Origin of the sequence: Microcoleus sp. N9_A2 (genome assembly GCF_036701775.1) — a bacterium.
GTDB lineage: Bacteria > Cyanobacteriota > Cyanobacteriia > Cyanobacteriales > Microcoleaceae > Microcoleus.
This window is the reverse complement of sequence record NZ_JAUBRH010000043.1, coordinates 1-57,671: the sequence shown is the minus strand read 5'-3', so window position 1 is coordinate 57,671 and position 57,671 is coordinate 1. Positions and strand designations below refer to the sequence as shown.

Below are 57,671 nucleotides of genomic sequence, written 5' to 3'. Positions count from 1 at the left end.
ATTAATGGGGAACAAATTTCTTTGCAGCAGTTGACAAAGATGTTTGTAGATTTGTACAAGGATTATGCTAGTTCTGGGCGTAAAACTTTGAACGATGACAAACCGAATCAACCTAAGCCTCCCAATCAAATTAATATTGAGTAAATTGGGCATGGGGCATAGGGCATTGGGTATGGGTTATTTTTTTTACTCCAACTGGGATATTGCACCATTCTCAAGAAGCCTTTTATGAACAGGCAAGATGCCTGTTCCACAAAGATATTGATTTTCTTGTGGAACAGGCATCTTGCCTGTTGCTGAAAATGGTGCAATATCTCAGTTCCAATCAACTCATTCCCAATTCCCAATTCCCAATTCCCCATTACCCATTACCAATTGATTGCTACAATATGAGTGAATTCTGCAAAAAGGAGTAAATAACTATGGTAATGGTAGCCGTTTTATCAGACAATGTTTCTCTAGAAGACTTTATAGCCAGTCCCACCGACGATATGGAATGGGTGGACGGGCAAATCGCGGAGAAAAATGGCATGACAGTAAAACACAGTCGCATCCAATCTAGACTAGATTTTTCTTGGAGAAGTTACAAGATATCTAGCGGACAAGGTGGCGAAGTTTATACGGAAGTTCCTTGTCGTACTGACAGGCGAGTGCGTCGCCCTGATGTTGCTTATTTGACTGCTGAACTTGTTGCTGAATATGGCGATGTTGCTACTTTTCCTCAAAGTCCGCTGTTAATTGCTGAAATTGTTTCTCCTACTGATATTGCGGAAGATGTTTTTTTGAAGGCACAAGAGTATTTAGATTCTGGTTGTTTGGAAGTTTGGATTGTTTTTCCCGAGAGTCGCTGGATTATGATTATGACTCAAACTCAAAAGTTGACTTTTAATTTGGGGTCTACAATCAGCACTCAGTTGGTGCTGGCGGGTTTTAGTGTTGCTGTTGATGAGTTGTTGGGTTGAAAGGGAAAATTAGTTATTAAAAGATTCTAATATTTGGTAGCAAGATGCTTGACAAGATGGCGAGTTTTTGCAGGATAAAGTTAATAAATCAGTTCACGATCGCACTTCGACCAAAGAAACCGGGTTTTTACCGAATTTAAGGGCTGCAATCAAGAATTTTCGTAAAAAACCCGGTTTCTGAACCCCATGTGTCCAGGAGTATAAATTTTGTGAATTTGCACAAAATCACCGACAGCGGTAAGATATCTATTGCTTTGTTTGCAAATTTACCGTAAATTCCCATTGGGAATTCAAACCAGTAATCGAAATATGTCTAAAACTTACACAGTTGAATTACTTCACCAAGGCAGCACCTATACCGTAGAAGTGCCGGAAGATCAACCAATTTTGCAAACTGCGCTCGCCGCTGGGATTGATTTGCCGAACTCTTGCAATTCGGGGGTTTGTACTACTTGCGCTGCTAAAGTTATTGAGGGTAAACTTAAGCAAGTTGATTGCATGGGCGTTAGTCCCGAACTTCAGGCCGAAGGTTATGTGTTACTGTGCGTTTCTTTTCCCCGATCGAACTTGAAGATAGAAACAGAAAAAGAAGATATTGTTTACGCTCGGCAGTTCGGTAAATCCTAGGACTAAGCTAAAATTTACTTAAGTACCGAAGTATCGATCGCGGTAACACCACTATGGATCACAAGATGACCACCCATTTCATTTCCGCAGAAGTTGACCTCCGCGACACCGCCGAAGAATTGCACTCAGCCATTGAAATTGAACTGCAAAAGCACGGCGAACCTCTGCGCTGGGCTGTCACAGATGTGGATGTCGATCGGCAAAAGGCTGTGGTAGAAGGCTACGTGCTCGTGGAAGCATCCCCCGCAACATCGTGAACCCCCGCCCTTTGACAGTGGTTTTGATAGTCCCCACAGGCGTTGGAGCATCGATTGGTGGGTTCGCAGGAGATGCGCTGCCCGTTGCTAGGGCGATCGCCCAAATTTCCGATACGCTGATTACTCACCCCAACGTCCTCAACGGTGCTCAACTTTATTGGCCAATACCTAACGCTCTCTACGTGGAAGGTTACGCCCTTGATAAATTTGCCGCAGGATGCTGGGGTTTGCAACCAGTACATCAAAATCGCATCGGCTTAATCATGGATTGTGCGATCGAACCGGAGTTGCAGTTGCGCCACTTGCAAGCCGTTGACGCTGCTAGGGCCACATTAGGTTTGAACATCACTGATTGTATTTTGACCGATCGCCCGCTGGAAGTAGAATTGCGTATTTCAGAATCTGGGGCATCCTGGGGGACGATCGGCAATCCCGACAGTTTACTACGCGCCGCCGAAAAATTGATCAAACAAGCAAAAGTCGAGGCGATCGCCGTTGTGGCGAGATTTCCCGACGATGAAGGTAGCATCGCCCTCGAAAACTACCGCCGCGGCAAAGGAGTTGACCCCCTCGCCGGCGCGGAAGCTGTGATTAGCCACCTGATCGTCAGAACTTTTAAAATTCCCTGCGCCCACGCCCCGGCGCTGTCTGCGCTTCCCCTCGATCCGCACCTGTCCCCGCGATCGGCTGCTGAAGAAATCGGGTATACTTTTTTACCTTGCGTGCTTGCCGGCCTCAGCAAAGCTCCCCAATTTGTCACTCCTACTGTGGGACAGGCATCTTGCCTGTCGCAGGTATTGGGCGGGCAAGATGCCCGCACGCAGGTATTGGGCGGGCAAGATGCCCACCCCACAAGAGAGAAATTCTATGCAAACAGGCGAGATTTCGAGTCCCAGGATTTGTGGGCAGATCAAGTCGATGCGGTGGTGATACCCGCCACAGCCTGCGGCGGCAGTGCTATTCTGAGTTTGAGTGGGCGATCGTCCGTACAAATCATCGCTGTGGGCGACAACAAAACCCAGATGCAGGCGACTCCAGAAAAGCTCGGAATCAAAGCTTTGCAGGTAAACTCATATTTAGAGGCGATCGGAGTTTTGGTCGCTTTGCGGGCCGGCATCACTCCAACTTCCTTGGGTGCAGACATCTCCTCCCTGCGTTGTTTGTCTAACTAAACTAAACAAATCTAAAATCTCAAACCTCAAATCTAAAAGTGATTAAGTGGCAGAAAAAATTCCCGAAAACCCTGAAATTGAACCCTTGACGCGCACCCAAGTTTTAGTAGCAATGGGCGTGACAGCAATTATGTTGCTGGCGGTAGCTAAATTGTGGTTGCTATTTGGATCTGTATCGCTTTTGCCAGTCAAATTGATAGGAATCGACTTACTCAAAGGATGTGCGATCGGACTGGCAATTACAGGCGGAAGTGCGATCGTTTATCGCCTTTGGCCCGGTTATCGCCGGAGTGCTGACGTTTACTTAGAAGTAGTGCTCAAACCCCTATTTTGGCCGGATTTAATTTGGCTGGGACTGCTACCGGGACTGAGCGAAGAATTGTTATTTCGAGGCGTGATGCTGTCTGCTTTGGGATTGAATGTTACCGGTTTAGTTTTATCGAGTTTTTGTTTCGGCATTCTGCACTTGGGAGCCATGGATCAGTGGCCTTATGCTGTTTGGGCAACGGCTGTCGGATTGCTGTTGGGTTACAGCGTTTTAGCTACTGGGAATTTGTTAGTGCCAATTACGGCTCATATCTGCACGAATTTGATTTCGAGCTGTGTTTGGAAGTGGGAACACAATCTGGTGAAGCGTTAGCTCGATCGCAATTCCAAAGCGATTGAAATCGCTAGCAACGCGATCGCACAGTCCAAGTCCGATCGTTTTTTCGCTTGGCTACAACAGAATGGTGACGTATTTGCCTGACATATAGCAAGTTCGATGCTCTGTTTGGACTTAAAATTTGTTCAAGTCCCGATAATAGCAATTATGAAAAATATTCCTACATTCATGAGGTTGGGTTGCATTTCGTTCCACCCAACCTACTTTTGTTATTGTTGCAGAACTTTTCAGAATTGCTATAAGAGAATGGAGATTAATTGGGCAATAGGAATCCTACTCCCGAATAATTCTGGTGTTTTTAGACCTGGTAATGTCAAGCAGGTTTCGCCTCGATCGCACTTACTGGCCCTTTTGTTTCTATCATATTAGTCACTTTAAATCCTGCGGAGGAAAGTAAATTATAAAATTCATCCTTTGTTCGCATGAAAGTACCCCCCAGAATGAACAAAGTTAGGCTACCCATGCCAATAAATGGCGACATTTTGCCTTCAGGCAACATAAAATCAACAATTATCAGCCGATCTTTAGCTGTCATAGCTTGATAGCAATTTTTAAGAATTTTAATAGCATGACCATCGTCCCAATTGAGGAGAACGCGAGATAGTAAGTAAAGATTGCCACTAGGGGGAACTGCATCAAAAAAGCTACCTCCAACTATTTGACACCTATCTGCAACTCCAGCCACTTTCAAAACCTGATTCGCATCAACAACAACATCTTCGCGATCGAACAAAATAGCTTGCATCTTGGGATTGGCATTCAGAATAACAGCCGTTAGGGTTCCAATACCCCCTCCAACATCCACAAGAGTCTTAACTTCTGAAAAATCATAAGCTTCAAGCACCGGAAGCAGCCACTCCCTTGTTGTCTCCTTCATCCACTCATTGAAATTTACTGCCGCATCAGAATTCTGCTTCAAATAGCTATAAAAATTAGTCTTAAAAGTATGTTCAAAAGCAGTTTCTCCCGTCTTGACACCGTATAGTAAATTACCCCATCCCTGATAGAGTTCATCACCCATTGCCAGCACCGTACCTCGTAAAGAATCAGAAGTACCAGTCAGGAGATGTTTTCCCATAGAATTCAAGCAAAACTTGTCATTATCTTCCAGAGAAAACACGCCAACACTTACTAGCATACGCATCAGGTGATAAATACCCTGAGAATTTACACCAGCAGCTTTCGCAAGTTCATCAGCCGTCTTGGAACCGTCACTCAAAATATCTGCAATTTCTAGTTTAGCTGCTACAAAAAGAGCCTGAGATATTTGAAAGCCATACATCATTTCTAGTAGCAACGACGATGTGTTTTCGCCTTCAGCTTGGGCAGTTTCTGAATATAAAGCCATGAGTTCTCCTTTGACTAAAAGTTTCTAATTTCTAGGTATTTAGTTGCGCTTGTGCGCTCTTTAAGAGGGCTAAAGCCCAACAACGTACCTAATCAAGATATATTCTAAGTTGTTCAGCCATAACTTGAACATGAGGAGGGTAATTCATAGTAATATGATTTCCCGGTACTTCTCGAACCTCTACCCCGACCGTAGCAACCTCAATCCAAGGCAATTCAGGATTTTTAGGATTAACTTCATTTTGTTCGTTAGCACGAAAAAAGATAATTCGACCCGGATAAGTTTGTGGTATATAATTCTTCATCGCCTGAGCATGAGCTTTAAATAGATCAAGAAACTGGCGAATCTGAGGCAATCCAAAATCTGGAGGAACCACTCTATTAGCAATCTTTACCTGCTCCAAAAAATAGACAAGTTGCTCATCGCGATCGAGTTTTTGAAGGACATCAAAAGAAAGAGAAAGATTGAAACCAACACCCAGCAAATAAACCAGAATTGCCGTATCATCTTCTGTCGCCAAAATAGGCATTTGACCAGGACCAGGAGTATCTATTAAAGTTAGCAATGCTATCTCTTCCCCTAGCGCCTTGAGTTGCTGCGCCATCTCAAAGGCAACAGTGCCTCCAAAGGAAGAACCACCCAAAAAATAGGGGCCTTTAGGTTGTTGAACGCGCACTGCTTCGATATAGCGGGCAGCCATTTCCTCAACTTTAGTAAAAGACTCTGTTTCTACATCCGAGACGTGCGCCTGTATTCCGAAAACAGGCTGATCTGAACCTAGATAACGTGCTAAATCCCGATAAATGTAAACGTGACCGCCTACCGGATGAACTAAGAACAAAGGTTGTTTAAAAGTACCGCGCTGAATCTCCACTAACAAGGACTCAGAAGCTTGCTGGGTTTGCTGGTTATCACTCTCAGATAAGCCGGAATTGTCTTTAATTAATTCAGCCAAAGCTGCAATAGTAGATGATTGCAATAGGCTATGAGGAGATAATGATTTTTGCAATGTTTCGTTCAATTTGGTTATTAGTTGAACTGCTAATAATGAGTCTCCGCCTAAATCAAAAAAATCATCATGAATTCCTACTTGCTCGAGACCGAGAAATTCTTGCCAGATACTAGCAATAGTTTGCTCAATCTCATCTCTAGGAGCAATATAGGTATTGTGTAAATTTGGTCGAGAATGGAGAGGTGTTGAATCTACTTGTTGATTTTCATCTGGTAAAGATGCAATTTTAATCGGTTGCTCGATTCCTGGTGCTTCAATCCAGTAACGTTGGCGCTCAAATGAATAGCTGGGCAATGGGATACGATAACGCTGCTCATCAGCATAAAATTTAGACCAATCTATTTGTACTCCTCCTAACCAGAGTTGACCCAATGTAGTAAGCAAGAAAGCTACATCTGAATTTTGGTCTTGTGGATGGCGTAATGAAGAAAGCACAATCTGTCCAGAGGCTTTATTTGGATGCTGTTTTGCTAGCGTGTTCAAAGTCCGTCCAGCCCCCACTTCTAGTAATATTTGATTGGGGTCTTTTAATAACTGTTGTAAGCCATCTGCAAACCTTACTGTTTGCCGCAGATGTTGAGCATAATAACTCGGACTTGTCGCCTCCGTCGCTGTAATCCAATTACCAGTAACGTTCGACAAATATGGAATTTTAGGCGATTTCAGATTAATTTTTTTCACCTGTTCAGTGAAGGGTTCTAAAATTGGCTCCATCATCTGTGAATGAAAGGCATGAGAAGTATGCAATCGGCGACACTCTACACCTTTTTCAACTAGCTTTTGTTGCAATTCATCTATGGCATCAGTAGCACCTGAAACCACGCTCATAGATGCTCCGTTAATCACAGCTAAATCGATTTTATTGCCCAAAAATGCTTGCACTTGCTGTTCTGGAAGTGGTACTGCCAGCATCGAACCAGTGGGCAGTTGTTGCATCAATTTACCTCGTGCAGCTACCAAGGATAAGGCATCTTCCAAGGAGAAAACACCAGCCAAACAAGCTGCTACATATTCACCAATGCTATGACCAATCATCGCTTTGGGCTGCACTCCCCAAGACATCCACAATTTAGCTAAAGCATATTCGATCGCAAACAGTGTTGGCTGTGTAATCGCAGTCTGCTTTAATTGGTTTGTCGCCGCTTCTGATTCGCTGGGATAAAGTACGTGGCGCAGGTCAATTCCCAAGTGAGGTTTAAGAATCTCTGAACAGATATCGATCTGCTCGCGAAATGTTGGTTCAACTTGGTAGAGTTCCAAGCTCATATTGATGTACTGCGAACCCTGTCCTGAAAATATAAATACGACAGGTCGATTTTTGGACTCTTGTAAGTTGGTAAAAACTCGTTTGGGATCGAGAGTATCAAGGGCAGTAATACCCTCTTCAATGTCATTACAAACTACTATGCGTCTATGGCTAAAAGCTCTTCTACCAACTTGAAGCGTATAAGCAACATCAGCAAGATTTTCATCTGGATGCTGCTTTAAATGGTTGCTCAAATTTGCAGTTGCACTATCAAGTGCAGAGCTAGTTTTCGCAGATAAAACCAACAGTTGTGATGGTCGGGATTCTCCAGATTCTTCTACACTAGGTGCTTCTTCTAGCACCACATGAGCATTAGTTCCACCAATGCCAAAGGAACTGACTCCAGCACGACGGGGTGTTTTACCTGCTTTCCATTCGGAAAGTTGTGTGTTAACATAAAAGGGACTATTGGCAAAATCAATCTTGGGATTAGCTTGTTCAAAATGCAGGCTAGGTGGTATTAATTGGTGTTTAAGAGCCTGGACAGTTTTGATTAAGCCAGTGACACCAGCAGCAGTATCTAAATGTCCGATATTGGTTTTGGCTGAACCGATCGCACAAAAGCCTTTTTTCTGAGTTTCAAGTGAGAAAGCTTGCGTCAGCGCGGCGATTTCAATCGGATCGCCGAGGGGTGTTCCGGTTCCGTGAGCTTCTATATAGGTGACAGTTTCAGGGGGAATTTCTGCGATCGCCAGAGCATCTGCGATCGCCTGCGCCTGACCATCTATACTGGGAGCTGTGTAGCCAATTTTGAAAGCACCATCATTATTAATAGCACAACCTTTGATTACCGCATGAATATAGTCTCCGTCTGCGATCGCCTCCTCTAATCTTTTCAAAACCACTATTCCCACACCGCTACCGCTAACAGTTCCCTGTGCCTTAGCATCAAAAGCTCTACAGTGTCCGTCTGGAGAAAGAATCATTCCCTCTTTATAAAAATATCCTGTCTTTTGATTAACGCCTATAGAAACGCCACCAGCTAAAGCCATATCGCATTGGTAATTTAGCAAGTTTTGGCAAGCCATACAGATAGAAACCAAGGAAGTAGAACAGGCTGTTTGGACAGTAACACTCGGCCCCTTCAAGTTTAATTTATAAGAAACGCGAGTTGACAGGAAATCTTTCTCATTGGCGATCGCAAGTTGGAAATCTCCAACTGATTCTCTAAGCTGATGATTAGGATAAAGGTTATTCAAAAAATAAGTATTGAAACTCCCTGCACCTGCGTAAACTCCAATCGAACCTTCGTAAGTTTCAGAATTGTAGCCAGCATTTTCTAGAGCCTCCCAAGCCGACTCCAAGAAAAAGCGGTGTTGTGGATCTGTGATTTCAGCTTCTCTAGGATTAAACCCAAAGAATGAAGCATCAAACAACTCAATATCTTCTAGTACGGCTCTTGCTTTTACATAGCGTGGGTCACGCACCACTGACTCATCAATGCCTGAAGATTTTAGTTCTTCTTCAGTAAAGAAAGAAATAGATTCCACACCATCGCGGAGGTTTTGCCAAAAATCATCAACATTTTTTGCGCCGGGAAAGCGACCTGCCATGCCGATGATAGCAATACCTTCTATAGAGTCGGGGGTTTCAGAGTTATCCATTTTTATTCTTTCCTTGCAAGCGCTGTTTTTGCTTTTGGCGAGTGATTGCGTCTTTTTGTTTTTTGATGCGATCTCGACTTTGCCCAAAAGAGGATTTTTCCTCTGGCGACTCACTTAAATATTTTGCCAAAGAGCTGATGGTTGGATATTTAAACATTTCAAGCATTGAAACTTCTCTATCCACCGCTTCGCGCAGTTGACTATGAGCCTGAGCCATCAGTAATGAATGACCGCCTAAGTCGAAGAAATTATCATCTACACCTACTTTTTCTAAGTGTAATACCTGTTGCCAAACTGTAGCGATAGCTTGTTCGATATCAGTTTGAGGGGCAACATAATTTGTTTCCAACTGTGGGTTAATAACATCGGGAGCTGGCAGCGCCTTACGGTCTATTTTACCATTGGGTGTGAGCGGCAAATGATTCAAAAATACAAAGCTGGAAGGTACCATATAGTCGGGTAACTTTTGCTTCAGAAAGTTGCGTAGACTGCCGACTGCTGTGCGTTGCAAAACTTTCAAGAAACCCTGAGCTTCGAGTAGGTAATCTATACTTTTTTGAACTAGAGCTTGCTCACTCCGAGTGAGAGCAAACTGAATCCCAGATTGTTGCCCTTGTCGCCAAACGATCCGACCCTCTAACCATTGATCCTCACTGCAACCAGGTAGACGCAGGTACAGACGGACAGGTTTACCGGGCTGATAATTATCTGCTACGCCTACTATGCAGACACCACCGATGGAAATGTCTTCTGTGCGAAGTTTCAACGCAGAAGTTCCATTAAATTCTGCCAGACACTCGCTTTGATAAGGAACCCGTTCTGGTCTGAGGTTGGAAAGAATATAAGCTACTAAGCGCTGGTTGCCGGAGACATCCTCGCGGTTGAGCACTAGGGACTCCTGCACATCTGGGTGTTGGCTTAATACCGCCTCAATTTCTCCTAATTCGATGCGGAAGCCGCGAATTTTCACTTGGTGATCGATGCGGCCTAGAAATTCGATATTGCCGTCGGGTAGGTAACGAGCTAAGTCGCCAGTTTTGTAGAGGCGAGAACCCAGTTTGTTGCTAAAGGGGTTGGGGATAAAGCGATCGCTAGTTAGTTCTGGCCGGTTGAGATAGCCCCGCGCTAAACCAGCACCGCCAATGTAAAGTTCTCCCGGAACACCGATCGGAACAGGTTGCAGTTGAGTATTCAGAAGATAGACCTGTGAGTTAGCAATGGGCCGACCGATGGACGGTGACTCGCTAACTCCTTTTTTCACTAAAGCATAGGTGGAATAGGTGGTGTCTTCAGATGGGCCATAGAGGTTGAAGACCTGTTGGATTGTATTGCACTGATAAAGTTGCTGTACAAGTTTATTCTGAAGGGGTTCACCAGCCAGGTTAATGGTGCGTACAGAAGAAGGTATGCCGTCCATTCTCAGTAACTCTACGATCGCAGAAGGAACCGTATTGATCAGGGTGACATCAAGGGCGGCGGGTAATGTGGGTAAATGCAATGCGTTCTCTGCCAGAATGACTTTGCCACCCCAGCTAAGGGTAACAAACAACTCGAAGACTGACAGATCGAAGCAAATGGAGGTTGAGGCCAAAACTCCAGCGAGATCCTCTCGAGTAAAGACTTCTCTTGCCCAATCCAACAAAGCAACTGCATTGCGATGCTCGATCGCTACTCCCTTGGGTCTGCCTGTAGACCCCGAAGTGTAAATCACATAGGCCAGGTTCTCAGGCGTTAAGCTATATCCAGGGTTTTCCTCACTCTGTCGCTCAATAATTTCCCACTCTGTGTCTAGGCAAACAATACGCCCTTGATATTTGGGAAGAGATTCAACTAACCGCGCCTGAGTCAGCAGCACTGGTACTTGGGCATCTTCTAACATGAAGGTCAAACGCTCAGGGGGATATGCTGGATCTAGTGGCACATAAGCCCCGCCAGCTTTGAGAATGCCCAACAGTCCCACTACCATTTCTAGCGATCGCTCTACACAAATCCCCACCATTACTTCAGCGGTGACACCCAAATTGCGGAGATGATGCGCTAGCTTATTAGCTCGTTGGTTCAGTTCTTTATAAGTAAGTTGCTCATCTTCAAAGACTAATGCGATCACATCGGGCGATCGCTCTACCTGCTCTTCAAACAACTGGTGTATGCAAGCATCTTTAGGGTAATCGGTTGCGGTATCATTCCACGCCACTAACTGCTGCCGTTCAAACTCAGTTAAAATAGGCAGCTCTGCAATTTTCTGCTCTGGGTTAGCGACGATCGCTTCTAGTAAAGTCTGAAAATGCCCAACCATCCGATCGATCGTGTCAGCATTAAATAAATCTGTGCTGTACTCAAAACGACCGACTATGCCCTCTGATGTCTCCTGTAATTCCAGGGTTAAATCAAACTTTGCCGTTTCGGTATCAATATCTAACTGACTCCAATTCAGCATTGAATCAACGCCTGACATGGGGGGTTGCAGAACGAAAGCAACCTGAAACAGCGGGTTTTGACCCAAATTCCGCTCCGGTTGCAGTGCTTCTACCAATTTCTCAAAAGGCAAATCTTGGTAAGCAAATGCTCCCAAGGTAACTTCCCGCACTCTGTCAATCAACTGCCGGAAAGTAGGGTTGTCCTTGAGATCGGTACGCAGCACCACAGTGTTGACAAAGCAAGCGATTAGTTGCTGAATCCCTGGCTGGTTGCGTCCTGCGGTGACAGTGCCTACAACAATGTCGGTCTGCCCGGTGTAGCGATAGAGTAAGGTTTTGAAGGCTGCCAGCAGTGTCATGTAGAGGGTAACGCCTTCGTGATGGCTCAATTTCGCGATCGCCACACTCAGAGTTTGAGGTAGCGCTAAACATTGCCTTGCACCCCGAAAGGTTTGCATTGGCGATCGCATGCGATCAGTTGGCAGTTGCAGCGTTGGCAAATCCGCTAGTTGCTGCTTCCAGTATCTCAGTTGGTTTTCCAGCACTTCTCCCTGTAGCCATTGCCGTTGCCAGTAGGCAAAGTCTGCAAACTGAATGGATAATTCTGGGAGGGGCGATCGCAAACCTAAAGCAAAGGCGCTGTAAAGTGTCGCCAATTCCTTCATAAACAAGCCATACAGCGAAACACCATCGATCGCGATGTGGTGTATGGTCAGGAACAACCTGTAATCTGCCTCCCCCAACTGCATGAGAGTACCCCGCAGTAGCGGCCCTTCGGTCAGGTCAAAAGGCTGTTTCGCTTCCAAAGTTGCCAGTCGCAAGGCTTCAGTCTCCCGTTCTATCTCTGGTAATTCCTCAAGATTCACCACTGGTAAGGTGACATTAAAGGTATCTTGAATCATCATCACTGGTTGCCCATCTACCACAGCAAAGGTAGTTCGCAAAATTTCGTGACGCTTGATAATTTCGTTGATGCTGCGCTCTAGGGCAGTAATGTTGACGGAACCAGGGAGACGAATAGTAATCGGTTCGTTATAAAAAGGTATATCAGGAGCCAGTTGACATAGGAACCAGAGTTGTTGCTGACCGAAGGATAGAGGCAAGTCCCGATCGCGCGAAATTGGTAGAATCGGTGGAGCCTGTGATATGGGAGCTTTGTGGCTGGCGATTTCCAGATTATGAGCAAGATCGGCGACCGTGGCAGACTCAAATAAGGTACGCAAAGGTAATTCCACCTGGAAGGTGTCTCGTATTCGAGTTGCAATCTGCGTGACTAACAGAGAGTGACCTCCCAATTCTAAGAAGTTATCGCGAATACCGACTCGTTCTAGTCCCAGAACTTCAGCCCAAATTCCTGCTACTACCTCTTCGAGGGGAGTTTGAGGTGCTACATAATCTTGTCTTAGTTCGGGAGTTTTAACCGCAGGTGCTAGTAGCTTCTGACGGTCTATTTTACCGTTGGGCGTTAGCGGCAAGGTGTTCAGGAACACAAAGCTGGAGGGCACCATATAGTCCGGCAACTTCTCTTTCAGGAAGTTACGCAATTTGCCAGCGGCGGTACGTTGCAAAAATTTTAAGAAGCCTTGAGTTTCTAAGAGGTAGTCGATACTCTGCTGAATCACCGCTTCTTCACTGGGTGTGAGAGATAACTCAATCCCCGCCTGATTTCCCTGACACCAAGCGACAGTTCCCTCAAAACATTGCTCTTCGGTATCTCCCGGTAGTACAACGCGCAGTTGCAGGCGTTTACCTTGTGGCCAATTATCTGTCACCCCAATCACGCCGATGCCGCCGATGGAGATGTCTTCTGTTTGTAGCTTAACTGAGCGATCGCCCTCAATTTCTGCTAAACACTGGCTTTTAAAGGGTGTGCGTTCTGCGGTGACTTTGGAAACAATATAAGCGATCAAGCGTTTCTGTCCGGGGACATCTTCTTGTGCTGCTACTACGCCTACCTGCACGTCGGGGTGTTGTCCCAGCACTGCTTCGATCTCGCCTAGTTCGATGCGGAAGCCGCGAATTTTCGCTTGGTGGTCGATGCGACCTTGAAATTCGATGTTACCATCCGGGAGATAGCGACCAAGATCGCCTGTACAGTAAAGGCGTTCGCGTAGCGTTGCGTCAGCAGTATCGCTTGTATGGGGATGAGTGATGAAGCGCTTGCTAGTCTTTTCTTCATCTCGCCAATAGCATCTAGCCAAACCAATTCCACCGATGTAGAGTTCCCCGACTTCTCCCTCATTACAAGGCTCCATTGCTTGGTTGAGGACGTAGAATTTCTGGTTAGTCATTGACTTCCCGTAAGGGATGCTTTTCCAGGCGGGGTCAACGGTTTCGATGGGATATAAAATCGACCAGATAGAAGCCTCGGTTGCACCTCCTAAGCCGATAATAGCCGGGGTTGAGGGTTGGTCTGGCTGAGATATTGCACTCCTGCACGGGGCAGGCGGGAAGCCCACCCCACAAGAGGCTGATTTTTCTTGTGGGATGGGCATCTTGCCCGTCCTACTCCATTGAGGTTCAATATCTAAGTCTAAACTTTCGGACACCGACCTAGAAATTAAAGCTTTGATTTGATCTGGCAAAGTCAAAGGTATCCAATCGCCGCTGAGAAGGACTAATCGCAGCGATGATGACAGAGTGTTGCTATGAGCCGTTGCATAATCCACAAGCATCTGCATTAAGGCTGGTGCGGAGTTCCAAATTGTGACTTGTGCTTGGGCAATCAAATCCACCCAGTGAGCGGGATCTGGTGTTGCTGATACTTGAGGGATGACAACGGTTCCTCCCGCAGCCAGCAGACCGAAAATGTCATATACGGATAGGTCAAAGCTCAGGGAAGATAGAGCTAAGACGCGATCGCCACTTCCCACTTCAAAACGGTCGTTGATGTCGATGAGGGTGTTGACTGCACCGCGATGCTCGATCGCTACTCCCTTGGGTTGACCAGTAGAGCCGGAGGTATAAATCACATAGGCTAAATTATCCGGTGTCACCCCACTGTCTGGGTTTTTGTCGGTGAAGCGATCGACTATTTCTGAATTCCCATCTAAACAGATGACACGCGCTTGGTGTTCGGGAAGAGACTCGACTAAATGCTGTTGTGTAAGCAAAACTGGCGTTTGGGAGTGTTCCAACATAAATGCCAGTCTATTTGGGGGATAATGCGGATCTAGTGGTACGTAAGCTCCCCCAGCTTTGAGAATACCTAATAGACCTACTACCATCTCTAGCGATCGTTCTACACAGGCTGCAACCAATACTTCTGGCCCCACACCCAAAGTCTTCAGATAATGCGCCAACTGGTTAGCTTGGGAGTTTAACTGTTGATAAGTTAGCTGCTTTCCTTCAAAAATTACGGCGATTGCATCAGGCGATCGATCTACTTGGAACTCAAATAGCTGGTGAATGCAAGTATCTTGGAAATTACCTAGCATTTTGTTCTTCCTTAGATAGGGAAAATCTGAGTTTTTTTGAGTTTTTGACTCCGTTCCCATAAGCGTTGCGGAGTTAAGAGCGAACCATAGCCTAAAGGCTTAAATTATTTAAATAAATTGGCCGTCAGATTGGGGTGATAGCGCCTAGCACCAACCCATAAAGCTAAGCTCGGTAGACTTTTGCTGCGATCGCCTAACTTGCTTACTATACTAAGTTTAGCGATTTTTTTTGTGATCCCTGTCACTATTTTATCTATATTGTGAAGCCTGCGAATTTTGTTGTAAGCGCGAAGCTTTCAGGCAAAAACTATGAATGGTACAAGCGATTACTTTTGCTGAGTTCCCTGGTTGAGAGGAATCTCAATCACAAACTCTGCTCCCTGTCCAGGCGCGGAAATACAAGTCAGCCTACCATGATGTTTTTCTACTACAATTTGGTAGCTAATAGCCAACCCCAAACCAGTGCCTGAGCCGACAGGTTTCGTAGTAAAGAAAGGGTCAAAAACCTTCTGACTTACTTCCTCAGTCATCCCCGCTCCATTGTCGGCAATCCGAATCTCTACTTGGTTACTATTTATGACACTGGTGCGAATACGAACTTGTGATTTTTTCTTGGCGATTGATGCTATAGGAGAAGTCAGTAATGATTCCTCTATAGCATCAATTGCATTGCTCAGTATATTCATAAATGCTTGGTTCAGGAAGCCAGCGTAACATTCTATTTTAGGAAGCTCACCATACTCTTTAATAATTTCAATCCCAGGATGGTCGGGCTTAGCTTTTAGCTGATTTTGCAACAGTAGCAGAGTGCTCTCGATCCCTTCATGGATATCTACTGGTTTCATTACTGCCTCATCCAAGCGCGAAAAATTCCGCAGCGACAAGACAATCTGGCGGATGCGTTCTGCCCCTACCTGCATCGAATCAAGCAGTCTAGGAAAATCGGAAGTTAAGAATTCCAGATCGATATTTTCTGCTAAATCCTGAATTTCAGGAGTTGCATTAGGCAATTGCTCCTGATAGAGATTCAGCAACCCCAGCAAGTCATGAAAATAATCGCTAGCGGGGGTAAGATTGCCGTAGATAAAGTTAATTGGGTTGTTGATTTCATGAGCGATACCAGCAACCATTTGCCCCAGGCTTGACATTTTTTCAGTTTGAATTAGCTGAGTCTGTGTCGCTTGCAATTCTTTTAGGGTAAGTTCAAGTTGAATTGCTTGTTCTCTCAGGAGGCTATTTTTTTGTTTTAGCTGCTGAGTCCTATCTTCTACTTTTTGTTCTAGCGTTTGATTGTAATTCTCTAATTGTTCATTAGCTATTTTCAAGTGTTGAGTTGCGGTTTCCAATCTCCCATAGAGCATCGCATTTTTAAGGGATATAGCTATCTGTGAAGAAAGTATTTTTAATAATTCCAGCCTCTCCATTGTAAAGGCACCAGTAGTGATATTATTTTCCAAATAAAGAATGCCAATTAGCTTACCTTGATTAATAAGAGGTATCGATAATATTGACTTAGGTTTTGTTTTTATGACGTAAGGATCGTTCATGAATCTTTGTGACTCTCCTGCATCATTTAACACCACATTTTCTTTAGCTATGCCTACATAATTAATTATGGAAATAGGGAGATTCTCACTATTTTCAACAGGTGATTCTGAACACAAGACAACCACATCCCTATCCACAGCACCTGTAGCTTCTATCACTAACTTTCCATCTTTTTCTAAGATCAGACAGGCAGTTGTAGCTCCAGCATTTTCCATCACTATTTTAAGTAACTTATCTAGCAACTTATCAAGAACTATTTCTTCAGCCAAGGCAAGAGATGCTTTGTTAACAGTGGACAAATCCAAAACCGCTGAACTTCCTCCTGTGGTCGATGTTGTTGTCCTATTAATCTCTAGGCCTATGGATTCTCGCTTCAGCATCTCGGAAAATACCAAAGGATATCTAGACTCCAAATCTTTAACCTTGGCATGGGTTCCCCAACGAATATATCCGTAGTAAGCCTGTGTCAGATAGATTTGAGCAAACTTGTCTCTGCCGAGGGAGAAATAAAACTCTGCTGCCAGTTCTGAAGCTAGTGCTTCTTCCTGAATGTACCCTTGTTCTTTGGCTCCCGTTATAGCTCGGTCATAATAGTCCATTGCTTCTACAATTCGCCCTTGAATTCTGGCTTTTTCTGCCTCCACAAGCTCGTACTTATGTTTAAAGTTTGAGGGAGCCGATTCAGCCCAGCGCTGCAGTTTTTGCTGATTTTCATCAACAATAACCAGGTATTCTTGTTGCTCCAAGCTTGAAGCTTTGCAATACTGAGCAAGCAGAGCCAGCGAATAATAAAAGTTGTGAGGAGCAGAAACTACCATCCCCATTACACTGACTGCGTGTTCTGCTGCTAAACTGGCGTTGGTAACGGCATTTTTATGTTCTTTAAACAGATAAAAAAGAATCGTTTTGGCAAGATAGGTGATAAACAGCAAAATTCTATTGTTAGTTTCAATAAAAATCTGCAACATTGGTGTTTCATTAAAACTCTCGCCAACCAACTGACATTGAGCTTCAGCTTGATTTTGAAGATTTAATGTCATTTGGTGGAATATCTTGATGTAGTAGATAGAATAGTCTTGTTTTAGTTTGATTGCCAACTCAAGATATTGCCCTTGCTGTTGATCTACAATATCCAATCGTTCCCCTGTCAAAAATATGCTAGCGCAATAAACAGTAACACAATAACCAGCATATTCTATATCTCCAGTTTCCAGTCCACTTTGAAGCCCTGATAGTAAGGGAAGTAATGATTCTTTAGCAGGCTCTTTCCAATGTCTTACAAAACCGTTAAATAATTGGTGTACTTTACATCTAAGCGAGTTGGCATTAAATTTATCCAACAACTTTAAAGCCAAGTTGCCTGCATGATATCCAGCATCTATATCCCCGATTACTGAACACAGTATTATGCTATAAAAAACATAGGCAAAAGCAGCTAAGGCTGAATGACCATGTTTAACACAGATTTTAACCAGGGTTACTGCAAGCAGTGGCAAAATCTCTGGTTTGGCAGCGTAAGCAGGAGAAACAAGAGACATCAGTATCCTTAAAGCCGCTATTTTATAAGGGTCTGTCATCTCTGGGATATTGTCTAAATCTGCGAGAGAAGGCAACTCAACCACAAAACCGCTGCCATCTGCTTCGTTTGACAAAGAAACACCCAGCATATCCAGCACTTGCAGCCCTGTATCAATGGCTTTGAGCATCTGATTTTGAGCCATATAAAACTGTATTTGTAGCTCATATACTTTCACTTTTTCGAGCAGAGTGGTTGCTTGTTGCAGAACAACTTCAGCAAGAATTGCTGACCTTTCGTAATTGGTATTAAGATATTCCGCTTCTACGGCTTCTACATAGAGTGCGAGGGTCAGATCGTAGTTACTCTGCCAACTGTTTTCTGGTAAGAGTTTTAACCCTACTCTTAATTGCATGACCGCAGCTTCATAAGCTGATGCTGCTTTGGCTTTTTTACCCGCTATTAAATTTAATTGAGCCAGCTTGTATTTTTCTTCTTGCTCGGTAATAAATTCTACTCCCACATTTAGCTGGTTAACAATATCAAAAACATTTTCCTCTAGTTCGTCTTGATGTGTATTCTGTAAGAGTAGTTGACCAATTTTTAGGTGGGTAGCTTTTTGCTGCTCAGAAGGAATTAGAGAATAAGCCGCTTGCTGTACGCGGTCATGCAAAAATTTATAGGATACTTTGTAAGTATTAATTTCTGAGGGGGCTGCTGAAGTATTGCCTATTACCAACGACTGATTACCCTTGCACAGTAACGGTATTTTGTAGGCACTTTCCCCGATGGGTAAAATTAAACTCGCCTGAAGCCCATCCCATAAAGCAGATGCCGTTTCTGATAATGTTTTTTCACTTACTATTGCCAAAACGTCTAAATTAAATCGGTTGCCAATACAAGCTGCTAACTTTAAAATTTTCTGCGTGTCGGGAGGCAGCTTTTGAATATTTTTGGCTATGAGTTCGACGACATTATAATCTGCTATCGCAACACTGTGAATTTGCCCCATATCCCACTGCCATTTGCCAATCCTGAAGTCAAATGTCAACAGTTTTTCTGCGTAAAGGGAGGTGAGCAGTTGAGTGAGAAAAAAGGGATTGCCTTGAGTTTTATTGTAAACTAACTCAGCCAATAACTTGCACTTTTCTATTTCATTGTTATTGTTTTTAGCAAGCAAACTTTCTTGCTCAATTTCTCCGTCTTGCTCGGAAAAACAAGTAACAGGGGGGACTGCTGATGAGCAGTTGTCACCCAAGGTGTCAGCAACTAATTGATTTACTGTACTAAGTGTCAACGGTTGGAGGATGATCTTATTTATTATGGCTCCGCTTGAAGAAATACTACCTAAAGTCTGCATTAAAGGATGAGTTGGGCTGACTTCGTTATCTCGATAGGCTCCAATCACTAATAAATATTGGCTATCTCGGTCAGTTAGCAGCACATTAACCAATTTCAAAGAAGCAGAATCTGCCCACTGCAAATCATCTAAAAATAAAACTAGCGGATGTGCTTTTTGGGTAAAAGTATGAATGAATTGTTTAAAGGCAAGATTGAAACGGTTTTGTGATTCGCTTGCTCCTAATTTAGGAACTTCAGGTTGCTCACCAACGACCAATTCCAATTCGGGAATAACGTCAATTATAACTTTAGTATTTTGACCTAAATCATTTAAAACTTTTTGTTTCCAAAAGTTAATTTTTTCAGGATTTTCTGTTAAAAGTTGCCGAATTAGTTCTTCAAAAGCTTGAATTAAAGCTCCATAGGGAATATTACGTTTAAATTGGTCAAACTTGCCGGCGATAAAATAACCCCTTGCTCCGACAATGGGTTTGTGGATTTCATAAACTAAGCAAGATTTACCTATTCCTGAGTAACCGGAAACTAGCATAATCTCGGATGTTCCAGCGCTAGCTCTGTCAAAAGCATCCATCAGCGTGGCTACTTGTGCTTCTCGTCCGTACAGTTTTTGTGGGATCAGAAATTGACCGGACTTATCACGCTCACCCGGAATGAAGTTACAATTTTGACCAGTTTCTTCTAATTGATTTAGACATTGTTCTAGATCCGCTTTGAGACCATAACCACTTTGATATCTATCTTCAGCAGTTTTGGCTAATAATTTCATAACTATGTCACAGATTGCTTTGACAATCTCACCATTTTGAATTTTAGATGTGGGATTATCGCTCGTAATTTCTAGTCTGCTCTTTTGCTCTTTTGCCGAGAGAATTTCCCACAGCGGGATCGGCTGTTTCGCGATGTGGCAGTGAACTAATTCCATGGGGTCTGTAGCGTTAAATGGCACTTCACCGCACAGCATTTCATAGAATGTGATACCTAAAGAGTAGAAGTCGGTGCGATAGTCAATTGAGCGATTCATCCGCCCTGTTTGCTCTGGCGATATATAGGCGATTGTGCCTTCTAGTAAAGTGGGATGGCTGAGTGTTTGGGTTTCTCTAGACAAGCGCGTGGCAATGCTAAAGTCAGTAATTTTCACTTCTAGCGTAGCAGGAGTGATGATGATATTTGTCGGCTTAATATCTTTATGAATAATTTTGTTTTCATGCAACTTAGCCAGAGTATCCGCTAACTGAATAGCAATTTTTAAAAATTCTTTTAGTTTAAGTTGGCGACTCTTTAAAAATTTTTTGAGGGCTTCTCCTCTTGAATCTTCTAATATCAGTGCTATACCATGACGATCATTTTCCAATCCATAGGGCTTGACAATACCTTCTAAATTGAGATGTCGGGAGATTTCATATTCATGTCTCAATTGCATAATCTCTTCGAGAGTAGGATAGTCTGCGACAAGGGCTTTGATAATCACAGCAGTCTGATCTTCCCTCCTCTCTGCGCGATAAACTACTGTATTTAAACCCTCATTAATCTTTTCTATTATTTTGTAAGTGGCATTGATATTCATAAATATTAAACCTCTCTTAACATTAACAGTATTTATTTGATTCTGTGCGAAATTCAATAATTGGGGCAGTTAGGGTAAATATTTTTTTGTTTCTTTAATTAATCTTGAAACAGTAAAAAAGTATTTTTCGTTAACTATCTTAAAAGAATGAACTTTTGTAAAACATATGCTCCTTTTTATTTAAGTTTTATATTTTTGATGATACCACATCCCGCAGCTAAGTAGATAGGCGCAAAAAAATATAAATGGTCTGTAGCGGCGGGTTTAGCTCGTAATCATTGCTAGCCGAGATTTGCCCCTTTTAAAACCCACCCCGCCCACCTTCGTTTACAGCGGTTTTAAACCCTATGAGGTACAGTAACTACAATGAGTTAACCAAATTTTGATAGCTTTGAGAGCGAGCGAGTCGAATCCGTGCACAAGTGCTGACTCTCAGTGTCACTACTTACGTGCACCAACCGAACGTATATCTTCTTTGAGCTTAGACTCTTCTGCTTTTAATCGGATTTAAATCGAGAGAAAAAGGAGACAGGTAAATAACTCGCTTCTCCTACGGCTTCAATCCACGCTTCGGGGTACCCCAGCATATTTCTCATTAACGTAGGGTTGGAACCATTGCTGAGAAATCTGGATCGCACGAGCAATCCCGGCAAGTGAAATACGTTCTAACAAGAATCGATCAATTAGTTCTCGTGTCTGCTAGTCAATCACCTTATGAATGCCGATGTTCAATGAATTGCCGATCGCACTTAAGCAACTTCAACCATTGTTTACCGTTGTGAATGCGGCCGTTTTTGACAGTCAGGCAAGAAGAACAGTTAGGACAAAGAGGGATTGTCAGGGATAAATTAGCAAAAACTACTGCTAATATAGCATCATTAGTTCTAGGGCACTACCGGAAAAATATGGTCTTTTTCCTAACCGCTAGAAAATCACATCAGTGCCATGTGCTATTTTGTACATCACTACTATGTATGATTACTTCTTTAGCACTACTAAGGTAGTTTATAGCTGCTCGATCGCACAATCAACTCACCTTGACGCGGATCGCGGCTGAAAATAAAAGCTCCTTCTTGAGTTTCGCCACTTGACAAAAAATCAATTTGTTGATCGCCGGATTCTACAATTTCACCATTGACGCGCAGTTCGGCAATAATTTGCACTGATTCTGCCGTTTCGCCGCCCGTGTTAGTTACTGTAAACGGTACGTAAAATTGCCCTTGAGTTTCGCGAATTTGTGCATTGCGAGTGACAGAAATAACCGGAGGTTCTTGCTTTTTAGTCACCCAGTTGTAGAGTACGAGCCCGGTGACGGTAAAGAGGATCAAGCAGGCGATGGCAAATGTCACCCATTCCGCAGGAGCTCTTTTTTGTTGCTGTTCGTTATTACTTTCACTCATACCGCCAACCTCCCTGCGGCGCCGCCAATTGTCGCCGGCAATCCCAATACTAACGTATAGCTCAACCAAATCGACCACGGGTCGTCAAAACTGAGTTTTTGGAAGAAAAACATCATAAATGCAGAAGCCGCCAGCGACACTAAATACGCCATGACAGTTTCGCTGAGGGGACGCTGAAAAACTCCTTGCTGTTGCTGCCGTTTTGCTTGATAAGTAAAGCCTGCTACAAATACAATACCGTATGAAATTAGCAGCGAAGCGGCGATAATTGCTAATTGCCAAGGCGGCGAAATCGCTGCCGCTAGCATGGGAATTTCGTCAGTTGGGGCGATATTGAAAGCAATTATCATCGCGCCGATTAAAGTAGCGCCGATATCTGCTACAGTTGGATTAATGGCAGGTTCGTTTTCGCTGTCTGAACTTTGATAGCGATCGCCACTCAAGAAACCGTTCGCCAGGGCAACTCCCAAGGCAAAGGGCAGGCCTTCAAAGATGATTTTCCCCAGACTTTCTTGCAGTGGAGTCTCCGGCGTAATTTCCCTGAGCAAAAACAGGATCAAAGCCGCGCAGACAATGCCGATGGCGATCGCTTCTACGGTATCGATTGCAGCATCTAGCCAGCGGATGTCCTTAGTTTTGCGAAAACCTTCAGTGCGAGTCAGCAAGAAAACGACGATAAAAGTAGTTGCAATGGCGATCGACATTTCCGCTGATTTAGTATACGAACCAATCCACCACACCTCCATCGTATAAAGCAGGGGAATCCCGAACAAAAAGCCGCCCGATGCACCTCGAATGATGTCGTTTAGTTCATTTGACCACTGATTTTTTCGTTTTTTTGATTTCTTCATGTGTCAGCGAAAACTAGCCTCTAAAAATTGGAAAATTAACTCTTTTTAAAACATTATTAAATAGAATACCAGATTTTTTGTATTTTTTCTCTAACTCAGGACGGAGTTTTGCTTAACTTGGTTTTGCAACCTTTCAACTTCATCAATTAACTGCAACACTGTAATTGCAATATCTGGTCTAATTTCTGGTTTGGCAGTATTGTAAATCTGTGAGTGCGCCCACTCTTGCAGTTGCTTGAACTTTCCTAGTTTGCTAAATACCGGATTGCCATCATGTTCAGCAATAATCGCCACCTCCTGACTAAATGCAGCTAATCTAGCAAATAGTTCATCCTTCCACGAGCCGACAAAAACGCGCTGATTTACTGTATAATGTGCCTGGTTGGGAGCAGTGAATGTCACATGAAGATTAGCTAAAAGCTTCTCATCTAAAACTTCTGATGAATCAAAATTTTCACAAATAATTTTGAATAATTGTAAAAATTCTTGTTGTTCTTCAACTGTAAGCGAACGACCGAACAACACAGTATGAGTATGCGCCGTAATGCTATTATTTGTAGTTGGGGGATTTGTAGAACGAATTGTTAAATCGTTAAAAGTATATTTTTTTTTCATTATCCTGCTTCCTGGTAAGGTTGAAAGTCAGCTTTTTCATTTAAAAATTTAAAGGCATTAATTGAAAACCAGATTTGCTGTGTGGCAAACATCACATTGGCAATTGGCTCAATTTTAGCTTCTCCTCTATCCAACAGATTGTTTAATTCTACCACAGGCAAAGATATTTCAATAACTGTGCAGCCTAACGCCTCTAAACCAGGTGATAGGGCAGCAAAGAACCAGGCTACTTCTGGATTTAACCCAGCGTACCAACCTTGACCTAATTGTAAAGGCTGAGTTTGCAAAGCTAGCAAGCGATCGCCATTTAACCCGTTATTTAGAATATCCAATGCACTCTCAATATCTGTACCGTGATAGAGTTTTATAATTCCCTCGCCCATCTACACTCCCGGTTTAAGCTGAGATAAAAACTCTCGTAACTCTCTTACAGTCTTCAGGAAAAAGTCTCGGCAGCCAATGATTCGTTTTCCATTGTTTCTTTGCCAAATACTTCGATATAGCAGCGAATAGCTGATTTGACATCAGCTAAGGCTTCCTGATAGGTGTCACCTTCACCAACTACGGCACCTTTGATGCCAAGGGGATAGGCTACATAACCGTCGGGATGTTTTTCAATGATTATTCTAAATTGTTTCATCTTCGCCTCTTTCTTTTTATAGCTTAATTTACCACAGCCGCGCGATCGCATAAGCATCAAAAATAGCATCAACGCTCAAAACTGGTATCTGTTCTGCCATTGATTGGGCAATTATCAGCCTGTCAAATGGATCGCGGTGATGCAAAGGCAGTGAAGCCACAACCTCAATGTGGTTGAGATTAATCTCCAGTATCTCAATTCTATTAAGTGCGATCTGCTGCTTAATAAACTCCATAAAAGGCATACTAAAATTTAGCCTGCCTATACTATGTTTAATCGCCATTTCCCAGACGCTAGCTGTACTGAGGAGAATATCGTTATCTCCGTTGTCAATTAGCGATCGCCCTGTTGTGGTGAGTCTCGAACTGTCTGTCGTATACCAAATAAAGGCATGAGTGTCCAACAACAACTTCATTCCATGTACTCCTTAAATTCTTCTAGCGGTTCGTCAAAATCATCGGACATCCAAACCATTCCTTTAGCACTTCCTGCTTGTCGATTGGGTTTAGCTTGTTTGGCAATTACTACCAATTTTACAACAGGCTGGTTGTCTTGAGTAATGGCAACTTCTTCACCTCTCATCGCCGCTTCGATCAATTCAAGAAGTTTTTCTTTTGCCTCAACAATGTCTACTTGATACATGATTTATGCCTCCTTAATGTCACTTTTCAACATCACCACTATAACTCAATTCGATAAATCCTCTTGCTCCAAATCCACAGGCGGCAACTCCATATCATCTGACTGCAACTGAGCCGGAGTAGCCGGAATTGCGGCAATAATTGCATCGATTACTCTCGCCACCGGAATAATTTCCATCCCCAAATCTGGCACCGGTTGATTCTTCGGAACGATCGCCCTTTTGAACCCCAACTTAGCCGCCTCCCTCAGCCGCAATTCCAACTGAGAAACCGGCCGCACCTGTCCTCCCAAACCGACTTCCCCCAGCAAAACAGTGCGCGCATCAATTACCCGATCGCGAAAACTGGCCACAACCGCGATCGCAACTGCCAAATCCGACGCCGGTTCCTCCACCTTCAACCCGCCCACCGAAGCTACAATAGTATCTAATTTAGACAAAGGAATCCCCACTCTTTTTTCCAAAACAGCTAAAATTTGCTGCAATCTACTATTATCAACACCCGTAGTAGAGCGGCGCGGCGAACCAAAACTCGCAGGACTGACTAACGCTTGAATTTCTACTAAAATCGGTCGAGTTCCTTCGCAAGCAACCGTCGTAGAAGTACCGGGAGAAAATTCATCTTTATTACCTAAAAATAACTCCGACGGATTGTCTACTTCTCGCAAACCCTCTGCTACCATTTCAAAAACACCGATTTCGTGAGTCGCGCCAAAACGGTTTTTCATCGATCGCAAAAGCCGGTGAGAAGCAAAGCGATCGCCCTCAAAATAAAGTACAGTATCTACCAAATGTTCCAACACCCTCGGCCCAGCCAAACCTCCATCCTTAGTAACGTGACCAACAAGAAATAAAGTAATATTTTCCCTCTTCGCCACCTGCATCAAAGCCGAGGTACATTCCCGCACCTGAGCCACCGAACCCGGAGCCGATGTTAAACTAGCAAAATAAATAGTTTGGATGCTGTCAATCACCGCCACATTCGGTTTGAGCGATTCCAACTCCCGCAAAATTACTTCTAAATCCGTCTCAGGAAGCAAGTAGAAATTCTCCGCCGACTTGTCCTCGGAATCTGCTTTAGCTGCCCCGTTGCTGCCGGATTTATGTCCGCCGTTGCTTGACAAATCAACCGGATTAGCGACACCCAAACGCTGCGATCGCAACTTCACCTGCTGGCCGGACTCCTCCGCACTGACATACAGTATCCGATCCTTGCGCGCCAACATATTCGCCACCTGTAACAGCAGCGTCGATTTCCCGATTCCCGGTTCCCCGCCAATCAACACCAGCGAGCCCGGAACAATCCCGCCTCCCAAAACTCGATCGAGCTCCCCGTAACCAGAAGGCCAGCGAGACTGAGTTTGGTCAGCAATCTGCGATAATCTAAAAGACACTCTCGGTTGACCCTTCGACTTATCAGGGGGCGAACCGCCCACTGTCTTAGTTGTCACCCCAGTTAAACCAGCCCGCGGCACACCAGCAGTAGGTTGCTCTAACTGCTCGTCAAAAGAATCCCACTTCTGACAGCTAGGACACCTGCCAAAATATTGTGGTGAATCATAGCCACATTCCCGACAAATATATTGTATTCGAGGCTTAGCCATTGTTTATGATGATAAATAGTCACCCTAACATTTAGAAAAGTCTGAGTTAAAGCAATTATCAAGCTTTCAGACCGATCCCCACACATGATTCAACCTGTGGCTTCTATGATAGGGTACAAAAAATTAACATTATCTGAAATGTAACTTAAGGAGTGCTCGGTAAATTGGAAAACCATAAAGAAAAAATTCTGGTAGTCGATGACGAAGCCAGTATCCGGCGCATTCTGGAGACTCGCCTTTCCATGATTGGCTACGATGTCGTCACCGCTGCTGACGGCGAGGAAGCTCTCGAAACATTTCGCAACACCGAACCCGACTTAGTGGTTTTGGACGTGATGATGCCGAAGCTCGACGGTTACGGCGTTTGTCAGGAGTTGCGTAAAGAGTCAGACGTACCCATCATCATGTTAACCGCTTTGGGAGACGTAGCCGATCGCATCACCGGTTTAGAATTAGGCGCTGACGATTACGTCGTCAAACCTTTCTCTCCTAAAGAACTCGAAGCCCGCATTCGTTCGGTACTGCGTCGGGTTGACAAAAACGGATCTTCAGGCATTCCCAGCTCTGGAGTTATCCAAGTCACCAATATTAGGATTGACACCAACAAGCGCCAAGTTTACAAAGGCGACGAACGAATTCGACTCACAGGCATGGAATTCAGCTTGTTAGAACTGCTTGTCAGCCGTTCTGGAGAGCCTTTTTCGCGATCGGAAATTTTGCAGGAAGTTTGGGGATACACGCCAGAACGCCACGTAGACACCCGCGTAGTGGACGTTCACATTTCCCGGCTTAGGGCCAAGTTGGAAGACGACCCCAGCAATCCTGAATTAATTCTCACCGCCCGCGGCACCGGCTATCTATTCCAGCGAATTGTCGAAATTGGGGAAGTCGGTTGACAGTTGGCAGTTGACAGTTGGCAGTTGACAGTTGACAGTTGTTAAATTACCAACTAACAATTTATAAAACTTAAGCACGGGTGTCCAGAAACCGGGTTTTTCAACCAAAATACTTGGTTAAAACCCTCAATCTCGATAAAAAACCTGGTTTCTTGGTCAGGGAGTGCGTGATGCCTCAATAATTAACGATCTCAAGTCCGATCGATTACCATCACAAAATCGGTTCGTAGTGCGGACTTCAGTCCGCAAAAAGGAACGGACTGAAGTCCGCACTACGAATGAACCTTACTGATTGCAGTCAATCCACCGGACTAGATATGCCCTGTTTGGCCAATGCCCTGTTTGCCCAATGCCCTGTTTGCCCAATGACCAATGACAAAATCCGATCCAAATAAAGTTTTGCGGCAATTGCCCTTAGTTGCAGGAGGGTTAGCAGGTACGCTGCTGATGGTAAACCGCTTGCTAACAGAGCAGATTACAGACTCTCAAGCTCGATCGGACGCTTTGGGAGTAATTATCAGCGCCCTGCTGATTTTAACAGGCTTGCTGTGGCAGCAGGTGCAAGCGCGATCGCCCGATTCGGTAAAGCTAATCGGCTCTGAAGGCTTCGAGTTTGCGCCGGATTTACCCGATGCTGTCAAGCTAGAATTAGCCTGGGCGTCGCGTTTGCTGTTGACAAATACCGCGACAAGGGCGATCGTCATTGTGTATCGAGGAAAAGTTTTATTGCGGCGCGGCATTTTAGGCATCAATCCCGAAGTTAAACCAGGGCCAATATTGCAGCGGGCGATCGACAAAAACAAACCAATTTATTTAGTAAAGCTCGATATTTATCCAGGCAAAATCGAATTTGACTATTTGCCAGAAAATACCCAAGGAGTCATCTGTCAGCCGATCGGCAGCCAAGGCGTCTTAATCTTAGGTGCTAACGCGCCCCGCAGCTACACCAAACAAGACGAAAACTGGGTAGAAGGCATTGCCGAAAAACTAGAAAATACGATCGGTCAATTTGAGATTTGAGATTCTTCGACTTCGCTCAGAACAAGTTTTAGATTGTAGATTTTAGCTGGTAGGATGTTGGCGGGCGCACCTGCGGCGGGGCGGCCAGAAACCGGGTTTTTTAGCCAAAATACTTTCTTAAAACCCTAAATTTAGGTGAAAAACCCGGTTTCTTGAGTCAAGAGCTTAACAGTTGACAGTTGACAGCTTGCCCTGAGCTTGTCGAAGGGTTGACAGCGAAGTTTTTAGGCAGGGGATTTAAGCCCCTGCCTAAAAACAATCCACCTAAAGGTGGGGGCTTAAATCCCCTGTGCTTTGGTAAATCCTAGGGTGCGGAGTGAGTGGAAGATTTTATCAAAAATCGACCAGCTACCAACTGACGCACCCTACTAATGCTCAAACAACTCGGAAATCGCTAACACCAATTAGGCTGGCATTGACTCCAGTTAAAGAAGCAACTAATTCTCCACTTCCCTTTAACTTAATCAGCGCGCTGTTATTATCCTGAGTTATTTCTAACTGATTAAAACTAAAACCTCCCGACAATCCGAGCGAATCTTTACCCTTGACAAAATCAGCGATTACGTCAAATACCTGACGGTTATTTAACACAAAAGTGTCATTTCCCAAACCGCCAACTAAACTATTATTGCCCGAACCTCCAAACAAAATATCATCACCTTCGCAACCGAGAAGCGTATCATTACCTAAGTCTCCATAAATCGAATCGTTGCCCTTGCCTCCGTCAATTAAATCGTTACCTTGACCGCCGTAAACTAAATCCTTACCTTCACCGCCGCACAAAGTATCATCTCCCTGTTCTCCGAAGAGAGTATCATTGCCTTGATTGCCGAGAATTAAATCGTTTCCTTCGCCGCCGGATAAAATATCGTTTCCTTTGCCGCCGTCGATAAAATCGTTACCTTCATTGCCAAAGATTAAGTCATCACCTTCTTTGCCGTTAATTGAATCGTTACCTTGATTCCCGAAGATTGCATCTTCGCCAAAACCACCCAAAATGATGTCGTTTCCGTTGCCGCCCAAAATGATGTCGTTTCCTTTGCCGCCGTCGATGAAGTCATTACCTTCATTGCCGTTGAAGATATCATTTGAGTTGCCGCCAAATATGTTGTCGTTGCCAGTTAAAGCATCGAAGATATTGAGGTTGTTGCTGCCAAAATATGCGTCGTTTTTGAAAGTACCAAACAGCAAACCGGGACGACCATTGATGATGTTATCAATTTGCTGGTTGGGTTTGTTGAAATTGGGAGATTCAATTTTGTCGCAAATGCAGTCGGTATCAGGCGTGGGAGTTGGTACGGGTGCAGGCGTGGGAGTTGGTACGGGTGCAGGCGTGGGAGTTGGTACGGGTGCAGGCGTGGGAGTTGGTACGGTGCAGGCGTGGGAGTTGGTACGGGTGCAGGCGTTGGCGTCGGTACGGGTGCAGGCGTTGGTACGGGTGCAGGCGTTGGTACGGGTGCAGGCGTTGGCGTCGGTACGGGTGCAGGCGTTGGAGTTGGTACGGGTGCAGGCGTTGGCGTGGGAGTTGCTGTAACTGATGCCGAAATCGGGAAATTAAAAGGATTTTCATCGCTGTCATCATTGACAAATTGCAACGTACCTGTTTTATTTCCTGCTGCTGTCGTATCTACTTGAACTTGCAGGTTAGCACTCGCGCCTCCCGCCACAGTTGCAGGTAAGTTTCCAACTAAGCTAAATCCGGTTGGTAAAGTCAGGTTGCTGAGGTTTAAGGCTGCTGTACCGAGATTGTTTACGGTAAAGGTTTTGTTGAGAGTCGTACCGACTGTAACGCTACCAAAGTCGATCGCACTTGCAGTACCATCAACAATATCCGTTGTGCCGTCTAAAACTTGAATTTCTGGTGCAGGCGCGGCTGTAAATGATGCTGAAATCGGGAAATTAAAAGGATTTTCATCGCTGTCATCATTGACAAATTGCAACGTACCTGATAGGTTTCCTGCTGTCGCTGTATCTACTTGAACTTGCAAGTTAGCACTCGCCCCGGCTGCGACACTTGCGGGTAAGTTTCCAACTAAGCTAAATCCTGTGGGTAAAGTCAGGTTGCTGAGATTTAAGGCTGCTGTACCGAGATTGTTTACGGTAAAGGTTTTGTTGAGAGTCGTACCGACTGTAACGCTACCAAAGTCGATCGCACTTGTTGTACCATCAACAATATCCGTCGTTCCATCTAATACTTGAATTTCTGGTAAAGGCGTTACATCGTTATCGGTAATTGCAACGTCACCTGATAAAGTACTTCCTAAAGTAACACCGCTAGAAGGAGTAGAAATTGTGAAAGTACCTGTTTCAGTAGGTTCTACCAGTGCATCATCATTAACATTGACGGTAAATGAACCTGTAGTTTGACCAGCCGGAATGGTAATGCTAGCAGGAATTGTCCCTGTGAAGTCGGCAGCAGTTGCGGTTCCTGATAGTGCAACATTGACTGTTTGAGCGCCGACTACTGCGCTGGATGCTGTGGCTGTAACGTTCAGTTGACAGTTGACAGTTGACAGTTGACAGTTGACAGTTGACCGCAAGATAGCGACCTCTACCTGGAAGGAAGAGGATTGGAGTAATGAATAGTCTTCTTTTAATTTCTCCCTATAAGGGAGAGGCTTTAAACCAATTCTTTCTGGTAATAGTTGGACTTCCGGTTTCTGTGGCTGTGCTGGGTGAAACTGAGAGGTTTACTTTGGGTAATGTGGGTAAGTCGTTGTCGGTAATTGTGACTGAACCTGTTGTGGTAGTTCCTAAAACAATACCAGTCCAAGGATTGGAGATTGTAAAAGTACCTGTTTCTGTTCCTTCTACTAAGGTATCATCTTTGATATTGACTGTAAATGAACCTGTAGTTTTACCAGCGGGAATGGTAATTATATCAGGAATTGTGCTTATGAAGTCAGCGGCAGTTGCGGTTCCTGATAGTGCAACATCCACTGTTTGAGGGCCGACTACTGCTTGAGATGCTGTGGCTGTAACGGTGATTGCTGTAGTTCCTGCTTCTGTGCCGGTGGTGGGGGAAACTGAGAGGTTGACTGTTGGGAAGTCGTTGTCGGTGATGTCAACGGAATCTGTGGTTGTAGTTCCTAAAACAATACCAGCCGAAGGATTGGAGATTGTGAAATTCCCTGTTTCTGTACCTTCGATTAGTGCATCATCGTTAATATTGACAGTAAATGAACCTGTGGTTTGACCTGCGGCAATGGTAATGCTGGTGGGAATTGTACCAGTAAAATCAGCAGCAGTTGCTGTTCCTGATAGTGCAACATTCAATGTTTGATTGCCGACTACTGCTTGAGATGCTGTGGCTGTAACGGTGATTGCTGTAGTTCCTGCTTCTGTGCCGGTCCTTGGAGAAACTGAGAGGTTGACTCTGGGGAAGTCATTGTCGGTAATTGTGACTGAACCTGTTGTGGTAGTTCCTAAAACAATACCAGCCGAAGGATTGAAGATTATAAAATTCCCTGTTTCTGTACCTTCGATTAGTGCATCATCGTTAATATTGACAGTAAATGAACCTGTGGTTTGACCTGCGGCAATGGTAATGCTAGCAGGAATTGTGCCTGTGAAGTCAGCGGCAGTTGCGCTTCCTGATAGTACAACATTCACGGTTTGATCGCCGACTACTGCGCTTGATGCTGTGGCTGTAACGGTGATTGCTGTAGTTCCTGCTTCTGTGCCTGTGCTGGGAGAAACTGAGAGGTTGACGGGGAATGTGGGGAAGTCGTTGTCGGTGATTGTCAGCGTACCAGTCGTATTCGCGGCAACTGGATTTAGAGTGTAGTTAAATCCAGTATCGGCAGTGAGATTGACTCTGACGGTTTCCCCTGGGTTGATGAGGGTATCATTGACGGGGACGGCATTGAGGACAGCGGTAGTTGCACCAGCGGCAATGGTGAAAGTATTCGCAGTCACAGCCGTGATATTCGTACCCGCAGTTAGGGAGTAGTGGCCAGGGGTGGCGGCGGTACTGCCAGTGATATTGAAGTTGATGAGTAAACCACTTGCGGGGGCGGGAGTGTCGAGGGTGATGTTAAATGTGCCAGTGGTGGGGCCGGTTTCTGTGGGGGTAGTGCCGGCGGCGATGCTGATTTTGGGGGTGTTGTTAAGGAGGATGGAGGTGGTTTTGCTGTTAAAGTTCGCCACAGCTAAGTCAGGTTTTCCGTCGCCGTTGAAGTCGCCGATGCTGACTGAATAGGGGTTATTCCCAGTGTTTAAGTCAACATTGGTGGCGAAGGTGGGGGTGGTGGCGTTGGTGGCGGTGGTATTGAGGAGGATGGAGGTGGTGTTGCCGAAGAGGTTCGCCACAGCTAAGTCTGGTTTCCCGTCGCCGTTGAAGTCTCCGATGCTGACTGAATAGGGGTTATTCCCAGTGTTTAAGTCAACATTGGTGGCGAAGGTGGGGGTGGTGGCATTGGTGGCGGTGGTATTGAGGAGGATGGAGGTGGTGTTGCCGCGAAAGTTCGCCACAGCTAAGTCAGGTTTCCCGTCGCCGTTGAAGTCGCCGATGCTGACTGAATAGGGGCCACTCCCAGTGGTGAAGTCAACTTTGGTGGCGAAGGTGGGGGTGGTGGCGTTGGTGGTGGTATTGAGGAGGATTGAGGTACTGTTGCTAATCAAGTTCGCCACAGCTAAGTCAGGTTTCCCGTCGCCGTTGAAGTCGCCGATGCTGACTGATCTAGGGCCACCCCCAGTGGTGAAGTCAACTTTGGGGGCGAAACCCAGGATGCCACTGTAGGTTTTGAGGGCGTTTTCTGTGAAGGGGAGTTTGGGTTGTGTGGGGATGGGGGGATGAGTTGAGAGATTTCCCAGTTGCCTCCTTTGGCCCAGTTGCCTGTCTGGTGGGCGTTGGCGGCGATTTTTGCGCCTGTGAGTTGGTGGAGTTGAGTGAGGAAGTTCGGCAACGGATTCTGTACCGGATGTAACGGATGGGTTGTTGGTGGGTGGTTTGGCTTTTGGTTGTCGGTTGTCAAATCGGTTGTGGCGGCGACGTTGCACCCGTACAGCAGGATGGATGCGTCTTCTGTGAGGCCCGCTCGCCACTGCTGTATCTGCTGAGTATATTGGGGGAGAGTTTCAAGATTTAATGCTGTATTCCCTAACTGGAGATGACCGATCGCACCGTGTGAGATGATATGAATCGCTTAGTATTACTTACCTTTGAGGGTTTCGGCGATTTGTGCTACGGCGTTGCGATTCGGGTCGAGGATGCTGACATCAATGCCTTGGTGGATGCCTTCGATCAGGGTTTGGCTGTCTGGGATATCGGAGGTGATGAAGGCGATCGCTCTACTAATAGTTTGTGGCATAATCGCCTCCATTAAATGTTGCTACGATTTTAAACGCTGGGAATTTTAATGTCATCCGCTCCACGTTACATTTTGTATCTAAAATGACTTCTGATTCAATCCATGACCCATCAGTTTTGAACACAGCCCAAGAACACGATATTTTTGGCGATCGCGATTTTCCAACTTGGCTAACCCAACAAAAAATCAGCCTCGCTTGCACCACTTATCAAACCAGCCGGTTAATGTTAATCGGTGCTGCGCCAGAAACTAACAGAATATCAGCCTTTTGGCGCATATTCGATCGCGCAATGGGGCTTTACTGCACGCCGTCACGCATTTACCTAAGTTCTAAATATCAACTCTGGCAATTAGACAACGTGCTAGCCGCCGGACAACTGCATCAAGGTTACGATCGCCTTTACGTGCCTCGCATTGCTTACACCACGGGCGATATCGACATCCATGATGTAGCTGTAGATAGCAGTGGACAAGTAATTTTTATCAGCACATTACTCAATTGTATAGCCACATTGAGCGATCGCCACAGTTGTAAACCTTTATGGAAACCACCCTTTATCTCACAATATATCAACGAAGATCGCTGTCACCTCAACGGTTTAGCAATGGTGGAGGGGAAAGCTAAATATGTGACAGCATCAAGTCAGTCGGATGTTGTGGATGGCTGGCGCGATCGCCGAAAAAACGGCGGCATAATTATAGATATAGAATCCAATGATATCATTGCCACAGGATTGTCAATGCCGCACTCACCCCGCTGGTATCAAGACAAATTGTGGGTGCTGAATTCTGGTAGGGGAGAATTGGGTTATGTGGATTTAGAAACAGGGAAATTTAATGCGATCGCATTTTGTCCCGGCTATTTACGAGGCTTAGCATTTTGGCAAAACTGGGCAATAGTTGGATTATCTAAACCCAGAGGCGGTGACAACACATTTAGCGGCTTAGAATTAGATGAATTGTTAATAAAAAAAGATGCCGAACCGCGCTGTGGTATCATGGTAATAGATATTAACACTGGAACAATAGTTCACTGGGTGCGATTTGAAGGAGTAGTTACAGAACTCTATGATGTGCAAATAATCCCGGAAGTGCAAAGACCGATGGGTTTAGGTTTTCAGACCGAAGAAATTGCTCAATTAATCACTTTGGAAGTTTAACAGATAAGAGTCTAAAGAGAAGGTCGATTGACCATAAGTGCGATCGACCATAAGTGCGATCTCCCAAATACTGTGATTAAATGGCGCTGGGGCGATCGTAATTTCAACAGTTATAGACGCAGAAACCCAGTTGCTTAAAATAATACAATACGCTTGGGTTAAGACAGATCCCCCCTAACCCCCCTTCCCAAGGCTACGGTGTACACACAACTCCTCAAAACCTTGTCTACTCAGACACAAGCCGCATTTAGGTAAGGTTTTTAGAACAGCAAGTCAGTTATCAATAGTTTTAATTTATTGATAACAGTTAACGGAAAATCAAGGATTAAAAACATAAATTTCCATGACTTTGACGACCTTTGATTTCCAATTCGACTTGTGTGTACACGGTAGCTTCCCAAGGGGGGGACAAGAATATTCTCAAAGTCCCCCTTGCTTTCGGGGGATGCGAGGGGGATCTAGACTCGGCGGTAAACGACAGATACAAAGGATTTTAGCCTGGTTGTTGATACCAATACTTACTAACGAGCCCAATCAGTACCGCGCCAGATCGTAAAAAACAAAACACTAGAAATTAGCGCGCCCAGCAGCCACTTAAAAGCATTTTTAAATAACCCCAAGCGCTGACTTGACTGAACCGCTGCGCTTTGCGTCTGCAACCGTTCCTTAGCCGGAGTAATTCTCGAAAGAATTTGGCTTTTCAATTCCTGCGGGTTTTGCGTATCCGCTTGTACCCCCAAACGGGTAAGTTCCCCCGCCAAGTTCTTTAAATCTTCAGGAGTACCCTTGTTGAGCCGTTCTTCTACTTGCTGCAACTGAGCTAATTGTTGGTTTGCTTGAGTAGTAATTTGCTGGTTATTTTGCTTGTTGACCTCGATAGTGCCAAAAATTCCCAAAGGCAGCATCAACAGAAAAACCAGACCTAGCAGCAGGCACACCCAAGACAAAACCTTCAAAAAAGGGTCTTCCAAACGTCTGCGATCGTACCCTTCGCCAAAAAATATCAGCGCCATTGCCAGCAGCGGAACTGGCACCCGTTCCACTACAGCGCCAATTGTCTGCAATTCCCAGACGCGATTGCCGAAATTTGCTGGTATCAAAACTGCGATCGTATCTAATAAAGACAGAATTAATAAACCGTAGCCAATCCAACGCAGCCTGTAAATAGAAAAACCTTGTTCGCCTTGTGCGTCATTCATAAAATCCTCACTGTTGTTGTTAACAAAAAATCTCTCTCGATCGGGACTTACGCACTAAGAGCAAAGAAACCGGGTTTTTTACCTAATCTGCGGGTTACTGCAAATAATTTTCGTAAAAAACCCGGTTTCTGACCACCCGTGCGTAAGTCCTATTGACTTCACTTAAGGTTCGGGAAATCGCGGCTGCCACCATCCATACCAAGAAACCCAAGCATTCTCTAGAATTTTTTTGGCATCTTCTGGAGTTGTTTTATCCAAAGGCACAGACATCTGAGTCCACAAACAGCGCCTGTCTTGAATATTTCCCCTACCCAACAGCCAAAACAGAATCCGGTTCGGCTGCCAATCGCGAGTATTTCGATTGTATCTAAACTGTTCGGAAGTGACTGTAGCACCGCCGCGAGGATTGATACACGAACTCAAATACAGTCGATTTTGCTGCTGCAAAATTCCGTGAAACCCCGCGCCTTGAGTGCTGGCTAATGCTAGTTTACCAGGAGACGACTTGAGAATAGTATGTCCCTTCATCATACCTTCCACGCCCCCAATAGTATTTACCAAATAGCGCATTTCTATTTCTAGATCCTTGCTATTTTTTTGATATTGATACTTTCTGGCAGCCTTGATTTGTGAAGTATCGGTAATTTCCAGCGGCGCGCTCTTGATTAGTTTCCACTCTGCTAAAGGCACCGACTCGGGAAAATTAAACTGGGTTACTAGACTATTGCCTGTTGATGGATAGAATGTCAACTTTCCGGCGACTAATAAAACTCCTGCCAAAGTAACAGCCAAAAGAGAAATTCTAATTGGTTTCCAAGAGGTAATAGCCATTAGCAATTTTGTTTTTTATTATGTGGCGGTTCCGATTGCAAGATTGCAAACCAGCAGAATAGCCCGAAAATGAATACAGCAATCATCGAAAAGACTACCGAACCATTGCCTTCGTGCCAGTATTTAAATGCTTCTTGTTGAGATAGCGCTACCAGCACTGCCATCAGGGCAACTCGCGCAGCGTTCACTAAAAATGCAATAAATATTGCTACAATTGGAACTACAATTTTCTGTCCCCTAGTTGTCGGAAACATCAGCAAGAAAACCAGGGCCAGTCCTAATAATTGTAGGATCGCATTCACGCCAGAACAGCCGTGATTCACTTCGACGCTGCCTTTTTCTAGGATGATATAAACCCCTTTTCGCACAACTTCAAATCCTAGATAGTGCAGGATGAAGGCTGAAAATTTTGCTGTTAGTTTGGCTACGTCAACGAATACTCCGATCAATCCTGGAGGAATCGCTGTATAGGCAAGAATTAGAAGTTCCTGCCAATATTGTTTCAGTCCTTTTGTTCCCGAAGCCAGCAATGCGAGACTGATTCCAGACAAAAAAGGCGTTGCTCTGATAAAAAAGTCGTATCCAGATATCGACGAACTTTTGAGCAATATTAAAGCAATTAACGATGTCCCAAAGAAGCTGGCGAAAACTCCGCTTTCAAAAGTTAAGGATTCGTGTCTTTCCCAAATGAGAAATGCTACGACTCCCCAAAACATTAACATTGTGCCGAAAAGGTCAGTGTAGTTTGTTCTGGAAGTTAGAGTTAGGTGCAGGGCAATCAAACCGGAGGCGATGCCTAACAGCCAGTATTTAGGTTCTTGGACGTGCTTGAGCCAGTTTATTTCAGTCATTGCTGCTTTTTGTTTTTCCTAAAAGCTTCTAAAATGCTTAATCTTGTAACTCTATTAAAATTATCAGCTACAAACACTTTAATTTATGCATTTCGGATGATTTTTAACTAAATCTTCACAATAATTGACAATGGCGAAGGTGTGTGATACTTACCTCCACCTAATTAAATCTGAAGTTAGGCGCAAAGATTAAAGAAAACAGGTTTTTTAACTCTGATCGATCGCACTCAACTAAAAATTTTCCTTTCTCTAACCCGGTTTCGGCGTCGGGAGTTTAAATTTCAGTTGACAGTTGACAGTTGACAGTTGACAGTTGACAGTTGACAGATGAGTGCGACCTCTACCTAGAAGGAAGAGGATTGAAGTAATGAATCGTCTTCTTTTAATTTCTCGCCTTTAAGGGAGAGGCTTTAAACCAATTTTTTCTGGTAAAGCTTGAAGGCAAGACAGAAACCTTTCTGGACGCACTCTTGAGCTGGAAAACCAGTTTTTTACTGGTTCTGGTTTTTGGTAGCCCGTGCGTCCAAGAGTAGATTAATTAGAGTAGACTTTCCGGTAGTAGGTTTGATATTCCTCCGAAAGCAGGGGTTCCCACCACTCCCGATGGGCTAAGTACCATTCTACAGTCTGCCGCAAACCTTCTTCAACTGTTACTGAGGGAGTCCAACCTAACTCAGTTTTAATTTTGCTGGCATCAATAGCATAACGCCGATCGTGCCCGGCTCTGTCTTTGACAAATGTAATCAATTGTTCGCAAGGACGCGCGGGCAAATCAGAAGCTAATTCGTCCATTAGCTGGCACAGCATTTTTACTAAATCGAGATTTTTTACCTCGTTGTTGCCGCCAATATTGTAGGTTTCCCCTGGTTGGCCGCGGTTAATAACGGCATCTAAAGCGCGGCAGTGGTCGAGAACATAGAGCCAATCTCGCACGTTTTGACCGTCGCCGTAAACTGGCAGCGGTTTGCCCAATAGCATATTGATGCACATTAATGGAATGAGCTTTTCTGGGAAGTGATAGGGGCCGTAATTGTTGGAACAGTTGGTGATAATTGTCGGGACGCCGTAGGTGTGGAAATAGGCGCGGGCGAGGTGATCGCTGCCAGCTTTGGAGGCTGAGTAGGGACTGTTGGGGGAGTAGGCTGTTGTTTCTGTGAAGGCTGGGTCATCGGGGCCGAGACTGCCGTAAACTTCGTCGGTAGAAACGTGGAGGAAGCGCATTTGTGCTTTGAGAGAGGGCTCATCAATTGCTTCAAAATGCTTGCGGAAGGCTTCTAAAAGTGTGAAGGTTCCGACAACGTTTGTTTGAACAAAGGCGGCAGGCCCGATAATTGACCTGTCAACGTGGGATTCTGCGGCAAAGTGGGCGACTGTGGTGATGTTTTCTTCTTTGAGCAAGGTATCGACTAGGGTACGATCGCAAATATCCCCCTGCACAAACCGAAAATTTTCGCCTCCTTCCAAAGTTGCCAGGGTTTGTCTGTTGCCGGCGTAGGTTAAAGCGTCGAGTACGACTACTCTATCGCCCGGATAGCTGTTGCACCACTGATGCACAAAATTCGAGCCGATAAATCCAGCCCCGCCCGTCACCAACAATCGGCGAGGATCTCGCTCAATGCCTTGAGTCGCGTTGTCTGTCATAAAAATAAGAGTTATTCCAATAACTAAGCCTTTACAAAAGTAGCCTTAAAAGTAGTTTGTTACCAAGTGTTTGCTGCCATGTAACTAAATTTTTTACTGTCTCACCTCAGATTTTCTAATTTGGGCGCGATCAAAGTATTGGTTCACAAAACTTGAAGTTCTACCAGTTTTTTAGCCAAAACGCTTGCAGAGCAAGCATTGCAGGTTTTTAAGCTGGGAAATTTAAATTTGAATTGCGTGAGGCTATAGCTGACTTTTGCGATCGATCCTCGATATGGGCGGCGCGCAGAGTTGATACATTTGTAAAGAGCTGTTACCATTAATTTTTTAATTATCCTTTACAATCTCCAGAGCACCATGAAGAAGTTTCAAGTGTTAGCTGGCATTGCTTCCGTCGTGGCGATCGCAAGCAGCATCGCTGTTTGTGACGCTGCATCTGCTTTCCCCTGTTCCTACAGCAAATCTGGGGCGGCTAAATCTGGTTCTGCGCCAACCCTCCTAGGTTCCGGCGGCTCGGAGCGCATGAATCCGTGGAAATCCTACAAAACAGCAGCTCTCGGTTTGCTCGGTTTGGCGGGAGTTTTGGGTGGGGGTGCGGCCTACATGAGCTACCGCGCCGGCAAGCGCGCTTCTGCTGCTTGCGCTGCGATGACCGATAATTTTGAAGTTTTTGAAGAGTCGATCGATCCGATCGCAGATGCAGGTGTTTCTGGACACATGGAAATTCCGGCTTTGCTCGATTTGGCCCCGGCGGGTGCTGTAGCTGAGTCAGCAGATGCGGTTGCGGCCGTTCGCGAACACCCAGAAGCTCCGGGCGGCGAGCTGGATTTGCCAGTTTCGCCAATTGCTGAGTTGAGTTCTGAAATTGCGATCGAACAAGTCCAAAGCGCGATCGTCAAATAGTTATCTCAAACCAAAGTATTCGCTTAGCGCACCTCCAATCTTGCAAGATTGGAGGTTTTTTGAGTGGAAATTATATACCCCTACAATTTCTTGTCATTGCGATCGCGAAGCACTGCAAACAATAGACAAATGAATCAATAGCACACAATATCATATTCCGGCGAAGCAAACGAGCGCTGAATTAATATCAATAGAAAAAACTCTTGCTACAATCATCAATCTCATACCAATTATTAAAAGTCGCTGCTCCCCGTCAGGACTAGGCTGTGCCGTTTCCCTACTGTATTTGAACTCTATTTGATCCGAGTGAAAACTGCTATAAAATTAGATGAGTCAAAGCGAGACAGTAGGCTGCCGAGGCGATCGCTAAAAATACTCTTCAGATCAATCTGAGGGTAGACGGCAAAAGTTCAAATCGCCTGCTAGGGTGGGAATTATAGCCCTACAGATTACAACTATAGGTTATTATGAATGCTTGGCGCGATCGATTCAATCAATTTACAGGTCACACTCGATTGGCAGTTTGCCGGGTGTTCGTTCACCTAACAGGTGAAGAAGTTGCACCGCTGTTAGGAGTTCTCAACCACACCGCCAGAAAAGCAATTGATGCCGATGGCGACATAGCAGTTTTAGGAGAAGGTCTTGTAGAAATTTGCAATCACCTGTTGCAGTACGACAACTACTGGCAAGCAGCCGCCAATGAAGGCGATGTTTTTTGGAATGAAGGCGAAGCAGGCGATTATGTGGATGAACTTTTCACTGATTCAGCCGATCGCTATCTCAGCGAGCCTCAATACAGTACATCTGTTTACGATAAAAAATCCCCCTTGTCTTTGCCGGTAACTAGAAATGTGGTGGTGATGCTGACAGTTGCGTATGAAGGCGAAGTTCCTGCCCTAGAAACTGACCTCGCTGACATCAGCGCGCTTAAAGTCGGTTTAAAAGCACTGATTAATTTACATTACCAAGAAAGGCTCCGAGCTGTGCAAGTTCACTTTTCTCCCGCACAGTTGGGAGACGAACTTACCAACGACCAAGTGTTGGTCAATTTCCCAGAACTTATTCCCCTTTAAGGAAGGAGTAATTAGTTATTAGTTATTAGTTATTAGTTATTTGCTACCAATGCGCGCTGCCCCATGCGCGATGCCCAATGCCCAATTACCAATTACTATTTATGATGCTGCGAAGACTGACAATTTATTTAATGGCTTTAACTTTTTTATGGACGGCAACCGCCTGCGGTTCTCCTAGTAGACAAACTTCTACAAATCCTGCTGGCAATCCAAATATTAACACAGTGCGTCCTGCACCAAATAATAACTTGACTCAAGGTCAATATTCTGTACAGCAAGCTACCTACGACGATGCGGATGGCGAATACAGTTTGATGTTGCTGAATACTCCCGCCGGCAGTCCCCCAGTTTACCGCACTAAGGATTTGCAAATGGCTCGCTTAACAGATGAAGAAACATCGGCAGGCAAGAAAAGTTATCTAAATTTGGATAACAATCAAGCGGTTTTGCATTTGACAGAAGATTTCAAAATTGAGTACGTTCACAACGTTACCGAAACTGTTAATAACCCTCAAACAGGTCAGCCACAAACCGTAGTAGTGAGACAGCAATCTGGCTTCTGGGCCCCGTTTGCTGGGGCTATAGCCGGTCAGGCGATCGGCAGTTTGTTATTTAGACCGCAATATTATATGCCGCCAGTCTATCAGCCGGGAATTATGACAGGATATGGCGGGTATGGCAATACTTACGGCCAAGCTGTTAACCAATATCAAACTCGCTACAAAACTCCGCCTCCAGTTGTGAGAAACCGTCAAGTTTTAAGGACGACTGGCCGCTTGCGATCGCCCACATATAACCAGCCAGTAAGACCCTCAGCACGGCCAAATGGCAATCGATCGACCGGTTCGGGTTACGGTGGCAGCACTTTGAGGCGATCGCCGCAGCCGCGTCAAAATCAAAACAAGCGGCAGCCGAGTTTTGGTAGTGGCAGGAATTCTCGTCAACCGAGTCGGAGTCGCTCTTCCGGGGGTAGAAGGCGCTGAATTGAAGATGGCAAAAATCAGCATCTGACATCGGTAAAAGTTAATTTTATATATTCTCCCGATGCCACGCCGCCGCAGTAGGGAGAATGAAAACTTTGGAATAGTTGATTTAGCCCTCTCTGTTTCCCCCAGACTAAAAAAATATGTGATTTAATTTCTACATTGGTATTTAGGTGACAATATGTCTTCTTCACAACCCCCGTCAGGGGAAAGAAATCCTCTAGGATTGGATGAATTGATTGCTATCTTGGTTGCCTTCGGCACGATGGGAGCAATTTTATTTTGGGTAACAGGTAAAAATCCCGATCGATTGAATGCCAGAAATTGGCAATTTCCAGCCGTTTTCTCTCAGCCTGCTGTTACGCCCGCGAGCCCGGGAATATTAACGCCAGAATCGCCAAGTTCGGATTTGCGATCGCCCGCTACAACGCTCATTCCTTCACAACGGGAAGTCGCACCTGTGGCACCTTTAGGGCCGATTTTACCGCAAAATCCTCCGGTGGGTGTAATCGTTGTTCCTCCCACGCCAATTGCGCGATCGACTCCCAATTCAGCAATTACCAAACCGAAAGCCGATCAACCGAAAGCCGATCAACCCAAAGTTGGGCCCGTTATATTCTCAGATGTTCCGGACAAATATTGGGCGCGTCCATTCATTGTCGCTTTAGTCGATCGGAAAATCTTTACTGATTTGACTGACAGTAAATTTCGTCCCGACGAACCGATGACGCGAGCCGAACTAGCCCGCTTAATTGAGCGAATGTCCGACAAAAAACCGACCCGAAAACCGATTAATTTTGAAGACGTGAAAGACAAGAGCCCTGCCGCTAGTGCGATCGATGGCAGCGTACAAAAAGGATTTCTTCAAGGATACCCAAACAATGAGTTCCGTCCCACAAAAGACGTTCCCCGTGTAGAAGTCATCGTAGCATTAGCTAGCGGTTTAAACCTGAAACAAGAAGGGAGTGCAAGCAAGATTTTACAAGTTTATACAGACAGGAAAAAAGTGCCGAAATGGGCAGTTGACAAAGTAGCAGCAGCGACTAAAGCTGGCATTGTTGTCAACCACCCGAAGCCCACACTTTTGCAGCCCAACAAAACAGCAACTCGCGCGGAAGTAGCAGCCATGATTTACCAAGCTATGGCCAAAAAAGGTAAAGTACCTGCTAAACCTTCTAAGTATGTTATCAAGTCGGTCAAGTCGTCCAAATAATATTTTCACCCCTCATGTAGGGCGCGCAATCGGCACTGATCGATCTTGTAGGGTGTGCACGGCGCACCGATATATCTACACTCCTGGACGCACGCGCCCGGCCACAAACCGGGTTTAGACCTAGTTTTCTAGTTGAGAAATCATGTAGGGTGTGCACGGCGCACCGATCTAAAAACTCAATCGTTGCGCCGCAGCGCACCCTACAAATTTCACTGCGAACCTGTTAGATTAATCTTGAAACACCATAATGCTGCCCGAATAGCAAGCTACCCAAACCTGATTAGTTTCCGGATCGTAAGTAATCCCGATCGGACTTGAATTAACCTTCACTGTTTGCAGAACTTTCATATCGCTCGTCCTAACTTTGCTAACAGTATTCGAGAAATAGTTGACCACATAAAGCAGTTTTCCCTGATCAGAAATCGTCATGCTGCGAGGGGCTTTTCCAGTCGAAACCTTGTCCACCACTTTACCAGTTTTTAGGTCAATTTTTGCCACATTTCCTTCACCATTTAAAGTGGCATAAAGATAGTTGCCATTGGGGTCGATCGTCAAATGACGCGGTGCATTGCCAATATTTCTCAGCCATTCTACCGAAAAATCGATGAGATTCACTTTCGCAATATCGGAAGAACCCATGATAGCAACATAGGCATTTTTTGAGTCGGGAGTAACAACAATACCCCGAGGATATGCACCCAGTTTCACGCGCTCGACTTCGAGATTTTTATTGATATCAACTACGCTCAAATCCCAACTGCACCAATTGCTCGCGAGCGCGAAGCGATTGTCAGGCGAAACAGCATTGAATTTGGGAACTGCACCGACAGGAATTACCTTTTCTATTTTCAAAGTTTGGGTATTGATGCGGTAAAGAAAACTTTGATCGTGTTTTGCCGCTGGAGAACACCTGTCGGTTCCCGGATTGCTAAACCCGGAACCGTACATTTTGTAGTTGGAGACGTAGGCATATTTGCCATCGGTTGAAAAAGCCGCTTCTACGGGAGATCCTTTATAATCGCCTTTGAATTTAGAAAAGCCAAACTTCGACAAGTTTACTGTATCGGGAATAGTTTTGACTAATTTAAAGTTCCTGTCGTAAACTGTGATTGTGTGGCGGTACATCATGTTTTGAGCAAAAAACAAACCAGAACCCGAATAAACTATTGATTTTGGCGAGATGTTACCGTAAATTGTTTTTTTCAAGGTCATTTTTCCTTGAGTGTTGTCGGGAGGATTTACTAGCCTTGTGGGTTGTGATTCACTTTCTTTGTCCTCGGAGTTTTCAGTTTTAAAGGGTGGCAAAGAGGGTTCTTGAAATAGAGATTCTTGGGGCTGAGTTTTAGTTTGATCTTCTAGTTCGTTTGTGTTATCTGTGGCGGTAGGAGATGGCGAAGATTGATCGACATTTGGCGCGAGTTTTTCCGCAGCTTCAATACTCGCATCTTCCGGCTTACCTTTCAGTGCTGACAAGGTTTTAGGGCCAACAATTCCGTCAACTTTTAGGTTGTTCTCTGCTTGAAACTTTTTCACAGCAGCCAGGGTGAGAGAACCGTAAAATCCTGTAGCCTTACCGCGAAAATAGCCTGCGTTTTGTAGAGTTTTCTGGAGTTCGGCTACTTCCGAGCCTGAATCACCTTTTTTGAGGGCGAGTGCGGGATTGACTAAATTGAAAATTGTGAGAGCGATCGTAAAGAAAAGTAAAGGAGTATAGGCTAAATTTAGGTGCATTTTTGAGTGGGTCGATCGAGTTTGACCCGCAGCCGTTTCCCAAGTTTCAGCTAAATGTAGGTATGCCAGTGCGTCCATAGTTTTTATCGGGTATTTTTGGTGCTATGATACACCAGTTAATACCATTTTAGATTTTAGATTTTAGATTTTAGATGGTGAATGACTGATGCAATATGGGTTTGCAGCTTGCCTACAGTTGCATTCTTTTTTTAAACTTGTATAACATTGATTAAAGGAAAAATCTTATTATAATCAAACTTAGGGTAAAATATCCTAGCAGTTTTTAGAGCAGTTTTTAATGGTGTAAGTAAGTAGGAGCGATCGACAATGTGGAGTGGGGAACAAACAACCGCAGAATCAACGACAAAAGAATCCCGCCAGACGTTGCTGTGGGACGGTGACGGGGGACTTTGCCAGCGGGCTTGGGTAGAAATCGATTTAGCAGCTTTAACTCACAATGTAAAACAGCTTAAAAAGCTCTTATCTCCCCACACAGAACTGATGGCAGTTGTGAAAGCGGATGCTTACGGGCATGGTGCTGTTGCAGTCAGTCAAACAGCATTGCAAGCAGGTGCTAGTTGGCTGGGAGTGGCGACAATTCCCGAAGGAATAGAATTGCGAGAAGCTGGGATAGAAGCGCCGATTTTGCTGTTGGGGGCAACCCATACAGCCCAACAGGTAAAGGCGATCGCCCATTGGCACTTGCAGCCCACTATTTGTACTGCCAAACAAGCCCTAATTTTTTCGGAAGTTCTCGCAGGCATTAACCAATCTTTGCCAGTTCACGCTAAGTTAGATACGGGAATGTCTCGCTTGGGTACGCCCTGGCAGGAAGCTACAGAATTTGTGCAATTAGTCAAGCGGTTGCCCAATTTAAAATTAGCCAGTATTTACTCTCACTTGGCGACAGCAGACAGTCCCGATCCCGCAGTTATGAGAGAGCAGCACCAGCGGTTTCAACAGGCGATCGAGCAAATTAAAATAGCAGGAATTAACCCCCCTCGCCTCCACTTGGCTAACTCTGCTGCAGCCCTCGCTGACCCGGATTTGCACTACGATTTAGTGCGAGTCGGTTTAGCTACCTACGGTCTTTATCCAGCACCTCACTTGCAGTCGATCGCCAATTTGAAGCCCGCAATGCAGGTAAAGGCTAGGGTAACGCAGGTGAAAACAATCGAAGCAGGAACCGGCGTCAGTTACGGCTATCAATTTATAGCTCAGCGGCAGACACAGATTGCCGTAATTGGTATCGGCTATGCAGATGGTATTCCGCGCAATCTTTCTAATAAAATGCAGGTTTTAGTCCGGGGTCAGTTCGTGCGACAAGTGGGCGCGGTAACGATGGATCAATTAATGCTGGATGTAACCGATATTCCCAATTTAGAAGTCGGCGAAGTGGTGACGCTGTTGGGCAAAGATGGAGAATATCAAATTACTGCTGATGATTGGGCCGCGACTTTAGGAACTATTTCGTGGGAAATTCTCTGCGGTTTTAAACACCGATTGCCCCGCGTAGCAGTACACTATTAACAGTATTCCGGCAGGGGTTTAAACCCCTGCCTCATAGCAAAACTCGGTTAAAACCGACTCAAGATTTTGAGCGAGGAAATTATTGATTGTAGTCCTCTTTGAGAGGAGTTTAGCTATGAGACATGGGTTAAAAATCCCTGTCGGACTCTCCGACTTATGCAGAAGACTGAGACTGCGTTTACCAATGCCCAATGCCCAATGCCCTGTTTGCCCAATTCCCAATGCCCAATTCCCAATTCCCAATTGATATGACAGTTATTCAGACGTTTTTACCTATAGCCCAAACCTTCTATTCTCAGCTAAATGCAGAAAGAACACAAGCCTTGGAAGTAGCCCAAGAATTCTCAAAAAAATTCGTAGAATTGGGGTTTAAAATTGTACCTCAACTGCTGTGGGCGATCGGCATTTTGCTAATTACGCGATTTGCGATCGGCTTTGCGGGCCGCGTGACTCGCCGAGCACTGAGTCGCACCGAAGCCACGCTGCGGAAATTCTTAGTTCAAGCTGCTGAAATTACGATTTTGGTAGTGGGAGTAGTCGCCGCTTTGAGTCAGTTGGGAATTCAAACTACCAGCGTGGTTGCGGTGGTGGGTGCAGCGGGTTTGGCCATTGGTTTGGCGTGGCAAAATACTTTGTCGCACTTTGCTGCTGGGGTAATGTTGATTAGTTTGCGGCCCTTTGAAGTCGGAGATGCGATCGAAGCTGCGGATGTTAAGGGAGTGGTGGACAGCATCGGGATTTTTTCAACAACCGTGGTGACAGACGATCGCATAAAAATTATTGTCCCGAACAACCAGTTGTTTAACGGTACACTGAAAAATACAACGGCAATGGGAATGAGGCGAGTAGACTTGAAAATTGATATTGGCGATCGGGCGATCCGTCCAACGATGGCTGAGTTATTAGAAATTGCCCACTCTCACCCGCTGGTGTTGGAGAATCCGCCCCCGACTTGTTTGGTAGCCGAGATTACTCCCGATACAACTATTTTATCTCTCCGACCTTGGTGCGCGTCGGTGGCCTACGAACAAGTGCGATCGCAAGTTCAACAATACGTCAAAGAGGCAATGGATGCCGACAAAAATCAAGAGCAATAGATATCTATCTATCTAAACTTAAAAATCCAAATTGATCCGAGGTATTTCCCATGAGCAAGTGGTATCCGCAGCAAATTTTGCAAGAAGCCGGTGTCAGAATCACCGCAACCGAGAAACAAACAATTCTCAGCAAATTTCCGCCTCCCGACGAAAACGGTCAAATCTATGCCGACGGGGTTTTTGAAGGCGGCGGCGTGCGCGGAGTGGCATTTTTAGGAGCACTCAGGTGCTGTAGCGATTTGGGCATCCGGTGGCGAAAATTGGCCGGCACTTCGGCAGGTGCAATTACTGCTGCAGTATTGGCAACCGACTTGTCAATTGATGATTTAGAGGAAATTTTAGGACAGCTCGATTACAGCATATTTTTAACTCAAAAAAACAGTCCTCTAATTTTAAACGGCGACCCCGCCGACGACTTGCAATCTCCTGCTTGGACGCTGCTTTTCCTAACAGTTAGCCGTCAGATGGGAGAATATTCGGCGCAGCCATTCCGGCAGTGGCTGGAAGCAATGCTCGGTCGAGGTAACTTGCACACTTTTGCCGATGTGAAACAAATCGTAAAAGACCGGGAATTAAAAGTAGTAATATCCAACCTGACTCGCGGTGAAATGTTGGTGCTGCCAGACGACTTACACCGACGCGAATCGACGGATTCCGATCCTTTGTATGAGCAGTTGCGACTCCAAAGCGCTGAAGATTTTAGCGTTGCTGAAGCCGTTCGGTTGTCGATGAGTATTCCCCTATTTTTTGAACCAGGAAAACTGGGCGATGACTTAATTGTAGATGGCGGAATTTTGAGCAATTTCCCCCTGTGGATTTATGACAAACAATCCGTCGGTTCCACTCCTGCTATGCCCCGCTGGTTTACCTTTGGGTTTCGATTAGTCGATACCGGAATTGAGACTAAAGCTAAGATTGATACTCCCCTGTCGATGCTGGCGGCGATGTTCAGAACGATGATGAAAGCAAGAGACCGCTATCACCAGCGAGAAATGGATAAGGGCAGGGTGATTAATATTGATGTGACTGAAGCTGGGGTGACGACGACAGATTTTAATCTCGATGCCGATCGCAAGGCTCACCTGTACCGCTTGGGATATTTGTATACTAAGAGGTTCTTTTTGAGTTCCAATTTTAGTTGGGAAAAGCACTTGAAGGCTAGGGGCTTTGGGGAGTAGGCGATCGGGTTAAGGTGTCGGATGCTAGACAGGGTGACGATTTCAGGATCTTTTGCGATTAGGGGTTGCCAAAGGCTGAATCTGTGTGCTATGGTTAGTTGCTGTCATCTGGAGAGGTGGCTGAGTGGTCGAAAGCGGCAGATTGCTAATCTGTTAAGGGTGTTATCACCCTTCGGGGGTTCGAATCCCCCCCTCTCCGTTCTATTCAATCCTTTATCAATCAAGGGTTTTGGATTCGTCATAACCTTAAAAGTTGCGTTTTCCGGTCATTTTTTGCTCACTATTGGCGATCGGTAGCGCCACCTCAGTCTGCCGTGAGGGTCAATGAAGCTATCGCTGCGATCGCAATTTTCCAAACAACGATCGCAATATGGTACGCTCAAGAGCCGGATATTCATCTGTGTTAAGGTGTGAGGAAGTGATTCCAGAATTCGATGAAAACGGCAACTTACCCCCAGGAGTACATTTTTGCGAATGGGAAGAATTTGTAGAACGATTTGGAAGCAACGAGCTGAGGTTGCGTTTAATGCGCGGACTGCGAATGGCAATGGAGCAACTCAAAGCAGGTGGTTGCCGGACAATTTATATCAACGGCAGCTTTGTTACCATTAAACCAAACCCAGGAGATTTTGATGCCTGTTGGGATAGCGAGGATGTCGATTACGATTATCTCCGAAAAAATGCCCCTAGATTACTAAATCATTTGGATCGTAGCGCACAGAAATCCAAATATAAAGGTGAAATTTTTCGTTCAGATCAACCTGTAGGAGATTACGGTTTAACTTCTATAGAATTCTTTCAGCGTGACAGACAGTTAAATCATAAGGGCCTTATTGCTATAGATTTATTAAGGTGGAACCCATGATTAAAAATGAAAAAGAGTATGAATATAGTCAAGAATGCGCCCGAAAATTTGAATATTCTCTTAGGGCGTTAGAGCAAGATGAGGAACTGAAGAAAAAAGACCCCGAAGGGTGGCAACTTTCTGGGGATGTCAAACAATCTCACCTGATGGCTTTACAAGCAGAAATTGCTGAATATGACAGGCTTACATCTCATGATAGCGACACCCCAATAGTATTAACACTTGATGCTATTGATTATTTACCCCAAATCTTGATTAAAGCTCGCCTGGCAGCTAAGCTAAGCCAAAAAGAATTGGCAGATTTAGCTGGACTGAAAGAAGAACAAATTAAACGTTATGAAGATAATGACTACGAAGATGCCAGTTTTTTGGATGTAAGATTTGTAATTGATGCACTGGAAATTCAAATTCAAAAAGGTGAGTTTCTAGTTCCTTTAGATACCCTAAGAAGAACGCCAGTTAGCAAAGAAGAATTACTTTCCTCAACTCATCGTTTTCACAGCCAACAAGATCAACGAATGATGGAGCAAGTTCAATTAAAAAGTTAGCGTTGACAGTTGACGATGTTAGATGCCCAACTTGTTAAAGAAGTCGGGCATCTGTGTATATAGTTTTCAATTTACAAACCTAAATCTAATTAAGCACTTTCATCGCTTCGACAAATTGCCGCGATATAAATGGTAAAATCTGTTCATTCTTGCTATTCTCTTTACCCTCGGTAAATACAACTAACAAATACGGCCGCAAACCCGGTATTTCAATATAAGCAGCATCGTGACGAACTTGACTTGTCAGTCCCGCTTTTGACCACAATTTTGCTGATTCTGGCAATCCGCCACCTAAAAAACCTGTGACTTGATTTTCAGGATCTGCTTCTAATTCTGCTGGTTCTAAACTGCGTTTCATTAAACCCATCATTTCTTGCGATGCTTTGGCAGAAACAGCTACGCCGCCGATTATACTGTGCAGCAAACGCGCCGCTGCATTTGTGGTCAGCATATTTCTATTTTCCATTAATTCTCCCAGAACTGCTCGCTCGCGACCGTAGGGGCCGTCACACCAGGTTTTTTGATTGGCGTTAATATTTTGTAATTCCGGCCAATCCAATGATTGAAAGTAACGGTTGACAAGGTTTCGCTGCTGTTTCCAAGTTTCAAAGGGGCCTGGTGATAATTCTGGGCCGCTGGTGGTGCCGGTGAGCGCGTCTACTACTAAACTGGTGGCGTCGTTGCTGGAATCAACTATCATATCTCGGACAGCACGTTCTAATTCTGGCGATGTTTGAATCATGCCTTTTTGCGCCCATTCCCAGATGGCCACGAGGTAGAATAATTTGACGATGCTGGCTGGATAAATTCGTTCGGCAGCTCTGGCGCTAAAACCTCGCGGTTGATATTTCCAAAATTCTTGGGCGCTGAGGGCTCCGCCTGTATTGACTCGCACCGGCGGATCGTAGACTATCCAGGTAATGGCTGTACGATCGCCCGTTAAGCCTGTAAATTCTGACAATGCGGAGTCTATAATGCTACTGCCGAGATTTTCTAATTGTTCGTCTTTGTGAAAAAATGTCATGGTTGATGGCTGACGCTTAACGGTTAACGGCTAGCAGCTAATGGCAATCTATCGTTAAATGCGAACAATTAACAGCAAACAATTAGCAATTAGCAATGGCCAATTATCAATTATCTGATGTTGTGGAGTACCGGGCGCGATCGCACATAAATATTTACGATTCCCCAAAGTGCGATCGACTCGCAACTCAAGCGGCGGTGGGGCGGCATTTGCGCGCCGTCGAACTCCCCCTAAAACAGAGCGATGCAAACTTGGATACAACGGCTGTGATGGTGCGGCTGTGCGAAGATGATTATCCCGGATGGCTGGATATTCGAGATGTTGAGTTGCTCGATGCGACAGAGACAGTGTATCATCCTCTGGTGCTTTCTGAGGCCCAAATTAGGGAGAAATTGCCGATCGCCATTACTTTTGCTCGTGACGCTATGAACCAATCCAATTATTATCTTTGGGGCGGTACTGTCGGGCCAAATTATGATTGTTCGGGATTGATGCAAGCTGCTTTTGTGGCTGCGGGTATTTGGTTGCCGAGAGATGCTTATCAGCAGGAAGCTTTCATTAGACCTATTAGTATAAGTGATTTAGAACCAGGAGATTTAGTATTTTTTGGTACAGCGGAAAAAGCAACTCACGTAGGATTGTATCTGGGCGATAGTCGTTATATTCACAGTTCAGGAAAAGAACAAGGTCGCAATGGTATCGGTATCGATGTTTTGTCGGAAAATGGGGATAAAGTTAGTCAATGTTATTACCGACAATTGCGCGGATATGGTAAAGTTGTGGCAAGTTATCAACCTAGTGAGTTGTTGACGGTTGACTGTTGACGGTTGACTGTTGATATTATCGAATAAAAAAATGGACGCTGCATTATTTTTGGAAAAATTGGCTGCACAGCAGGCTGGCGCTGAGGTTGTTCTCGATGTTTCGGTGGTAGTGCCGGTGTATAATGAGGTGGAAAGTTTGCCTCATTTGATTGAGGCGATCGCCTCTTCTATCCAACCATCTGGACTCAGCTATCAAATTATTTGTGTAGATGACGGTTCTAAGGACGGTTCGGCTGAACTTCTCCAGCAGTTAGCCAGCAGTCGCGATGACCTTTGTGCTGTAATTTTGCGCCGCAATTACGGGCAAACTGCTGCCATGTCGGCAGGTTTCGATCGCGCTCGCGGTCGTGCTATTGTGACGCTAGACGGCGATTTACAAAATGACCCGGCTGATATTCCGCTATTGTTGGCAAAGTTAGATGAAGGCTACGATTTAGTGAGTGGCTGGCGGAAAAATAGGCAGGATAATACTATTAGTCGGTTGATTCCTTCTAAAATTGCGAACTGGTTAATTGGTCGCGTTACAGGCGTAACTTTGCACGACTACGGCTGTTCTTTGAAAGCTTATAAATCCGAGTTGGTAGCAGACTTGAATCTCTACGGGGAATTGCACCGCTTTTTGCCTGCTTTGGCCTTTATTGAAGGGGCGAGAATTGCCGAAATGCCGGTGCGGCATCACGCCCGTCGTTTCGGTCAAAGTAAGTACGGGATTTGGCGGACTTTTCGCGTGTTGATGGATTTGTTAACTATTTCTTTTATGAAAAAGTTCCTGACTCGACCGATGCACGTTTTTGGACTTTTGGGACTTAGTTCTATGACGTTGGGAACGGTTTTAGGAATTTATTTGACAGTCTTAAAATTGGGTTTTGGTCAAATTATTGGGAACCGCCCTTTGCTGATTTTGGCTGTGGTTTTGCTGTTAACTGGCGTGCAGTTATTTTGTTTTGGTTTGTTGGCGGAAGTGATGATGCGGACTTATCACGAATCCCAGGGAAAACCAATTTATCGAGTGCGCGAGGTGTTTGGTTATAAGTAAAGGATTGGTGTTAGTAGATCCCCGAATTCTAGCATTAGCATTGATGTTGAGTCTGGGAAACGGTTGCAGAAGTCGGGGATCTGGTGTTATATGATTTAACTCATCTGCGATATTGAACAGTCCAATCTCAAATGGTAAGGTGCGTCGCCACGCTTGAATCTGAAAGTTTCATTTAGTATCTCATAGCGACGCACCCTACAGATTACTGTCAACTGTCAACTGTCAACTGTCAACTGTCAACTGTCTAACTCATCACTTTTTGAGCTTGTCGGAGAGATGTAATAGTTGCGATCGCGTGTTGGGAGACTGCATCTATTTCTGCTGCGGTATTGAAGCGGCCAATACCAAAGCGAATCGAAGCGTAGGCTAATTTGTCCGATCGCCCGATCGCTGCTAAAACATGAGATGGAGATATTTTCGCAGAAGTACAAGCAGAACCAGAAGAAACTGCCGCCGCCGGTTGCAAACCCAACATCAACGCTTGACCGTCAACCCCGCCTACACTAATATTGAGATTCCCTGGCAATCTCTTCGTAGCGTGACCGTTGAGAAAAACATCGCCCAATTCACTCAAATTTTCCCACAAACGCTGCCGCAAATTAACCACTCGTTCTGTTTCCGACGGCATTTCTGCAATTGCCAATTCTACTGCTTTGGCAAACCCAACTATTTGCGGTGGGTAGAGAGTTCCCGATCGCATTCCCCGTTCGTGGCCTCCTCCGTGCATTTGCGGCGCTAGCTGCACTCTCGGTTTGTTGCGACGCACGTAGAGAGCACCGATACCTTTTGGCCCGTAAATTTTGTGGGCTGTCAAGGACATTAGATCGATATTCATCTCCTCTACGTCGAGGGGAATTTTGCCGATCGCCTGTGCCGCATCTGTGTGAAAAAGAATGTCATTTCCGCGACAAATTGCAGCAATTTCTGCGATCGGCTGGATAACGCCAATTTCGTTGTTAGCCGTCATCACTGAAACTAAAATTGTCTCGGCCCGAATCGCTTTGATCAAATCGCCTATATCAATCAGCCCGTCGCTTTTCACGGGTAAAACAGTAATGTCAAACCCCAATTTTTGTAAATAGGTACAGGGGTCAAGAATTGCATTGTGTTCGGTTTTTACTGTGATAATGTGCTTTCCTTTACTGAAATAAGCCTCGGCGATGCCTTTGATCGCTAAGTTATTTGCTTCGCTGGCGCCGCTGGTAAAAACAATTTCTTCTGGGGAGGCGTTGATCGCTTCTGCTATGATTTGTCGTGACTGTTTTACCGCTGCTTCTGCTTCCCAGCCGTAGACGTGGTTGATACTGGCTGCGTTGCCGAATTGTTCGGTGAAATACGGCAGCATCGCATCAAGTACCCGTTGATCTACGGGGGTTGTGGCGTGATTGTCGAGGTATATAGGACGTACAGACATAGTGCTAGTTTTGGTTGAAAAAAGTGTTAGGTTTATTGTAGACGAGCCCCTTGTTCTACTACAAAACTTTATAATTAACAAATATTTATGAAGATTTATGCGAGCTGACATTCAGGGATTAGAAATTACTATCGGTGAGCTCAAGCACCTCACCGGTGCCGGGCCCGATCGCGTATACCGGCCGCCGACAGCGACTAAGTTTGCCGGCGAAGCTTTGAAAACAGTCGGTTTAATTGTTTTGGTTCTAATCAGTTGTTGGCTGCTGGTTGCGATATTTCCTATAGCTTATTTGTTGTGCTTCGCCCTTCACTTGGTTGCGATACTCGGTTTAATCCTTGAGGATGCGTGGAAAATTCGGTGCAGTCGGCAAAACCAACATTTAATCAATCTTTTTGATGATGTCGATCGCTATAATGGTATAATCGCAGCGATCGCCATTAATGATCAGATAGAAGATGCTGGCAATGCGGAAGTCAAAATCGGCGATCGCGCCAAAGTAATTCAAGCTTTGCAGCTAATCAGAGACGATTTAGTTCGAGCTTTGAAAACTGAAAGAATTCTTAGGGAAAACAAAAAATTTGTCGCTACTAATTCCGAATTGTTTGCCAATAACTTAAGAAATTTGAATGCCCTGCAAATTAGCGATAGATCGAGCCAGCCGGGACGATTGCTCAACGAAGCTTTGCAGGTAGCCGTGGGAGTTCAAGCAGAAATGAAAAAGTTGCAAGATCGAAACGCTGCTAATTTTAAAAATGGCAAAACTTAGTAGCGTGCACGGCTGCGTGCGCCTTTTACCCAGTAGCAACATGAAGCTTACTGAACCGCTCGAACTCAAACACATTCTCCAAATGATAAGTTATGAGAAATGTGAAAAAAATATCATAACTATTGTAAATTTTTTCCTGTTACGTAACAGGTAAGGATATCTTGGGAAGGTGACGTTAACAACAAGGTCAGTATGTCTTCTAGCAAACCCAAGATTATAGTTCTCGACGACGATCCGACAGGTTCTCAAACCGTGCACAGTTGCTTGCTGCTGACACGTTGGGACGAAGACACTCTGCGTTTGGGACTGCGGGACAAATCCCCGATTTTCTTTATACTGACAAATACTCGATCGCTAACTCCCGAAAAAGCAGCCTCCGTCACCCGCGAAGTGTGCCAAAATCTTAAAAAGGCGATCGCCAGCGAAGAAATCGAAGACTTCCTAATAGTTAGCCGTTCCGATTCTACCCTGCGCGGCCACTATCCCATCGAAACCGACGCGATCGCCGAAGAACTTGGCCCCTTCGACGCTCATTTTCTAATTCCCGCCTTTTTTGAAGGAGGCAGAATTACCCGCAACAGCGTGCACTACCTAATGGTTAACAGCGTCGCAACGCCTGTTCACGAAACCGAATTTGCCAAAGATTCAGTTTTCGGCTACAGTCACAGTTACCTGCCAGACTATGTAGAAGAAAAAACCAAAGGCCGCATCCCCGCTGATGCAGTCGATCGCATTTTACTCGCAGATATGCGCTACGGAAGTTTAGATCGACTGATGGACATGACAGACAACCAATGTGCAGTTGTTGACGGCGAAAGTCAAGGCGATTTAGACACATTTGCCAAACACATTCTCGATGCAGCCAGTCAAGGTAAAAAGTTTTTATTCCGCAGCGCGGCCAGTATTTTAACATCCTTAGCTGACATCGGCCACCAGCCTGTAGCAGCCGACGAAATGGCAAAATATGTGAGAAAGGGCAAACCCGGTGCAGTAATAGTGGGTTCCCACGTTAAGAAAACTACAGAACAATTGGAACGCTTGTTAAAAGAACCCAATATAGTTAGCATTGAAATAGATGTATCTCACTTGTTAGAAGATTCACCAGAGTATCGCACCCAAATTCTCGATGAAATTCTCGAAAAAGTCCACACCGCTCATGCCGACGGCAAAACGCCTGTAATTTATACCAGCCGCCAGGAGCTACAATTTAAAAATGCGGAAATCCGGTTAAAATTTGGAGAGGCGGTTTCTGCTTTATTGATGGATATCGTGCGGGGAATGCCTGCGGATATCGGGTTTTTAATTAGCAAAGGCGGCATTACTTCTAATGATGTTTTGAGTACCGGTTTGTCGCTGAAAAGTGTCCGGCAAATCGGTCAAATTATTGCAGGTTGTTCGGTGGTGAAAACCGAGGCAGACCATCCTCTGTTTCCAAATTTACCAGTGGTTTTGTTTCCGGGAAATGTCGGGGATAGCCATGCTTTGGCTACGGTTTACAAGCGGCTGAGTAAGTAATCAGCAGACCAATCTAAAAAAACAGAACACCCAGAACCCTGACTTCTTAGAGAAGTCGGGGTTCTAACATCTTGAAATTTTCATGCCAGAGCGTGTCTTGACAATCCCCTCAAATAAGCCCTATGCTGCAACTCCTGTAAAACTCGCTCTTCAGATTACGAATAAAACGGCATCCTCGTTGCGCTTCTAATAGTTAAATACAACGTTACAGATTCTAGGGCAAGATGGTAAAAAACTGCGGTAGATTGTATCGATCGCTACTTTTTACACCAAGCATCCGGGAGAGCCGTTCTACTGCTGGTAGTAGGGAAAATTGGTCTAAAAAAGTTCGGTATTTTTACGGTTAAAACATTAATGGATGTGTCCTAATATGTACAGTCAAGTGGTTGATGAGTCACTTTAAGAAAGCAAAGCTGATTGATGTGATGAAGCATTTGGGGTATCGGCTCAATAAGTAGGGGAAGGAGTTATTCTAATTGCCAAGACAAACCCAAGGGATGAAGAGAAGATTTTTC

44 protein-coding genes, 1 tRNA gene and 1 pseudogene (1 of these 46 running past the window's edge) are annotated in these 57,671 nt (G+C 44.9%); 23 read left to right on the top strand and 23 right to left on the bottom strand.

All coding sequences use genetic code 11. From position 1 onward, the window contains the following. The 6 genes from QUA44_RS21530 to QUA44_RS21505 all read left to right on the top strand — a co-directional run. A protein-coding gene (locus QUA44_RS21530) for a GTPase (RefSeq protein WP_333254167.1) crosses the window boundary here: on the top strand, window positions 1–144 show its final stretch. It extends 1,038 nt beyond the left edge of the window; only the last 144 of its 1,182 coding nucleotides appear in the window; its start codon lies off the left edge, out of view; its stop codon occupies window positions 142–144. Between the two features lie 278 nt (window positions 145–422). After that, entirely contained in the window at window positions 423–962 is a 540-nt protein-coding gene (locus QUA44_RS21525) for a Uma2 family endonuclease (RefSeq protein WP_333254169.1), read from the top strand. Window positions 963–1,271: 309 nt separating this feature from the next. Further along, window positions 1,272–1,589, top strand: coding sequence for a 2Fe-2S iron-sulfur cluster-binding protein (locus QUA44_RS21520; protein WP_333254171.1), 318 nt, complete (start codon window positions 1,272–1,274; stop codon window positions 1,587–1,589). A 65-nt stretch (window positions 1,590–1,654) separates the two neighbouring features. Then, window positions 1,655–1,846 carry a hypothetical protein gene (locus QUA44_RS21515; RefSeq protein WP_333254173.1) on the top strand — a complete coding sequence of 64 codons (192 nt, stop codon included), beginning with the start codon at window positions 1,655–1,657 and terminating at the stop codon, window positions 1,844–1,846. Then, window positions 1,843–3,018: a DUF3326 domain-containing protein gene (locus QUA44_RS21510; RefSeq protein WP_333254175.1), complete on the top strand. Its 1,176-nt coding sequence runs from the start codon at window positions 1,843–1,845 to the stop codon at window positions 3,016–3,018. Before QUA44_RS21515 ends, QUA44_RS21510 begins: the two co-directional genes overlap by 4 nt. A 46-nt stretch (window positions 3,019–3,064) precedes the next feature. Then, window positions 3,065–3,658, top strand: coding sequence for a CPBP family intramembrane glutamic endopeptidase (locus QUA44_RS21505; RefSeq protein WP_333254177.1), 594 nt, complete (start codon window positions 3,065–3,067; stop codon window positions 3,656–3,658). Between the two features lie 337 nt (window positions 3,659–3,995). On the opposite strand, the gene QUA44_RS21500 is transcribed toward QUA44_RS21505, so the two are convergent. The 12 genes from QUA44_RS21500 to radA form a co-directional block, all read right to left on the bottom strand. Then, window positions 3,996–5,030, bottom strand: a complete 1,035-nt coding sequence (locus QUA44_RS21500) for a methyltransferase (RefSeq protein WP_333254179.1) — start codon at window positions 5,028–5,030, stop codon at window positions 3,996–3,998. Between the two features lie 88 nt (window positions 5,031–5,118). Continuing rightward, entirely contained in the window at window positions 5,119–8,952 is a 3,834-nt protein-coding gene (locus QUA44_RS21495; RefSeq protein WP_333254181.1) for a beta-ketoacyl synthase N-terminal-like domain-containing protein, read from the bottom strand. After that, entirely contained in the window at window positions 8,945–14,806 is a 5,862-nt protein-coding gene (locus QUA44_RS21490) for an amino acid adenylation domain-containing protein (RefSeq protein ID WP_333254184.1), read from the bottom strand. Before QUA44_RS21490 ends, QUA44_RS21495 begins: the two co-directional genes overlap by 8 nt. A gap of 326 nt (window positions 14,807–15,132) precedes the next feature. Further along, window positions 15,133–20,796 carry an AAA family ATPase gene (locus QUA44_RS21485; protein WP_333254186.1) on the bottom strand — a complete coding sequence of 1,888 codons (5,664 nt, stop codon included), beginning with the start codon at window positions 20,794–20,796 and terminating at the stop codon, window positions 15,133–15,135. A gap of 995 nt (window positions 20,797–21,791) precedes the next feature. Next, window positions 21,792–22,196: a TIGR02588 family protein gene (locus tag QUA44_RS21480; protein ID WP_333254188.1), complete on the bottom strand. Its 405-nt coding sequence runs from the start codon at window positions 22,194–22,196 to the stop codon at window positions 21,792–21,794. Next, window positions 22,193–23,047 carry a TIGR02587 family membrane protein gene (locus tag QUA44_RS21475; RefSeq protein WP_333254190.1) on the bottom strand — a complete coding sequence of 285 codons (855 nt, stop codon included), beginning with the start codon at window positions 23,045–23,047 and terminating at the stop codon, window positions 22,193–22,195. Before QUA44_RS21475 ends, QUA44_RS21480 begins: the two co-directional genes overlap by 4 nt. Before the next feature lie 90 nt (window positions 23,048–23,137). Continuing rightward, complete coding sequence (locus QUA44_RS21470; RefSeq protein WP_333254192.1) at window positions 23,138–23,662, bottom strand: hypothetical protein; 525 nt, start codon at window positions 23,660–23,662, stop codon at window positions 23,138–23,140. Further along, window positions 23,662–24,045 (bottom strand): hypothetical protein, encoded by a 384-nt coding sequence (locus QUA44_RS21465; RefSeq protein WP_333254193.1) that lies wholly within the window; start codon window positions 24,043–24,045, stop codon window positions 23,662–23,664. Before QUA44_RS21465 ends, QUA44_RS21470 begins: the two co-directional genes overlap by 1 nt. Before the next feature lie 53 nt (window positions 24,046–24,098). Beyond that, complete coding sequence (locus QUA44_RS21460; RefSeq protein WP_333254195.1) at window positions 24,099–24,302, bottom strand: hypothetical protein; 204 nt, start codon at window positions 24,300–24,302, stop codon at window positions 24,099–24,101. A 28-nt stretch (window positions 24,303–24,330) separates the two neighbouring features. Continuing rightward, complete coding sequence (locus tag QUA44_RS21455) at window positions 24,331–24,717, bottom strand: type II toxin-antitoxin system VapC family toxin (protein WP_333254197.1); 387 nt, start codon at window positions 24,715–24,717, stop codon at window positions 24,331–24,333. Further along, a complete protein-coding gene (locus tag QUA44_RS21450) occupies window positions 24,714–24,944 on the bottom strand; it encodes a type II toxin-antitoxin system prevent-host-death family antitoxin (RefSeq protein ID WP_333028992.1) in 231 nt (76 codons plus the stop codon). The genes QUA44_RS21455 and QUA44_RS21450 overlap by 4 nt, the downstream gene beginning before the upstream one ends. Window positions 24,945–24,989: 45 nt before the next feature. Next, window positions 24,990–26,546, bottom strand: coding sequence for a DNA repair protein RadA (radA, locus tag QUA44_RS21445; protein ID WP_333254200.1), 1,557 nt, complete (start codon window positions 26,544–26,546; stop codon window positions 24,990–24,992). Window positions 26,547–26,710: 164 nt separating this feature from the next. On the opposite strand from radA, the gene rpaB reads away from it, so the two are divergent. After that, window positions 26,711–27,442 carry a response regulator transcription factor RpaB gene (rpaB, locus tag QUA44_RS21440; protein ID WP_333254202.1) on the top strand — a complete coding sequence of 244 codons (732 nt, stop codon included), beginning with the start codon at window positions 26,711–26,713 and terminating at the stop codon, window positions 27,440–27,442. Between the two features lie 372 nt (window positions 27,443–27,814). After that, complete coding sequence (locus QUA44_RS21435) at window positions 27,815–28,462, top strand: cofactor assembly of complex C subunit B (RefSeq protein WP_333254204.1); 648 nt, start codon at window positions 27,815–27,817, stop codon at window positions 28,460–28,462. 375 nt (window positions 28,463–28,837) lie between these two features. Here the strand turns inward: QUA44_RS21435 and QUA44_RS21430 are convergent, their stop codons facing one another. The 4 genes and pseudogenes from QUA44_RS21430 to QUA44_RS21415 form a co-directional block, all read right to left on the bottom strand. Continuing rightward, window positions 28,838–29,653, bottom strand: coding sequence for a calcium-binding protein (locus QUA44_RS21430; RefSeq protein WP_333254206.1), 816 nt, complete (start codon window positions 29,651–29,653; stop codon window positions 28,838–28,840). After that, window positions 29,584–31,002 carry a choice-of-anchor D domain-containing protein gene (locus QUA44_RS21425; protein WP_333276693.1) on the bottom strand — a complete coding sequence of 473 codons (1,419 nt, stop codon included), beginning with the start codon at window positions 31,000–31,002 and terminating at the stop codon, window positions 29,584–29,586. The genes QUA44_RS21430 and QUA44_RS21425 overlap by 70 nt, the downstream gene beginning before the upstream one ends. A gap of 64 nt (window positions 31,003–31,066) precedes the next feature. Then, window positions 31,067–33,190: a VCBS repeat-containing protein gene (locus QUA44_RS21420; protein ID WP_333276696.1), complete on the bottom strand. Its 2,124-nt coding sequence runs from the start codon at window positions 33,188–33,190 to the stop codon at window positions 31,067–31,069. Further along, window positions 33,097–33,774, bottom strand: a pseudogene (locus QUA44_RS21415) (DUF4347 domain-containing protein). Before QUA44_RS21415 ends, QUA44_RS21420 begins: the two are co-directional and overlap by 94 nt. 83 nt (window positions 33,775–33,857) lie before the next feature. Between QUA44_RS21415 and QUA44_RS21410 the strand changes: the two are divergent. Continuing rightward, window positions 33,858–34,934 (top strand): TIGR03032 family protein, encoded by a 1,077-nt coding sequence (locus QUA44_RS21410; RefSeq protein ID WP_333254210.1) that lies wholly within the window; start codon window positions 33,858–33,860, stop codon window positions 34,932–34,934. A 521-nt stretch (window positions 34,935–35,455) separates the two neighbouring features. Here QUA44_RS21410 and hpsJ-A read toward each other — a convergent pair. The 4 genes from hpsJ-A to rfbB form a co-directional block, all read right to left on the bottom strand. After that, window positions 35,456–36,133, bottom strand: a complete 678-nt coding sequence (gene hpsJ-A / locus QUA44_RS21405) for an HpsJ-like protein, cyanoexosortase A-associated (protein ID WP_333254212.1) — start codon at window positions 36,131–36,133, stop codon at window positions 35,456–35,458. Between the two features lie 162 nt (window positions 36,134–36,295). Then, window positions 36,296–36,964, bottom strand: a complete 669-nt coding sequence (locus QUA44_RS21400; RefSeq protein ID WP_333254214.1) for a cyanoexosortase A system-associated protein — start codon at window positions 36,962–36,964, stop codon at window positions 36,296–36,298. Further along, entirely contained in the window at window positions 36,964–37,815 is an 852-nt protein-coding gene (crtA, locus tag QUA44_RS21395; RefSeq protein WP_333254216.1) for a cyanoexosortase A, read from the bottom strand. The genes QUA44_RS21400 and crtA overlap by 1 nt, the downstream gene beginning before the upstream one ends. A gap of 534 nt (window positions 37,816–38,349) precedes the next feature. Then, the gene (gene rfbB, locus QUA44_RS21390) at window positions 38,350–39,456 is read right to left on the bottom strand and encodes a dTDP-glucose 4,6-dehydratase (RefSeq protein WP_333254219.1); all 1,107 of its coding nucleotides are present in this window, start codon (window positions 39,454–39,456) and stop codon (window positions 38,350–38,352) included. A 357-nt stretch (window positions 39,457–39,813) separates the two neighbouring features. Between rfbB and QUA44_RS21385 the strand changes: the two genes are divergently transcribed. From QUA44_RS21385 to QUA44_RS21370, 4 genes are all read left to right on the top strand, one after another. After that, window positions 39,814–40,359 (top strand): hypothetical protein, encoded by a 546-nt coding sequence (locus QUA44_RS21385; protein WP_333254221.1) that lies wholly within the window; start codon window positions 39,814–39,816, stop codon window positions 40,357–40,359. Window positions 40,360–40,826: 467 nt separating this feature from the next. Beyond that, entirely contained in the window at window positions 40,827–41,432 is a 606-nt protein-coding gene (locus QUA44_RS21380) for a DUF1517 domain-containing protein (protein WP_333254223.1), read from the top strand. Window positions 41,433–41,533: 101 nt separating this feature from the next. Beyond that, on the top strand, window positions 41,534–42,415 hold the full coding sequence (locus QUA44_RS21375) for a hypothetical protein (RefSeq protein WP_333254254.1): 882 nt from the start codon (window positions 41,534–41,536) through the stop codon (window positions 42,413–42,415). A 181-nt stretch (window positions 42,416–42,596) separates the two neighbouring features. Further along, window positions 42,597–43,628 carry an S-layer homology domain-containing protein gene (locus QUA44_RS21370; protein WP_333254225.1) on the top strand — a complete coding sequence of 344 codons (1,032 nt, stop codon included), beginning with the start codon at window positions 42,597–42,599 and terminating at the stop codon, window positions 43,626–43,628. Between the two features lie 228 nt (window positions 43,629–43,856). On the opposite strand, the gene QUA44_RS21365 is transcribed toward QUA44_RS21370, so the two are convergent. Beyond that, window positions 43,857–45,437, bottom strand: coding sequence for a peptidoglycan-binding protein (locus QUA44_RS21365; protein WP_333254226.1), 1,581 nt, complete (start codon window positions 45,435–45,437; stop codon window positions 43,857–43,859). Window positions 45,438–45,686: 249 nt separating this feature from the next. Between QUA44_RS21365 and alr the strand changes: the two genes are divergently transcribed. The 6 genes from alr (at window position 45,687) to QUA44_RS21335 (ending at window position 50,577) form a co-directional block, all read left to right on the top strand. Beyond that, window positions 45,687–46,889 (top strand): alanine racemase, encoded by a 1,203-nt coding sequence (alr, locus tag QUA44_RS21360; protein ID WP_333254228.1) that lies wholly within the window; start codon window positions 45,687–45,689, stop codon window positions 46,887–46,889. Between the two features lie 221 nt (window positions 46,890–47,110). Beyond that, window positions 47,111–47,986, top strand: a complete 876-nt coding sequence (locus QUA44_RS21355) for a mechanosensitive ion channel family protein (RefSeq protein ID WP_333254230.1) — start codon at window positions 47,111–47,113, stop codon at window positions 47,984–47,986. Window positions 47,987–48,036: 50 nt separating this feature from the next. Next, window positions 48,037–49,164, top strand: a complete 1,128-nt coding sequence (locus QUA44_RS21350; protein WP_333254233.1) for a patatin-like phospholipase family protein — start codon at window positions 48,037–48,039, stop codon at window positions 49,162–49,164. A gap of 110 nt (window positions 49,165–49,274) precedes the next feature. After that, window positions 49,275–49,363 (top strand) — tRNA-Ser (locus QUA44_RS21345). 219 nt (window positions 49,364–49,582) lie between these two features. Continuing rightward, window positions 49,583–50,029: a DUF6932 family protein gene (locus QUA44_RS21340; protein WP_333254237.1), complete on the top strand. Its 447-nt coding sequence runs from the start codon at window positions 49,583–49,585 to the stop codon at window positions 50,027–50,029. Next, window positions 50,026–50,577 (top strand): helix-turn-helix transcriptional regulator, encoded by a 552-nt coding sequence (locus tag QUA44_RS21335; protein ID WP_333254239.1) that lies wholly within the window; start codon window positions 50,026–50,028, stop codon window positions 50,575–50,577. Before QUA44_RS21340 ends, QUA44_RS21335 begins: the two co-directional genes overlap by 4 nt. A gap of 85 nt (window positions 50,578–50,662) precedes the next feature. Here QUA44_RS21335 and QUA44_RS21330 read toward each other — a convergent pair whose 3' ends face one another. Continuing rightward, window positions 50,663–51,601: a serine hydrolase gene (locus QUA44_RS21330; RefSeq protein ID WP_333254241.1), complete on the bottom strand. Its 939-nt coding sequence runs from the start codon at window positions 51,599–51,601 to the stop codon at window positions 50,663–50,665. Between the two features lie 95 nt (window positions 51,602–51,696). On the opposite strand from QUA44_RS21330, the gene QUA44_RS21325 reads away from it, so the two are divergent. Further along, a complete protein-coding gene (locus tag QUA44_RS21325) occupies window positions 51,697–52,425 on the top strand; it encodes a C40 family peptidase (RefSeq protein ID WP_333254243.1) in 729 nt (242 codons plus the stop codon). 31 nt (window positions 52,426–52,456) lie between these two features. Beyond that, window positions 52,457–53,461: a glycosyltransferase family 2 protein gene (locus QUA44_RS21320; protein ID WP_333254245.1), complete on the top strand. Its 1,005-nt coding sequence runs from the start codon at window positions 52,457–52,459 to the stop codon at window positions 53,459–53,461. 244 nt (window positions 53,462–53,705) lie between these two features. Here the strand turns inward: QUA44_RS21320 and QUA44_RS21315 are convergent, their stop codons facing one another. Next, window positions 53,706–54,875 carry an IscS subfamily cysteine desulfurase gene (locus QUA44_RS21315; protein ID WP_333254247.1) on the bottom strand — a complete coding sequence of 390 codons (1,170 nt, stop codon included), beginning with the start codon at window positions 54,873–54,875 and terminating at the stop codon, window positions 53,706–53,708. 97 nt (window positions 54,876–54,972) lie between these two features. Between QUA44_RS21315 and QUA44_RS21310 the strand changes: the two genes are divergently transcribed. Further along, window positions 54,973–55,641, top strand: coding sequence for a hypothetical protein (locus tag QUA44_RS21310; protein WP_333254249.1), 669 nt, complete (start codon window positions 54,973–54,975; stop codon window positions 55,639–55,641). Between the two features lie 192 nt (window positions 55,642–55,833). Continuing rightward, window positions 55,834–57,156, top strand: coding sequence for a four-carbon acid sugar kinase family protein (locus QUA44_RS21305; protein WP_333254251.1), 1,323 nt, complete (start codon window positions 55,834–55,836; stop codon window positions 57,154–57,156). Window positions 57,157–57,671: the final 515 nt, after the last annotated feature.

Bases quoted from the DNA above. Each gene is read 5' to 3' on its own strand.
- rfbB (WP_333254219.1), bottom strand. From the start codon at position 39,456: ATGACAGACAACGCGACTCAAGGCATTGAGCGAGATCCTCGCCGATTG.
- crtA (WP_333254216.1), bottom strand. From the start codon at position 37,815: ATGACTGAAATAAACTGGCTCAAGCACGTCCAAGAACCTAAATACTGG.
- QUA44_RS21410 (WP_333254210.1), top strand. From the start codon at position 33,858: ATGACTTCTGATTCAATCCATGACCCATCAGTTTTGAACACAGCCCAA.
- alr (WP_333254228.1), top strand. From the start codon at position 45,687: ATGTGGAGTGGGGAACAAACAACCGCAGAATCAACGACAAAAGAATCC.
- QUA44_RS21400 (WP_333254214.1), bottom strand. From the start codon at position 36,964: ATGGCTATTACCTCTTGGAAACCAATTAGAATTTCTCTTTTGGCTGTT.
- QUA44_RS21330 (WP_333254241.1), bottom strand. From the start codon at position 51,601: ATGACATTTTTTCACAAAGACGAACAATTAGAAAATCTCGGCAGTAGC.
- QUA44_RS21355 (WP_333254230.1), top strand. From the start codon at position 47,111: ATGCCCAATTCCCAATTCCCAATTGATATGACAGTTATTCAGACGTTT.
- QUA44_RS21450 (WP_333028992.1), bottom strand. From the start codon at position 24,944: ATGTATCAAGTAGACATTGTTGAGGCAAAAGAAAAACTTCTTGAATTG.
- QUA44_RS21460 (WP_333254195.1), bottom strand. From the start codon at position 24,302: ATGAAACAATTTAGAATAATCATTGAAAAACATCCCGACGGTTATGTA.
- QUA44_RS21310 (WP_333254249.1), top strand. From the start codon at position 54,973: ATGCGAGCTGACATTCAGGGATTAGAAATTACTATCGGTGAGCTCAAG.
- QUA44_RS21455 (WP_333254197.1), bottom strand. From the start codon at position 24,717: ATGAAGTTGTTGTTGGACACTCATGCCTTTATTTGGTATACGACAGAC.
- QUA44_RS21325 (WP_333254243.1), top strand. From the start codon at position 51,697: ATGGCCAATTATCAATTATCTGATGTTGTGGAGTACCGGGCGCGATCG.
- QUA44_RS21380 (WP_333254223.1), top strand. From the start codon at position 40,827: ATGAATGCTTGGCGCGATCGATTCAATCAATTTACAGGTCACACTCGA.
- QUA44_RS21475 (WP_333254190.1), bottom strand. From the start codon at position 23,047: ATGAAGAAATCAAAAAAACGAAAAAATCAGTGGTCAAATGAACTAAAC.
- QUA44_RS21350 (WP_333254233.1), top strand. From the start codon at position 48,037: ATGAGCAAGTGGTATCCGCAGCAAATTTTGCAAGAAGCCGGTGTCAGA.
- QUA44_RS21315 (WP_333254247.1), bottom strand. From the start codon at position 54,875: ATGTCTGTACGTCCTATATACCTCGACAATCACGCCACAACCCCCGTA.
- QUA44_RS21385 (WP_333254221.1), top strand. From the start codon at position 39,814: ATGAAGAAGTTTCAAGTGTTAGCTGGCATTGCTTCCGTCGTGGCGATC.
- QUA44_RS21375 (WP_333254254.1), top strand. From the start codon at position 41,534: ATGATGCTGCGAAGACTGACAATTTATTTAATGGCTTTAACTTTTTTA.
- radA (WP_333254200.1), bottom strand. From the start codon at position 26,546: ATGGCTAAGCCTCGAATACAATATATTTGTCGGGAATGTGGCTATGAT.
- QUA44_RS21335 (WP_333254239.1), top strand. From the start codon at position 50,026: ATGATTAAAAATGAAAAAGAGTATGAATATAGTCAAGAATGCGCCCGA.
- QUA44_RS21470 (WP_333254192.1), bottom strand. From the start codon at position 23,662: ATGAAAAAAAAATATACTTTTAACGATTTAACAATTCGTTCTACAAAT.
- QUA44_RS21365 (WP_333254226.1), bottom strand. From the start codon at position 45,437: ATGGACGCACTGGCATACCTACATTTAGCTGAAACTTGGGAAACGGCT.
- QUA44_RS21525 (WP_333254169.1), top strand. From the start codon at position 423: ATGGTAATGGTAGCCGTTTTATCAGACAATGTTTCTCTAGAAGACTTT.
- QUA44_RS21485 (WP_333254186.1), bottom strand. From the start codon at position 20,796: ATGAATATCAATGCCACTTACAAAATAATAGAAAAGATTAATGAGGGT.
- QUA44_RS21465 (WP_333254193.1), bottom strand. From the start codon at position 24,045: ATGGGCGAGGGAATTATAAAACTCTATCACGGTACAGATATTGAGAGT.
- QUA44_RS21305 (WP_333254251.1), top strand. From the start codon at position 55,834: ATGTCTTCTAGCAAACCCAAGATTATAGTTCTCGACGACGATCCGACA.
- QUA44_RS21515 (WP_333254173.1), top strand. From the start codon at position 1,655: ATGACCACCCATTTCATTTCCGCAGAAGTTGACCTCCGCGACACCGCC.
- QUA44_RS21480 (WP_333254188.1), bottom strand. From the start codon at position 22,196: ATGAGTGAAAGTAATAACGAACAGCAACAAAAAAGAGCTCCTGCGGAA.
- QUA44_RS21370 (WP_333254225.1), top strand. From the start codon at position 42,597: ATGTCTTCTTCACAACCCCCGTCAGGGGAAAGAAATCCTCTAGGATTG.
- QUA44_RS21495 (WP_333254181.1), bottom strand. From the start codon at position 8,952: ATGGATAACTCTGAAACCCCCGACTCTATAGAAGGTATTGCTATCATC.
- hpsJ-A (WP_333254212.1), bottom strand. From the start codon at position 36,133: ATGAATGACGCACAAGGCGAACAAGGTTTTTCTATTTACAGGCTGCGT.
- QUA44_RS21490 (WP_333254184.1), bottom strand. From the start codon at position 14,806: ATGCTAGGTAATTTCCAAGATACTTGCATTCACCAGCTATTTGAGTTC.
- QUA44_RS21500 (WP_333254179.1), bottom strand. From the start codon at position 5,030: ATGGCTTTATATTCAGAAACTGCCCAAGCTGAAGGCGAAAACACATCG.
- QUA44_RS21435 (WP_333254204.1), top strand. From the start codon at position 27,815: ATGACAAAATCCGATCCAAATAAAGTTTTGCGGCAATTGCCCTTAGTT.
- QUA44_RS21520 (WP_333254171.1), top strand. From the start codon at position 1,272: ATGTCTAAAACTTACACAGTTGAATTACTTCACCAAGGCAGCACCTAT.
- QUA44_RS21320 (WP_333254245.1), top strand. From the start codon at position 52,457: ATGGACGCTGCATTATTTTTGGAAAAATTGGCTGCACAGCAGGCTGGC.